Below are 53123 nucleotides of genomic sequence, written 5' to 3' on the forward strand. Positions count from 1 at the left end.
TTCGAACAGCGTGATGTCGGGATCCTGTGCGAGCAGTTCCTCGAAAAAGGCCCGGTGCGGGGCAAGCTTTCCATGCCCTTTGGGACGTCCCTGGGGCAATGGTTCGGCATGCCCCCTGGTCCTGATCGCCCGGCCCCAACGTGCTCCGGTCGCCGGCGAGAGTTTCAGCCGCAGCGCCGCCGCCCGACCGCTTAAACCCTCCTCGATATATCGCTGAAACCGCGTCCGGAGGGCCGACGGCAATGGTGCTGACATGATCTATCCTCCCAGACAGAAGGGAATCACGATCCGCGCTGCGACGGAACCCCAAACGATTCAGGGTTCAGTAGAAATGCTTTAGGTTCCGCAAGTTCATGAACGCACTCGAAAAAGTGGCCGGAAACCGCTATGGTCCGAGTGCGATGTTCTCCGGCATAAGGGGCTTGTTCGCCGCGACGCCGCTGCCCTACCGGATCGAGCTTGTTTCGATCAGTTCAACAGGTGTGGCGTCGATGTCGCTTCAGAATCAAAAGCAACCGTTCATGTATCCCTTCACCGGCGGAGATTTTTCCGATCAGAACGTCCGCACACCGTGGTTCAAGGATGTGGTCCGGCATTTCGTTCGTGCGGAGAATGAGGATTTCACCTGGCCCGAAGAGGGGACGAACACGATGTATTACAGATTCCTGAAGCGGGGGGGTGAAGATCTGGGAAAGGTCTCCACATCCCGGCACCCTCAACTCAGGCCTTTGCTTTATGCCGAAATTCGTGCGGTCGCTGCTGCGGGTCCGCGATGACAGGACGATTACTGCCGGGCGCCCTTGCCTTGCTCTTGATGGCGACCCCGGCCGCAATGGCGCACAGGATGGATATGGTTGACCCGTTCACGCTGGATATCCAGGCAGGCGAGCCGTTGGGGGACGCGATGGCGCGCTCGACGATGACGGTCGACATACCCATAGCGCTCGATATGCAGGGACTGCCGCTGCCGCCAGTCACGGCATGGAGTGGCAAGCAGCACTATCAGTTGGTCCTGCAAACCGGCGGCGAGCAAAGCATTGCCATCCCGTGGACCCCTTCCGGCGGCACGATCTGGATGAATTTTGGCGTCATAGATGAGATTGATCTGGACTTCGCGCATTTCGACGCTTCCCGTGCCGATCGCAGCGCGGCGAGCGATGTCAGCGCAACGGATGCCGACATCGAAGCCATCGTCAATATCTATACCGGTTTGCAGGCGGCCAAACCGCGTGCAGCGGAAATAGCATCCTGTTATTATAACAGAATTCCGCTCGAATTTCTGGAAAAGGATCGGCGCGACAGCGAAAGCGGAAATTGTGACAGGACCGCGCTGCTCGCCAGCCGTCAGGCGCCTGACGCTTTGCGCGCCGCATTGCGACAGCTCTTGAACGATGCGGGGGACGAGATCAGGAATGATCCCGATGCCATGAACAAAATGCCGCGCGCCCTGAATCTGGGCCAATGGTGGCTGCCGAACGGAAACCTCGTCATGTTGACCGTGATACCGTTTTCGGAAACATCGGAGGATGTTTCGCCATCGCGATTGGAACTTTCAATCAATATCCGTGAGTTCTTCCGCGCCGGTCTCAGCCGTCTGGTCCGGACATGTTATGACCAACAAGCCATTTTCCCCGAAAAGGTCACTTACACGAAAGAGCAGGCGGCGCAGATCTTTCATGGTCTTTACGACGATTTTTACCCGCCCGTGATCGATGGTAAGATCGTGACGGATACAGCTTTGCTTGCGCATCTGGACTGGTCCCGGCTGACCGATGCTTATTCGAGCGATCCGGACACCCGACGTGGCTTTTGCGAACTGCTGACAGAGCTGGGGCAAAAGGCAGGTTACAACGGCCCCGCCGCGCCGCTTCGGTGATCCATATGACCCACCGCGAAAGGCGTCAGCGATGCGTTCGCCGCCAGCCAGGATGTTCTGACAAGTTGCACGATTTTCGTCATCCTGATCGGCGGTTTGATGTTCTCGTCCTGTGTTCCAGAAGGTGCCCGACCAGCCGGAGCGCGTCCATTGAGACAGGGGCCCGCCTCAAAGCCGAACCTGATGATCGGCCGATGCGTTTGCAAACAATGCTTTCAGGGCGATCATTGCCTGCGTCCTGGCATTTACCGCACTGTCACACTACCTGGCGATGGCTTTCACGCTGATCACCGCAGCCGTTCTTCGTCGTCTACAAGCGTAATACGGGCAGGCTGCGTGTTGCCCCACATCCAGAGAACGATGTTCAGGTCGGCATCCGTGGCCCCTTTGGCGAAGCTGCGGGCAAGAATACCGGTATACCCATCCCGGATCAGGCGCTCGGCCAATACGCGCCTGCATCCCTGGCCGAAAACAACGCAAGACAACCGTCAAATACGACAAGCGCCGATACAAGCGGCGCAACCGCATCGGGATCATGTTTGGCAGGCTCAAGGACTGGAGGCGCGTGGCGACCCGCTACGACTGCTTTCCCAAGGTCTTCCTCGCAGCCATCGCCCTCGCAGCAACCGTCATCTTCTAGTTATGAATCCTGAGCCTTCTGTATCTCAGGTTTGCTATTCTGTCCCCGTCACCGACCTTGGCCAAGGTCGGTGACGGGGCGGTGTTTGGCGTCTGAGCCTTGTGGCATTGACCACGTTTTCTAGCGAGCCGGCACCGTCTCTCTTCGTCGTCTCGAACAGTTGAATGCGGCCGGTCAGGACCGCGGAGCAGAGTGAGGGCATGACTGCCACTGGTTCGAAGGAATGTCCGAACGAGAGCATGAACAAGGTATCACACGACCAGATCATGGGCATGGATGTCTCGCGCGATTGGCTCGACACGTATTGCTTGCCCGATGGTTTGCAACTTCGACTGCCGAATACGGCTGACGGTCATGTGCCACTGGCAACGGTTGCTCGGAAACGGCACGCTCTGGTCTGTTTTGAAACCACCGGCGGGCAAGAGTGGCGGCTCTGAGCAAGTTTGGACGCGGTCGGGGTGCAGACACGGCAACTGCCGCCGGCACAGATCAAGGCGTTCGCTGCCAGCCGTGGAACACGCGCCAGGACAGATCGGATCGACGCTGAACTGATTGCGCGTTTCATGGCTTTTCGTCCTGAGGTCGGTCGCCAGATTCCTCATGAAAAACTTCGCCTTCTCAGAGCCTTGACGTCTAAGCGTGGTCAACTTGTCGAAACACGGAAACGGCTCCTCGCGCAAATCAAAGCACATGAAAAGCTGGGAACCGATGAATTTCCTGGAGGAATGAATGATGAACTCAAAGACTTGCTGAACCACCAGATCGCCGGGTTGGAAAAGCAGATCGAGCAGACCATCGCGGCCGACGTCTCGCTGACCGAAACCGCAATAATCCTACGCTTCATTCCGGGGATCGGTCCGGTTGCCAGCACAATGCTGATTGCCGAAATGCCCGAACCTGGCCAGATCTCCGGCGAACAGGCCGCTGCGCTCACAGGGCTCGCCCCCATCGCGCATGACAGTGGCACTCTGCGCGGAAAACGCGCCATTGGTGGCGGAAGACGTTTGCTGCGGCACGTGATGTTCCAGGCTGCGCTGGTCAGTTCCGTCGCTGGACCTTGTCGGGGCTGTGGGAGGATATCCTGGACGCTTTGAACCACGCGGGGATCGCGCCCGACAAGCTTCAGTTGGTCGATAGCACAGTCATCCGAGCCCATCACCATGCGGTATACGCAGTTTGAGGCAAAGAAACGTCCAGTGGACGTTTCGACCCGATAACGGGGACTCCGAAAGAGGCTCTTGGCCGTTCGCGAGGGGGGGCACGACCAGGATTCATCTCCGCGTCAAGGGTGCGGGCCTCCCGATGAGGACAGAAGTCACGCCGGGGCAGGTCTCCGACTACACCGGCCATGATCTGGTGATGACCGACAACCTGCCGCAGCCTGCCGTTCTGGTTGCTGACAGGGGCTATGGCTCTGATAAAATTCGGGAAGATATCGAACGTCGCAACGCCCTGTCGTTCGTCGGGGAAACAGTTCCCCGAACTGTTGTCTGACCCGCCTCACTCCCGATGCGCAAGAACCGCAGGGTTCGCAAGGCGGTCGACATGACGATCTACACGCTGCGCAACATGGTCGAACGCTGCGTTCCCCAGGCCATCGAAGGCGACAAGTTTACCGACGGTGTCGCCGCTGACGATGCCAACCAGGGCCGCGCCGCCCTCTCGGGCTACATCACCCGAACTCAACCACGGCTCGATGCAGGTACGACATAGCGCTCGCAGTAGGAAGGCTGAACTGGACAGCGATGTCTGACGGTCCGCATCTGATGTCTCGCCTGGATTTGCGCCGCCTGGATGCTCTGGATGGTGGCTCAGCCTTGCCACAGAACGGCTTCATCGATGCCGGCAAGATCGCGGCACCCGGTCAGCGCCATGGCGACCTCCAGTTCGGCGCGCAAGATGGTCAGCATATGGGCGACGCCCCGCGGGCCGCCGACCGCCAGCGCATGGATCTGGGGACGACCGATCAGCACCGCCGAGGCTCCCAGCGCCAGGGCCTTCAACACATCGGTGCCGCGGCGGACGCCGCCGTCGCAGAGGACCGGAATGCGGCCCGAAACCGCGCCCACGACGACGGGCAGCATTTCGGCCGTCGCCGGCAGTCCGTCCAGCGCGCGACCGCCGTGGTTCGACACGATCAGCGCATCGGCGCCGATATCGACCGCGCCGATCGCATCATTGGCGCCAGAGATGCCCTTCAGGATCACCGGCAGTTCGGTCTGCATTTTCAGCCAGGCGATATCCTCCCATCTCGGGGCGGCGTCCATCAGGCCAAGGAATACCGCGCTGCGGCCCGGCTCGGAGCGGATCTCGGGGGCCGCCATGCCGTCGAGATTGACGGCGCGGATGTCCTCGGGCAGGCGGAACCCGGCGCGTTGCTCCATGTTGCGCAACCCGTTCACTGGTGCATCCACCGTGACCACCAGCGCCCGGTATCCGGCGTCCTCGGCCCGGCGGACAAGGCGCAGCGTATCCTCGCGCCGGGGCTGCATATACAGCTGGAACCACAGCGGGCCATGAGCGGCGGTGGCGATCTGCTCCAACGGCAGGCTGGCCTGGGTCGAGACCACAATCAGGCTGCCGGTCGCACCTGCCGCCAGCACTGTCGCGGTCTCTCCCTCGGGATGGACCAGACGGTGAAAGGCCACTGGCGCAAGGATCAGCGGATGCGGCAGGTCCAGCCCCAGCAGGTGCAGGCCGGTATCGGCGCCCCGCAGATCGGCCAGCACCCGGCCTTGCAGCCGGATCGCCTGCCACGCGGCAAGATTGGCGTCGGCGGTCAGCCCGTCCGCGCCAGCCCCGTCGATATAGGCGCGCAGCGGCGCGGGTATCCGCTCGGCGGCGTGACGTTCGTAATCGCACAGCGCCACGACATCGGCGGGAATCTGGGCCGGGCCGGCCACCCGTCAGATCTCGGCCCAGTGGCGGATCATGTTGTGGTAATGGGCGGTGATGCCCGCCACTGCCGGATCGTCGTCGGGCAGCATCGCGCGGATGCGCATGATCGACATGTCCAGATCATACAGCATATGCCGCTGCCAGTCGTCGCGCAGCATCGACTGCGCCCAGAAAAACGACGCCCAACGCGAGCCCCGCGTCACCGGTGTCACCGAATGCAGCGAGGTCGCAGGATAGACCACCGCATGACCGGCGGGCAGCTTGACCGCATGCTGGCCATAGGTGTCATGCACGACCAGCTCTCCGCCGTCGTATTCCTCGGGCGGGGTCAGGTAGATCGTGGTCGAGACATCGGTGCGGATGCGCTGCGCCGTGCCCGGTATGACCCGGATCGAGCCGTCCACATGGGCACCGAAGGTCATCCCCTCGTCATAGCGGTTGAACATCGGCGGCAGGACATGGGCGGGCAGCGCGGCCGAGGAATAGGTCGGATTGCGCCCAAGCGCCCGCAGCACGATATTGCCCAGTTCTCGCGCCTCGGGGCTGTCCACGGGTATTTGCAGGTTGTTCTTGACCTTGCCCGCCTGATCGCCAGCGGTGTTGCGGCCGTCGATCCACTGCGTCCCGTCCAGCACCTGCCGGATATAGGCGACTTCCTCGGGGGTCAGCAGGTCGGGGATGGTGATCAGCATGTCAGGCCCTTGGCAGATACGGATTTCAAAGGCGACGATAATGGGTGGCGGCGAGAAAGTTAAGTAGTCGGCTCTGAACAACCGTGTCAGGCGGGCAATGCTTGCCTGTGAAGGGGCCTTGCCGGATCACTCCTCGCTGACGCGCATCCGGCAGCGTTGGGGCGCAGATGTTTTCCGCCAGATCTTCATACATGTCGTGCGACAGTGCCAGGCGGCGGGCCTGGTTTCGACTGACACCGTCCACATTGACGCCAGCCTGATCCGGGCGAATGTCAGCATGGACGCACTGGTTTCGCGCCATCTGGATGCGGTCGAGGCCGCCCACGACGACGCCAATGGCGCCGAGCGGGACGCGCGCACGAGCGGCAAGTTCAAGAAGCTCTGCCGCACAGACCCGGACGCGAGTTGCCAGCGGATGCGCCATCGGTTCGAGCACCGCTGGCGACGCGACATCCTCCAGGGCGCCGCTGCGCCCGGCCTACAAGCAGCACACGGCCGTTGACGATTTTGCGGGCGTCGTCGTCGATGTGGAGATTGTGACCGGCGAAGAACATGACACGGGCCGGTTCGACGAGCGCCTGGAAGCGATCGAAGCGACCCCTGGGGTTACCCCGGGCCGGATCACGGCGGACAGGCTCTATGGCATTGGCCGGATTTACGCCGCCCTTGAAGACCGCAGGATAGCAGCCGTCATCCCGCCTCTTCGTGCCCCCCGTCGCAAGGGGGCGCAGGGCTTTCCGACCGAGCGGTTCAAGTTCGATCCCCATCATGATGTGGTCCGCTGTCCGGCGAGGAGGCGGCTGACCCCGAGAAACGTCACAAAATCCGGGCAATGGTATCGCGCCGACCGGCATGACTGCGCGCGCTGTCCTCTCAAGGCGCAATGCCTGCCCCGGGGCGCGCCATCCCGCAGGGTGCATATCGTGACAAACCACGCGGCCATCTTGCGCGCTCGACGCAAACGCCTGGCATGGGGAAAGGACGGCCATGCGATATACACCCGGCATCGCTGGCGCGTCGAAGGCACCCACGGCACCGCCAAGACGCTCCACGAACTTGCCAGAGCCATCCGCAGGGGGCTCGAGAACATGAGGATGCAGGCCCTTCTGACGGCCATCGCCATGAACCTCAAGAAACTGGCAGCCGCAATGATGCTGTTGCTCTGTTCGATCATCGAAATCCGCGCAGTCCGACCAAACCCGGCGGCAGCCTGAAACAACTTCTTCAACAGTCCCCACTGGATCGTTTTCCAATGGACGCTCTCGAACGGCCAAGAGCCTCTTTCGGAGGCCCCGTTATCGGGTCGAAACGTCCACTGGACGTTTCTTTGCCTCAAACTGCGCCCGCCGCATGATGATGCGCCCGGATCACGGTGCTGTCGACCATCTGAAGTTTGTCGGGCGCGATCCCCGCGTGGTTCAAAGCGTCCAGAATGTCCTCCCACAGCCCCGGCAGGGTCCAGCGGCGGAACTGACGATAGCACGACGACCACTTGCCGAACTCTTCTGGAAGATCTCTCCACGGTGCGCCTGTCCGTGCGATCCAGAAAATCCCGCCCAGAACAAGGCGATGATCTGAGGGTTTATGCCCGTTTGGACGCCGGACGGCATAGATGAACCGATCGAAAAAAGGCCCACTCATCGTCAGATATCAGGTTCCGCGCCAAGCTCATCTCCAACGTAGAGATGATCTTGAATCATAGATCGCTGGTAAGTGGAACCCATTTTGTCAATAAGACTAAATATGTTGCTGATTGGAGCGGGTGAAGGGAATCGAACCCTCGTCTGGAGCTTGGGAAGCTCTCGCTCTACCATTGAGCTACACCCGCGTGCGGGTTTGCTATCGCATGGAGCATGGGCGGTCAAGACGGGATGGAGCTCAGCGCAGGCCCATTTCCGCGAGGGCGGCCGCCATGGCCGGGGGCAGGGTCTCGGCGCTGTCTGACTGGCCGGTCAGGTCGGGCGGGGCGTCCTTGCCCGACAGATAGCGCCAGCCCTGAAAGGGGCGGCGTGGGACCGCGGCGACCTGAATCAGCTTTGGGTCGAGGATCAGGGCGCAGCGGCGGATGCCGTCCTCGCCCTCGCGGGGTTCCAGTGCCAGAAGGCGTTGGCGGGCCAGCATCATGCCCTTGAACACCCAGTAGATCGATCCGCCGTCGAGCAGCTCGGCCTCTCGCCGGGGCCACATGCGGGTCACATGCATGGCGGGGTTGTCACCAAAGCGTTGCTGCTGCCATTGGCGCAGGTCCTCGGGGCCTTCGGCGCCGACGCAGAGCTTCATCAGGTTGAGGGATCCGGGCATGGGGGTAATCTAGGGGTGGGCGGCGCGGGCCGCAAGCGGAGAGGGAGGGGCGCTGCCCCTCTTGGCCTGCGGCCAATTCACCCCGAGGTATTTTCAAGGAGTGCGAGGGGCGGGCGGTGGCTTAGCGTTCGGTCAGTTTCAGCTCGATCCGGCGGTTCCGGGCCATCGATTCGGGGCTGTCATTGGGGCCAACCGGGCGGTTGTCGGCAAAGCCGGTGGCGGCGAGGCGGTCGGCGGGAAAGCCCAGATCCTCGGTCATGAAGCGGACCACGGCCAGCGCCCGGGCCTGGCTGAGTTCCCAGTTGTCGCGATAGCGGCCGCTGCCCGAGAGCGGGGTGTTGTCGGTATGGCCGTCCACGCGGATGATCCAGTCGATTTCGCGCGGGATCTCGGCGGAGATGTCCGAGAGCATCCGGGCGACGCCGGCGATCTGGTCGCGTCCGCCGGGCGACAGCGTGGCGGCGCCGGGGGCGAAGAGGACTTCGGACTGGAATACGAAGCGGTCGCCAACCACGCGGACGCCTTCGCGCCCCGAGAGGATCTGCGACAGGCGGCCGAAGAATTCCGAGCGGTAGCGGGCGAGATCGCGGGCCTCTTCCTCGGCGCGCTGACGGGCTTCGGCCTCGAGCGTCAGGCGGCGGTCCTTTTCCTCGGCCGCCAGCAGCAGGGCGGCGTTCAACTGCTGGCCGAGTTCCTCGACGCGCAGTTCCGCGGCCTCCTGCTGGCCGCCAGAGGCCTCGAGCAGCGCCTGAAGCGAGCCGAGCCGGGCGGTCAGCGAGGCCACCTGTTCATTCAGAAGTGCCACCCGGCGCTGGCTGTCCGAGGACAGGCGTTCCTGTTCGGCCAGTTGCGATCGGGCTGTGGCCAGCAGGGCGGCCTGACGCTCGGCCTCGGTGCCAGCCTGTTCGGCATCGGTGGCCAGATCGTCGCGGGTTGCCTCGGCGGCGGCCAGAAGGGTCAGCGTTTCCTCGGCGCGCTTGCGGCTTTCTTCCAGCGCCAGTGTCATGGCGGTCAGTTCGCTGTCGGCGCCTTGCAGCCTTTCGCGCAGGGCGCGCGCGGCTTCGGCTTCGGTCAGGCGGGCGGTTTCGGCCTCGTCAAGGGCGGCCTCCAATGCGGCCGTTTCCGCTTCGCTGCTGCGGCGCAGATCGGCGATCAGGGCTTGCAGCGCCTCGTTCCGGGCGGCGGCGAGGCGGGCCTGTTCGGTCTGCTCGTCGATTTCCGAGCGGGCGGCGGCGATGGCCAGTTCGGCGGCAGAGGCGCGATCCTGCTGGTCCGACAGCTGCGTTTCCAGCGCCAGTTGGCGGCTGCGATCAGCGGATCTTGCGGCCAGAAGGGCGGCCACTTCGGCCTCGAAATCGGTGAGGCGGCTTCGGGCCTGTTGCAGTTGTTCCTGTCCGGCCTGCAACTGGTTGTTCAGGCGGGCGATCCGGGCGGCGCGGTCGCGGGCCTCGGCCTCGGCCTCGCGGGCGCGTTCGGTCTGCGATTCCAGTTCGGCCTGCAAGCCGGCCTCGCGTTCCTCGGATGCGCCAAGCGCCGAGCCGAGCGCCGAGACCTGCTGGCCAAGCGCCTCGAGCCGCTGTTCCTGCCGCGAGATCGTCTGATCCTGATCGGCGATGGTGTGTTCGCGCAGCCCGATGGTTTCGCGCAGCACCGATTGCACCACCAGCGTCACCGTCAGCACGAAGATCAGCACCAGCAGCAGCGTCGCCAGCGCATCGACATAGCCCGGCCAGATCGAGGTCGCGAAACGGTTGGAGGAAGAGCGGTTCAGCGCCATCTCAGCCGCCCCGGCGCGGAGGTTCCGGGATGTCGGGCAGCAGGTCGTCGCGGAACCTGTCGCCGAAATTCGCCGCCCGCACGGCGCGGGTCAGCACCAGCAGATCGGCACGCAATGCGTTCACCATATCGTCGCGCCCATCGTTCAGATCGGCGGCCAGCCGGGTCAGCGCGGCCTCGATCCCCGACAGATCGGCGGCGGGCGAGGGGCGGCGTTGTTGCTGGGCCAGTTCCAGCATCTGATCCTGCCCGTTGGCCAGTCGGTTCAGCACATGCGTCAGATCGGCGCTGCGGGCGATGGCGGCCTGATTTTCGGTCTCGCCGTGCTGGGCCAGCGATTCGATGGCCTGCGCCATCACGATCACCCGCTCGTCCGTCATCAGCGCCTGATCGTCGCGCGCCGCGTCGCGTTCGGCGTAATACAGCTGCAAACGTTCCATCTGATTGGCCATCTGCTCGAAAAAGCCCGAGATGGCGGCCTGATCCAGACCGTCGCCATCCGATCCGGCCAGACTGACGCGGGTAAAGCCGGTCATCCATTCTTCAAGTTCGCGATAAAAGCGGTTCTGGCCGTGGGTGACGAACAGTTCCAGCAGCCCCACCACCAGCGAACCGGCCAGACCCAGCAGCGACGAGGAAAAGGCCGTGGCCATGCCGCCCAGCTGCGATTCCAGCCCGCTCATCAGCTGGTCAAAGACCTCCATTCCGGTCTGGCCTTCCTCGGGTGCCAGAGCGCGGATGGTTTCGACCACCGCCGGAACGGTGATCGCCAAACCATAGAACGTCCCCAGAAGGCCAAGGAAGATCAGCAGGTTGGACAGGTATCTTGTGATGTCGCGCAACTCGTCGATGCGGGTGGCGACGGAATCGAGGATCGAGCGCGCGGCCCCGGTCGAGATGATCCCCGCCGATGGCCCGCCCGCACCCAGAAGCGCGGCCAAAGGCGCCAGCAGCCGGGGGGCGCTGTCACGTTCGGCCTCTCCTTGCGCGGCGACGCCTTTTTCGACGGCATTGCGGCGGCGTTCGGCGAAACGCTCGATCCAGCTGACCGAGCGAATCAGCTGACCGACCTGCCAGAAACAGGTCAGGATGCCGATCGCAAAGACCGTCAGGATCAGCCCGTTCAACCAAAGATTGGCCTGAAAGATCGGCAGGATGCGGCCATAGGTGAACCAGCCGCCGACGCCGACCAGCACCAGCACGGTCAGCATCAGCACGATCTGGCGCACCGGCTGCGAGAAATGCGGATTGGCCGCTGCCCCGCCCACCGGCCCGCCGCGTGTCGCGGTGATGCGCTTGCCGGGCAGGTGCAGGCGGGTCTGTCTGGATGCGGGCTCGCCGGGACGCTGGCCAGAGGTCGGATCGCTCACATGGACGCCTTTCGTTTCACAGATGCGTCATTCGGGCCGAAGCTTACGAGGCCGCAGCGCCGTTGCCAAGCACTGCGAAAGTCCCGCACCTGTTCATTATTCCGCCATCAGGCGGCGGACATCGGCGGACAGGCGGTCCAGTTCGGCATCGGCCAGCCCGATTTCCGCCAGATGGCGGGCGGTGTTGAACAGGTAATCACAGTTCGGCCCGCGCCCGCCGCAGGCCCGCGCGATGATCCGCGCCTGTTCCGACAGTGCCAGCCCGCCCGCATATTGCCAGTGGTCGCGCCGCATCACATAGGCCAGCGCCTCGATCCTGCGCCCGTCATCCAGCCGCAGCGGCAGGATCGCCTCGCGATAGGCATCGGTCGAAAGCTCGCGCGCGCGCAGATAGGCCATCACCTCGGCATGATCCTGCGCGCCGATGCGCATCGCCAGTCCGGCGCAGGTGCCGCCGTCCTGCTCGTCCAGCCCCAGCACCAGCCCGGGCGCCTCTTCAGTGCCGCGATACATCGTCGAACGCAGGCAGAAACTGCGGGCATATCCGCTGACCCGCGCCTTGACCGTCTCGACCGGGTGAAACCCCGGGTCCCACATGAGCGAGCCATAGCCGAACACCCAGGAAACCGTCGTCATCTGTCGCATACCCTTTTACCGGTCTTGAAGTTAGGTCACGATGCGCGCCGGTGAAACCCCGCCATTGCGGCAATGGGGCGCGAAAGGAACGGGACAGCGATGCGCAGGCTTCTCGGATCGGTGCTGCTGATTGCGGCGGCAATCGTCGGATTGTGGATCGTCGCCGAGAACTGGGCGGCGGGCAGGCTGCGCGATCTGATCGCGGACCGGCCCGATATGCAGGCGGCGGCGGTCCAGCCGCTGCGCGCGCCGTCGCGGATCGGCCTGCGGCTGGATCGGCCCGAGATCCGGCAGCCGGGAATGGCACTGTCGGCCGACTGGCTGGAACTGTGGCTGTCGCCCCTGTCCCCGTTGACCGCCGTGGCCGTGCCAGCCGGGGATGGTTGGCTGGACCTGTCGGGCCAGCGGCTTCCCTATACGCTGGCCGATACGCGTGCGCAGGTGGCGCTGTCGCCGCTGAACCGGATGGCGGTGTCGCATCTGGCGCTGAATGGCGGGCCGCTGAACATTGACGGGCAGGTCTTGCTGAACCGGTTGCAGGCGCAGGCCGATCTGGACGGGATCAGCCCCGAGGGCGCCGCCTATGACCTGCGTCTGATGCTGGACGGGCTTCAGGGCTATCGGCTGGCCCTGCTGGGGCTCGCACCGCTGGCCTTGCCCGGCGTGCTGTCGGTCGAAGGGGATGGCCGCCTCTGGCTGGACCGCGCGCTGGGGGGGCAGGAGGGTGACGAGATGCCGCGTGTGCTGGGCTTTGCAACCACAGGGATAGAGATCCGGCTGGGCGATCTGTCGGCGCGGCTGATCGGGCGCGTCCGGCAGGGCGGTGATGGCCGGGCCGAGGGGCGGGTCGCCCTTTATACTCCCGACGCCGAGGGCTTCATTCAGGCGGCGGCGACCTCGGGGCTGATCCCGGAGGATGGGCAGATGCTGGCCCGCGCGATGCTGAAACAGATGAACCGGATGCCGATGCCCGCGGCCCTCACGCCCGACGGGCTGGATTTCCCGGATCCCGCAGCGACAGAAACGCGGATCCCGCTGGTTTTCCGCGATGGCCAGATGTTTCTGGGCGTGATGCCGGTCGGGCCTGCGCCCCGCTTCCCCGGCTGAGAATCACCTGTCCCGGGTCGCTTCGGCCGAGCGTCCGAAATCCGGCGCATTGGTATCCTGCCCGGCCTCGATGATGCCACGGCGGATCGCGCGGGTGCGGGTGAAATAGTCGAACAGCTGCTGCCCGTCGCCCATGCGGATCGCGCGTTGCAACATGAACAGCTCCTCGGTGAAACGGCCAAGGATATCCAGCGTCGCCTCTTTGTTGTGCAGGAACACATCGCGCCACATCGTCGGGTCGCTGGCCGCGATCCGGGTAAAGTCGCGGAAACCGGCGGCGGAATACTGGATGACCTCCTCGTCCGTCACCCGTCGCAGGTGATCGGCGACGCCGACCATCGTATAGGCGATCAGATGCGGCGCATGGCTGGTCACGGCCAGCACCAGATCGTGATGGCTGGCCTCCATGCTGTCGGTCTTGGCACCCATCGCGCGGACCAGATCGGCCAGCCGCGCCACGGCCTGCGGATCGCTGTCGGGCAGGGGGGTCAGCAGCCACCAGCGATTGCGGAACAGCGTCGCAAAGCCCGAACGCGGACCGGAATGTTCGGTGCCCGCCAGCGGGTGGCCGGGAATGAAATGCACGCCATCGGGGATATGCGGGCCGACCGCGTCGATCACCGATTGCTTGACCGAACCGACATCGGTCACCGTCGCGCCGGGCTTCAGATGCGGCGCGATCTCGGCCGCGACATCGCCCATCGCGCCCACCGGCACCGCCAGCACCACCAGATCGGCGCCCTTCACCGCTTCGGCGGCGCTGTCGCAGATCCGGTCGCACAGCCCGATCTCTCGCGCGGTGTCGCGGGTCTCATGGCTGCGGGCAAAGCCCACGATCTCACCCGCCAGCCCGCCCTCGCGCATCGCATGCGCCATCGAGCCCGCAATCAGCCCCAGCCCGATCAGCGCCACCCGGTCATAGATCACGCTCATGCACCCCTCCGGGCGGCCATGAAACGGCCAAGGCAGTCGATCACGCGGGCGGTGCCCTTTTCATCCCCCACGGTGATGCGCAGGGCGGCGGGCAGGCCATAGCCGCCCACGCGGCGCACAAGGATGCCATCCTCGCGCAGCGCGGCATCGGCGGCCTCGGCCTCGGCGGGATCGGTGAACCGGGCCAGCACGAAATTGGCAAAGCTTTCGTCGCAGCCGATACCCATCTGGATCAGCGAATTGCGCAGCCGCTCGCGCATCTGCGCATTCAGTTCGGCGCAATGTGTGGTGAAGCCGGTGTCGCGGATCGCGGCCTCGGCGGCGGCCATCTGCGCGCTGGACAGGTTGAAGGGCTGGCGGATGCGGTTCAGCACGTCGATGATCCGGCGGCTGGCATAACCCCAGCCGATCCGCAGCCCGCCCAGCCCGTGGATTTTGGAAAACGTCCGCGTCATCACCACATTCGGATGGCGATCGACCAGCCCGGCGCCGCCGTCGAAACCGCCCGCGAATTCGGTATAGGCACCGTCATGGACCAGCAACACATGCGCGGGCAGCCCATCGATCAGGCGCTGCAATTCCGCGGCGGTCAGCATGGTGCCGGTCGGGTTCGCCGGGTTGGCGATGAACACGACCCGCGTGCGCCCGGTCACCGCCGCCAGTATCGCATCCACGTCGATGCGGCGCTCGGTCTCGGGCACCGTCACCGGCACGGCGCCGACCATCCGCGCAAGGATCGGATACATGGAAAAGCCATGCTCGGTGGTGATGACCTCATCCCCCGCGCCGGCAAAGGCATGGACCACGAATTGCAGCACCTCGTCCGAGCCCACGCCGCAGATGATCCGGTCGGGATCCAGTCCGTGCACCTCGCCGATGGCGCGGCGAAGGGGGGCGTGATCGGTATTGGGATAGCGGTTCAGATCCCCCGCCGCCGCCGAAAACGCCGCCTGCGCCGCCGGGCTGCATCCCAGCGGGTTCTCGTTCGAGGACAGTTTCAGAACGTCGTCATGCCCGGCCAGCTTGCTTTCGCCGCTGACGTAAAGCGCGATCTCAATGATGCCGGGCTGCGGGATGATCTGGGTCATGGCACCTTCCTTTGTCCGCGCCGGTTTAGTCCCTGGACCTCTCCAAGGAAAGAGACGAATTCCCGCAGCCCCCTATCACTGGTGTTCAAATATCCACAGGACGACCGGCCCGTACCAGGCGCCACCTTGCAGGTAAGGCGGCTATAGCCAGCCTCTGTCGCCCCTCCGACGAAAAAGGCCGCATCCGAAGATGCGGCCTTGAAATCTGCATGAATCGGCGAAGATCAGTTCTTCGCGTAATATTCGACGACCAGGTTCGGCTCCATCATCACCGGATAGGGCACGTCGCCCAAGGCCGGGGTGCGCACGAAGCCGGCGGTCAGCTTGTTGGTGTCCACGTCCAGATAGTCGGGGATGTCACGCTCGGCCGAACCGATGGCTTCCAGCACGATGGCCAGCTGGCGCGAACGCTCGCGCACCGAAACCACGTCGCCTTCGCGGACACGGTACGAGGCGATGTTGACGCGCTTGCCGTTCACTTCGACATGGCCGTGGTTGACGAACTGACGGGCGGCAAAGATGGTCGGCACGAATTTGGCGCGATAGACGACGGCGTCCAGACGGCGCTCCAGCAGACCGATCAGGTTCTCGCCGGTGTCACCCTTCACACGCTCGGCCTCGGAATAGATGCGGCGGAACTGCTTTTCGGTCAGGTCGCCGTAATAGCCCTTCAGCTTCTGCTTGGCGCGCAGCTGGGTGCCGAAATCCGACAGCTTCTGCTTGCGGCGCTGGCCGTGCTGGCCGGGGCCGTATTCGCGGCGGTTCACCGGGGATTTGGCGCGGCCCCAGATGTTTTCGCCCATACGGCGGTCAATCTTATACTTGGCAGCGGTGCGTTTGGTCATCGCTGATCTCCTTTTGTTGTATCAAAAGGGCGTTGTCCTTTCCCTTGGGCTCTTCCCCTCGGGCGACAGGTATTCCCTTGCGGGGGCCACCAACACCAATGAAGTGCGCGCTTATAGACGGATGCCCGGCACTGTCAAGCGATCCGCCGATCTTTCCGGGCTCAATCGTCCAGCTTGCGCATCAGCAGCAGCGCCAGTCCCGAACAGATCAGCGTGGCGCTGACCACCGGCAGCGCGGTTCCGGCATAAAGCAGCCCCACCGGCGCGGCGATCAGCGTGCCCGCCAGCGTCGAGACCGCCGCCACGAACGATGCCGCCATGCCCGCGATATGCCCCATCCGTTGCAGCGCCAGCGCGTTCAGGTTGCCGAAGGTGACCCCGGCCATGAAGAATACGCTGACCGCCCAGATGAAGAAGGCCGGAAACCGCGCCGGTTCCGCCAGCAGATCGCCCAGCAGCAGCACCAGCATCACCGACGAGACGCAGGTCTGCATCACATAGGCCCATTTCGCGATCCGCCGCATCCCGAAGCGCATGACGAAGGTGGCGTTCAGAATGGTGCCCGTCCCTGCCAGCAGCGCCATCATCGCGAACCAGAAGGGAAAGCTGGCGCCCTTGCCATAGGCCTCGCCGAACAGTTGCTGGGCCGATGACAGCAGACCGAACATCTGGCCATAGCCAAGCGTCAGCACCAGCGTGCACAGCATGACCTGACGGTTCGACACGACCTCTTTCATGCCCGAGATCATGCTGCCGACCCGCAGCGGACGGCGGCGTTCGGGGGGCAGGGTCTCGGCCTGACGCAGGTTCAGCCAGCCGGCGCCGATCAACCCGAACAGCACGAAGGCCCCGAAGACGCCATGCCAGCCCGCCAGCCAGATGATGCCCGCCCCCAACAGGGGCGCCATCGCCGGCACGATGATGAAGATCATCATCACGAAGCTGGTGATCCGGGCCATCTCGCGGCCCTCGTAAAGGTCGCGCACCAGCGCCAGCCCGACGATGCGCGGCCCCGCGGCCCCCAGCCCCTGCACGAAACGCGCCACCAGCAGCAGTTCCAGCGATTGCGACAGCATCGCCACCACCGCCGCCACCAGATAGATCGCAAACCCTAGGGTGATCGCCCGCTTGCGCCCGATGGAATCCGAGATCGGCCCGGCAAACAGCGTACCGATGCCCATGCCCGCCATGAAGACCGTCAGGACCAGTTGCGCCCGGTTGACGTTTTCGGGCGTCAGCGCCTGCGCGATATCGGGCAGCGCGGGCAGCATCGCGTCGATCGAGAACGCGATCGTCGCAAAGAGGAATGCAAGCATGCCAATGAATTCTGGCAGGGACAGGCGGCGTCGCATGACGCTGCCATCTTGGCCGGGACCGCTCATCTTGGACCTTTCCGAAAATCGCGTTGGCGCTAGCACGATATTGCACATCATGCAATATTGGCGCGCCGCCGGATCAGAGCTGGCCGGAAAGCTCGTCGATGACCTGCTGCCACAGTGCGGCAGGCTGGGCGCCACTGATGGCATGGGCATCGGCCACGATGAAGCTGGGCACCGAATTGATGCCCTTCTGGCGGGCATGGGCTTCGCGCCGGGCCACCTCGGCCAGATCGGCATCGCCGGCCAGCAACCGCGCGACCACGGCGCCCTCCATGCCTGCGGCCTCGGCAATTGCGGCCAGTTGCGCCGGATCGCCGATATCGCGCGCCTCTTGCCAATGCGCCCGCATCAGCCCCGACATGACCCGGGTCTGCGCCCCTTCCAGCCCGGCCCAATGCATCAGGCGATGGGCGTCGGTCGTGTCCGGTTCCCGCGCCGAGGGGTTCAGGGTCAGCCCCAACGCCGCCGCCCGCCCGGCCACCACCCGCGATGCCTCTTCAGCGCGCGATCCCAGCTTGGCATGCAGATATTCGATCCGGTCCATGCCTTCGCGCGGCATCTGCGGGTTCAGCCGGAACGGATGCCAGGTGATCGCAAAGGGGTGGCCGGGACGGCTTTCCAGCGCCCGGTCCAGCTCGACCTTGCCGATCAGGCACCAGGGGCAGACGGGGTCGGCGAAGATATCAAGCCGGATCAAGTTCGGTCCTTCCGGTGGCTGTCGCGCAGGGCGCGACGGTTGATCTTGCCGGTGGGCGTGCGGGGCAGGGCGCCCAGCCGGATATAGTCTCGCGGCTGCTTATAGCGGGCCAGCCGCGCCTCGGCCATGGCGCGCAGATCATCTGCCCCGGCATCTCCGGTCCAGAAGGCCGCGATGATGCTGCTGCCCGGCCCGACGGCCAGTTCGGTCACCGCGACATCGCCCGCGCCGGGATGAGAGGCCAGAACCTCCTCGATCTCGGGCGGGGCCACGCGATAGCCACCGGCATTCATGATGTCGTCGCCACGCCCCAGCAGGGTGATCGCGCCGTCATCGCCTGCCATCGCCTGATCGCCGGCCAGAAACCACTCACCCAGCATCCGGTCCTGCGTGTCGCCGGGCTGATCCAGATACCCGAGATAGAGCCCCGGATCATCGCGCCGCACGGCCAGAGCGCCGGGCAGACCCGGCCCCAGAACCCGCCCATCCGGGTCCAGAATCGCGACATGCCGCCCGGGCTGCGCATATCCGGCTGTGCCGACAGGCGCAGGCCGGGCCGGACTGCCCGACAGGAAGGTCGAGATCTCGGACGCGCCCATCGCCTCATGCAGATCGGTGCCGGTCCGGTCCTGCCATGCCTGACGCAGGCCGGGGTCCAGCCGCTCTCCGGCGGCCAGACCGTGACGCAGGCTGGCAATGGGCTGCCATTCGGCCCGCAGCAATCTGCGAAAGACACCCGGCGCCCCGGCCAGCAGCGAGGCCCCGTGACGACTGGCCAGCAGCGGGATCTGCTCGATCGCGGTGCCCTCGGCAATGATCAGCGCCGTCGCCCCGATGGTCCAGGGATCCATCAGCCCGGTGCCAAGCGTGAATGTCCAGTTGAAGGCCCCGGCATGCATCATCCGGTCATCGGGCCGCAACCCGTACCAGCCCTGAAACATCATCTGCCGGGCCAGAATCGCGCGATGGGCATGCATCACCGCACGCGGCTGCCCCGAAGACCCGGACGTATAGATGATATAGGCCAGCCGCCCCGCGTCACCCATGGCGAAATCCGCCGGTGGCAGGGCGGCGAACCCCGCCAGATCAGCCTCATCCAATCGCGGAACCGGCTGATCGGGCAGGGCGATCCCCTCACCCGCAACAACCATCGCCGGGCGCAACTCGTCAGCCAGTCGGGTCACTTCAGGCCCGGTCAGCATGGCCGAGGTCGGCACCGGCACGATCCCCGCCGTGATCGCGCCCAGATAGGCGATGGGAAAGGCCGGGCGATTGCCCAGCCGCATCAGCAGCCGGTCGCCCGGCTGCAATCCCGCACGCAGCAACCCGGTTGCCGTCCCCCGCACCGCCGCGATCAGCCGCCCATAGGACCAGCGCTCGGCCCGCGCCGGACCGACGACCGACAGCGCCAGCCTGTCGGGCACCGCCGCCCCGGCCCGCAAGACATGCTCTGCCAGATTCATCATGCCCCCTGTCACTCACAACCCATCTTTGGTGTCAAAATATCCTCTGGGGGTCCGGGGGGCGAAGCGCCCCCGGCCACGGCAAGAGGTATCCGCAACCCGGCCATCCCATATCAGCCCCTGACAGCCAAAGACCAGATCGCCACCACCGCACGGCATCGATCAAACGAAAACGGCCCGCGCTGGCGGGCCGTTACATCCTTGTCTCGATCCCTGCGGGGGCTTGATCGGCGCGGGCCCGTCGCCCCGCCGCGATCAAAGCAGCTTCAGATCACTAGCCGAGGCGCGGCCGTCGCGGCCCGACTGCAGTTCGTATTCGATCTTCTGGTTGTCCTGCAGCCCGGTCAGCCCGGCGCGCTCGACAGCCGAGATGTGGACGAAGACATCCTTGCCGCCCTCATCAGGGGCGATGAAGCCAAAGCCTTTGGTGGCGTTGAACCACTTTACCGTTCCGGTCGCCATAACCGTTCTCTCCTTCAAGTCATCCCGGGCAGGATTGCCAGGGCCGTGCAGCTGCTTTCGGTATTCCGGCTGCCCGTGACACAGGAAGGCGGTAGAAAGTGTTCGCTCACGCAAGTGAGAGGATGAACGAGAATCGGAAAAAAACGCAAGCATAAACGCGCGCAGCAGTGGCGCGCGTTCTCAGTGAATGCACGATTGGGCGCTTTTCAGCGCAGATCAGGCGGCGTGGCCTCGGCTTTCAGCAGTTCGACGACTTCGTTCAGCGCCATGGTCCGGCTGCCCTGACTGTCCAGCCGACGCATGGATACAGTCCGATCATCTACCTCTTTCATGCCGATGGCAAGGATTGCGGGAACCTTTGCGACAGAATGCTCGCGGACCTTATAGTTGATCTTTTCGTTGCGGATGTCGGATTCGGCCCGGATTCCCGCCGCGCGCAGCGCCTCGACCACCTCGGCGACATAGTCATCCGCATCCGACACGATCGACGCCACCACCACCTGACGCGGTGCCAGCCAGAAGGGCAGCTTGCCGGCGCTGTTCTCGATCAGGATGCCGATGAACCGCTCGAAACTGCCCAGCACGGCGCGGTGCAGCATGATCGGGCGATGTTTCGCGCCGTCCGCGCCGACATATTCGGCATCCAGCCGCTCGGGCAGGTTGGGGTCCACTTGCAGCGTGCCGCATTGCCAGTCGCGGCCGATGGCGTCGGTCAGCACGAATTCCAGTTTCGGCCCATAGAACGCACCTTCACCCGGAAACAGTTCATAATCATGGCCCGCCGCCCGGCAGGCATTGCCAAGCGCGGCCTCCGCCCGGTCCCAGCTTTCATCCGAACCGATGCGCTTTTCCGGGCGGGTGGACAGTTTGATCTTCCAGTCGTCAAAGCCCAGATCGGCATAGATCGCGGCCAGAAACTCGATGAATTTCTTCGTTTCCGCCTCGATCTGATCCTCGGTGCAGAAGATATGCGCGTCGTCCTGCGTAAACCCGCGCACCCGCATGATGCCATGCAGCGCGCCCGAGGGCTCATAGCGGTTGCAGGATCCGAATTCGGCCATGCGCAGCGGCAGATCGCGATAGGATTTCAGCCCGTGATTGAAGATCTGCACATGGCAGGGGCAGTTCATTGGCTTCAGCGCGTTGATCGTCTTGGTCTTGGCATGTTCCTCATCCACCTCGACGATGAACATGTTTTCCTGATAGTTCTCCCAATGACCTGATTCTTCCCACAATTTCCGGCTGACGACCTGCGGGGTATTGACCTCGACATAGCCATCGGCGCGCTGGCGGCGGCGCATGTAATCCTGCAACGTGGTATAGATGTTCCAGCCGTTCGGATGCCAGAAGATCTGCCCCGGCGCCTCTTCCTGCATGTGGAACAGGTCCATCTCGCGGCCCAGCTTGCGGTGGTCGCGTTTGGCGGCCTCCTCCAGCATGGTCATATGGGCCTTCAACTCGTCGCGGTTGCGGAAGGCCACGCCATAGATGCGTTGCAGCATCGGCCGCGTATTGTCGCCCAGCCAATAAGCCCCGGCGATATGGGTCAGCTTGAAGGCATCGGCGGGCAGCTGGCCGGTCGATTGCAGATGCGGGCCACGGCACAGATCCTGCCAGTCGCCATGCCAGTACATCCGCAGATCCTCACCTTCGGGGATACGGTCGATCAGCTCGATCTTGAAGGGCTCGCCGCGCTGTTCGTAATAGGCCAGCGCCCGGTCACGGTCCCAGACCTCGGTGCGGACGGGATCGCGGGCGGCGATGATCTCTTTCATCTTCGCCTCGATCCGGCCCAGATCCTCGGGTGTGAAGGGGTCGATGCGGTCGAAATCATAGAACCAGCCGAAATCGCGCACCGGGCCGATGGTGACCTTCACATCCGGCCAGATCTCTTGCACCGCGCGGGCCATCACATGGGCAAAATCATGGCGGATCAGTTCCAGCGCCTGCGCCTGATCCTTCATCGTGTGGATGCTGATCGCGCCCGACGTCGCGATCGGCCATGCCAGATCGATGTGGCGCCCGTCCAGACTGGCCGAGATCGCGCGTTTCGCAAGGCTGGGGGCGATGCTTTCGGCCACCTGCGCGGCGGTGATTCCCGCCGGATAGTCGCGCGAATTGCCATCAGGAAAGGTCAGGGAGATCTGGGACATCACGTCCTCCTCGTCGGTCTGGCGCCCACGGAACGCCCGGTTGCGGGTTATGATGCGGATCGTTTGAACCCGGCGCGCGGGACTGTCAAGCCGAAGGGATCAGTCCTCGCTGGCCAGCCGCTCTTCCAGAATCTCGAAGGGGACGGCGGGTTCATCCTTGGCGCCACGGATCACCAGACTGGTCTTGACGCTGGCGACATTGGGCGCGGCGGTCAGCCGGTCGGTCAGGAAACGCTGAAAGCTGGACAGGTCCGGCGCCACGCATTTCAGGATGAAGTCGATCTCGCCGTTCAGCATGTGGCATTCGCGCACCAGAGGCCAGCCGCGCACCAGATCCTCGAAGGCGGACAGGTCGCGCTCGGACTGGCTGGCAAGGCGCACCATCGCAAAGACGCGCACCTCGAAGCCCAGCTCGCGCGCGTTGATATCGGCATGATAGCCGCGGATATAGCCCAGTTCCTCAAGCGTGCGGACCCGGCGGAGGCAGGGCGGAGCCGAGATCCCGACGCGCCGCGCCAGCTCGACATTCGTCATCCGCCCGTCCGCCTGAAGCTCGGCCAGAATCCTGCGGTCGATCTCGTCAAGTTTTGCGCCGGCCATTCTGCCCTGTGACCTCATGGTTTTTCGTTGCCGGAAACTACAATGGGGGGGCGACATGCGCAACATTGTTTCTTGAACCCGGTCCCGATTGCAGAATGGGGCCGGGGCCATTACCTAGTCCCGGAATGACAGGATCGAGGCGCAGGATGACCGACAAAACCCATGTGAAACTGCTGATCATCGGCTCGGGGCCCGCAGGCTATACCGCCGCCGTCTATGGCGCGCGCGCGATGCTGAACCCGATGCTGATCCAGGGCCTGCAACCGGGCGGGCAGCTGACCATCACCACCGAAGTCGAGAACTGGCCGGGCGAGACCGAGATCCAGGGCCCCGATCTGATGGTGAAGATGGAGGAACATGCCCGCGCGATGGGGGCCGATGTGGTCGTCGATTACGTCACCCGGCTGGATTTGCAGTCCCGCCCCTTCGTTGCCGAATGTGACAGCGGACGCGTGGTCACGGCGGATGCGGTGATTCTGGCGACGGGCGCGCAGGCGCGCTGGCTGGGGCTGGACAGTGAAGAGAAGTTCAAGGGCTTCGGCGTCAGCGCCTGCGCCACATGCGACGGTTTCTTTTATCGCGGTCGCGACGTGGTGGTGGTTGGCGGCGGCAATACCGCCGTTGAAGAGGCGCTGTTCCTGACCAAATTCGCCAGCAAGGTGACGCTGGTCCATCGCCGCGACAGCCTGCGGGCGGAAAAGATCCTGCAACAGCGGTTGTTGGGCAATCCCAAGGTGGAAATCATCTGGGATCACGAACTGGCCGAGGTGAAGGGAACGGACAGCCCGCTTGGCGTGACCGGCGTCGTGCTGCGCGATGTGAAGGCGGGGGGCTTGCGCGAGGTTGCCGCCGACGGGGTGTTCATCGCCATCGGCCACGCGCCCTCGAACGATCTGGTGCAGGGCCAGCTGGAGCTGCACAATGGCGGCTATGTCAAGGTCGAGCCGGGCAGCACCCGCACCTCGGTCCCCGGCGTTTTCGCGGCGGGCGATCTGACCGATCATGTCTATCGTCAGGCGGTGACCAGCGCCGGGATGGGCTGCATGGCCGCGCTGGACGCCGAGCACTGGCTGGCCACGCAAGAGGTCGCGCTGCCCGAAACCGTGGGGGCCTAGGCCTTTGGGGGTTTCCGGCATCCCGGTGACCGGGATGCCGGACGAGGACACGTTCCGTGAGTGCGGTGCGTCGCTCGGCATGTAAACGTGGCAGGGCAACAACGGTTCCCGGTCACGGACTTTTGTCAGGCCCGGAGCCGCAGATAATGGAGAGATGATGACCCGTCCCGATCCGGCCCCGATCCGCGAATTGTTCGTCACCCCCGAGATGGCCGACGCCCTGCGCCTCGATGCGCAGCGGATGCCACAATGGCAGGTTTCCGGCGCGCAGGCGGTGGATCTGGATCTGCTGATGACGGGGGCGCTGTTTCCGCTGAAGGGCTTTCAGTCTCAGGCCGATAGCGATGCGATCACCCAGTGGCGACAACTGGCATCGGGCCCGTTCTGGCCCGCGCCGGTCGCGCTGGCGGTCAGCGAGGCCTTTGCCGAGGACATAGAGCCGGGCCGCGACATCGCCCTGACCGATGATGAGGGATTGCTGGCCCTGATGTCGGTAACCGATCGCTGGACCGGGGATGCGGGCTTTCTGCTGGGCGGGCCGGTCAAGGGTATCCGCCCCTCGCGCGCGCAGCAGCCCGAGGCGCGACCGAACGCCCTGCGTCGCCGCTTTGCGAGCAGGGATCAGGTGATCGCCCTCTGGGGGCCTGATGACTGGATTGCCGGACAACGCGACCGGCTGGGTGACCTGCCACATTTCACCCTGCGCCAACGCGCCGCCCCTTCGCCACAAGAGGCGCTGTTGCAGGCCATCGTGGCGCGCAATTGCGGGGCGACGGATCTGTTGATCCCGGCGGCGCTGGCGAATGATCCGTTGCTGGCGGCACATCGCGCGGATATCGGGATCGCGATCCAGGCCGCGCCCTGACGTGGCGGTCGCGGCCCGGATGGGATGTTGCGATCATCCGGGGCGCGGAATGCCTTAATGGACGCTGACGGGCGCCAGATCGTTCTGCCGCGCCAGCATGAAGGCCAGGCTGCGTTCGCGCACCAGCGCCAGCCGTTCGCCATCCACGCCATGTACGGCATAGAGACTGGAAATGCCCGGCACCTGTTCCTGAATCTCGGCGGGCAGGCTGTCGGTCTCGACGCGGCGGATATAGACGGTGTTGCCGTTCTCGATATCGCCGATCTCATGTTTCGTATTCATGCTGATCCCCTTCATTTGCGGCTGATCGGTATGGTCTGGACGACTTGCTGCGGCTGAACCCGCGTCAGGTCGATATGAAGCAGCCCGTTTTCCATCTGCGCGGCGGTCACCTGTACCCCGTCGGCCAGCACGAAACTGCGCTGGAAGGCGCGGGCGGCGATGCCCCGGTGCAGAAAGACGCGGTCGCGATCCTCTTCGCAATTGCGTCCACGGATCACCAGCTGGCGATCCTCGGTCGTGACCGACAGATCCTCTTCCGAGAACCCGGCGACGGCCAGAGTGATGCGAAAACCGTCCGGGGCAACATGTTCGATATTATAGGGCGGATAGCCCTCGGCCCCCTTGGCCGCGCGTTCCGCCAGCCGTTCCAGCTGATCGAAACCCAGCAGATAGGGATGCGCCCCCAGTGAAATCTTCGACATTCCCAGCCCTTTCCGCGTAAAGCGACTGCCTTTGCCGGGCCCCGTGACGGCGACCCGTGCAGATACAATATGTGGTCGGGTAACCATAATCGCAAGATCCCGAGGATTCTGTTAACAGCGGGGACGCAACAGGCTATAAGCAAAGAAAACAACGCAAAATGCCAAGCACGGTCAGCCAGATGAATATGCATCACGAAATGTCGCATGACGAAATTATCCGCGCCAGACTGGCGGTGCTGCGCTGCGAACATCGCGATCTGGACGAGGCCATCACCGCGCTGACCCGCCAGCAGCTGACCTCTTCGCTGACCCTGCAACGGCTGAAAAAGCAGAAGCTGGCGCTGAAGGACCAGATCGCCCGGCTGGAAGACGAACTGACCCCCGATATCATCGCCTGAACCGCTCGCGATTGCGGCCAGCCGCCTTGCGCGTTATTGCCTGCGCCAGATGAACGCGGCCATTCAAGGGGAGCCATAGATGGACAAGCCGGTGGGAATCATCATGGGCAGCCAGTCCGACTGGCCGACCATGCGAGAGGCAGCCGCCATTCTGGATGAACTGGCCATCGGCTATGAGGCCCGGATCGTCAGCGCCCATCGCACCCCCGACCGGTTGTGGGATTACGGCAGAACCGCTGTCGGACGCGGGCTGAAGGTGATTATCGCCGGGGCAGGGGGCGCGGCGCATCTGCCGGGCATGATGGCCTCCAAGACCCGCCTGCCGGTGATCGGCGTGCCGGTGCAGACCCGGGCGCTGTCAGGGGTCGATTCGCTCTATTCCATCCTGCAGATGCCAAAGGGCTATCCGGTGGCGACCATGGCGATCGGCGCGGCCGGGGCGGCCAATGCCGGGCTGATGGCCGCAGGTATCCTTGCCCTTGGCGATCCCGCGCTGGCCGAACGGCTGGAGCAATGGCGTCAGGCCCTGTCGGCATCCATCCCCGAGGAGCCGCGCGATGAGTGACACCCGGACCATCGGCATCCTCGGCGGCGGCCAGTTGGGCCGGATGCTGTCGGTCGCGGCCAGCCGCCTTGGCCTGCGCTGCCATATCTATGAGCCGGGCGCGGCCCCGGCGGGCGACGTGGCCCATGCCCTGACCAGTGCCCCCTATGAGGACGAATCCGCCCTGCGCGCCTTCGCCCAATCGGTCGATGTCATCACCTATGAATTCGAGAACGTGCCGACCTCCGCCCTGGACCTGCTGGAATCGATCCGCCCGATCCGGCCGAACCGCCGCGCGCTGGCGGTGTCGCAGGACCGGCTGACCGAAAAGACCTTCCTCAACGGCATCGGCCTTGCCACCGCGCCCTTCGCCGATGTGCAGTCGCAGACCGACCTGCCCGCAGCCATCGCCCGTATCGGCGCGCCTTCGATCCTCAAGACCCGGCGCATGGGCTATGACGGTAAGGGCCAGATCCGCATCACCGATGCCGGTTCCGCGGAATGGACCGGTGCGCCTTCGGTGCTGGAAGGCTTCGTCGATTTCAGCGCGGAAATCAGCGTCATCATCGCCCGCGGTGCCGATGGGCAGGTCGCGGCCTTCGATCCGGGGCTGAACCACCACGAAGGCGGCATCCTGCGGACGACGACCGTTCCCTGCGGCCTGCCCGGCAAGGTGACGACGGATGCGGTGCTGATCGCCGCCCGGATCGCCAATGCGCTGGAATATGTGGGCGTGATGGGGGTCGAGCTGTTCGTGACGCCACAGGGCCTGATCGTGAACGAGATCGCGCCTCGCGTGCATAATTCCGGCCACTGGACCCAGGCCGGTTGCGTGGTCGATCAGTTCGAACAGCATATCCGCGCCGTGGCGGGCCTGCCGCTTGGCGACGGCCGCCGCCATGCCGATGTGGTGATGGAGAACCTGATCGGCGACGACATGGCCCGCGTTCCCGAACTGCTGACGACAGCCGGGGCGCAGATCCATCTCTATGGCAAGGGCGAGGCACGGCCGGGCCGCAAGATGGGGCATGTCAACCGGATCGCGGGATGAATCCCGCACGCCCCCGGCTGGCTGTCCGCGCTGCGATCCTGCATGACGACCGGCTGCTGATGGTCAACGCATGGCCGGGCCGGACATCCGACCTGTGGTGCCTGCCCGGCGGCGGGGTCGAGCCGGGCCAGTCGCTGCCCGAAAACCTGATTCGCGAGCTGTATGAGGAAACCGGCCTCGCCATCCGGGTCGGCGCCATCATCCTGATCAACGAATTCCATGACCCGGCCGGCGGCTTTCATCAGGTCGAGATCATCTTCCGCGCCACCTTGCCGACCGGTGCCGCCATCACACTCAACGACCCCGAATGCGTGGTCGATCGCTTCTGCTGGGTCATCCGACAGGAACTGGCCCGCCTGCGCCACAAACCGGCACTTCTGGCCCGCGCCGTCTGGGGACAGCACGCCGCCTGGTACGATCAGCTCGAACCGATCACGACCTGACGATAACGCGCCACACGCATCTTTGGTGTCGAAATATCCTCGGGGGGTCCGGGGGGCGAAGCGCCCCCGGCGCTGGCGGGATGCAGCCTATTCGGCGGCCTGTTTCATCGCCGTTTCCGATCCCGGCTTCATCTGGAACCCACGCTCCAGCTGATCGAAGGGCGCGACCGGATAATCACCCGAGAAACAGGCATCGCAATAGCGCGGACATTTCGCATCGCGCCCTTTTGCCTCACCCACCGCGCGATACAGCCCGTCCAGTGACACGAAGGCCAGCGAATCGACGCCGATCCAGTCGCGCATCTGCTCTTCGGACATCTGCGCGGCCAGCAGCTTGTCGCGGTCCGGCGTGTCGACGCCATAGAAACACGGCCATGCGGTGGGGGGGCTGGCAATGCGGAAATGCACCTCGGCGGCGCCCGCATCAAGAATCATGTCCTTGATCTTGCGGCTGGTTGTGCCGCGCACCACGGAATCATCCACCAGCACGACCCGCTTGCCCGCGACCAGCGCCCGGTTCACGTTCAGCTTCAGCCGCACGCCCATATTGCGGATCTGCTCGGTCGGCTCGATGAAGGTGCGGCCCATATACTGGTTGCGGATGATGCCCATGCCATAGGGAATGCCGCTTTCATGCGCATAGCCGATGGCCGCCGGGGTGCCGCTGTCGGGCACCGGGCAGACCAGATCGGCCTCGACCGGGGCTTCGCGGGCCAGTTCCACGCCGATCTGGCGGCGGGTTTCATAGACCGAGCGCCCGCCGATGATCGAATCGGGGCGCGAGAAATAGACATGTTCGAAGATGCAGAACCGCCCCGTCGAAGGCCCGAACGGGCGCGAGCTTTCGATATGCCCCTTCGAGATCACCACCATCTCGCCCGGCTCGATCTCACGCACGAAGCGGGCGCCGATGATGTCCAGCGCGCAGGTTTCCGAGGACAGCACAAAGCCCTCTTCGCCCAGACTGCCCAGCACCAGCGGGCGCACGCCAAGCGGGTCGCGCACGCCGATCAGCTTGGTGCGGGTCATGGCGATGACGGAAAACGCCCCCTCGACCCGGCGCAGCGCGTCCTTCATCCGCTCGGGGATGTTGCGCTGGATCGAGCGCGCCATCAGGTGGATTATGCATTCGCTGTCCGACGAGGACTGGAAGATCGAGCCGCGCTCGATCAGTTCGCGCCGCAGGGCAGCCGCGTTGGTGATATTGCCGTTATGGGCGATGGCGCAGCCACCCATGGCGAATTCGCCGAAAAAGGGCTGCACGTCGCGGATGGCGGTATTGGCCTTGGTGCCCGCCGTCGAATAGCGCACATGCCCGATGGCCAGCGACCCCGGCAGCGTCGCCATCACATCGGCCTTGGTGAAATTGTCGCGCACATAGCCGAAACGGTGGGCGCTGTTGAATCCCTGTTCGGGATGATGGGTGACGATACCGCCAGCCTCTTGCCCGCGATGTTGCAATGCGTGCAGGCCAAGGGCGACGAAACTTGAAGCATCGGCGACTCCGATCGCTCCGAAAACTCCGCATTCTTCATGCAGACGATCCGAATCGAACGGATGGGCCAGGAAGGGTTGCATCTCAGCATCCTGAATGGCGTTAAGCTGTCGCCCGCTATGTAGTGGCTTGCGGCAGCAAAGTCACGCCCCGGCGGACCTGCCGGAGCGCTTTTTCGTCACGAAAGCGACATGAACCCCGCATCAGGGCAGGATCTGCCGGTTCCGGCCTCAGTTCGCGGCGGGTGCCGGGGCCGGATTCGCAGGCGCCTGACCCGCATCGACGGGGGTTCCGGCTTCGGTGCAGCTGCGCACCATCTGCTCGTAGCGGCTGACGATCCAGCCCGGCGCGTCGTCCGGGATCTGTTCGTCCATCTGGCCGCGCATCCGTTCGAAGATCTGGGCCGAGCGCGAATTTTCCACCATCGCCACCTGCTGGCTGGTCATCACCCGGTCATAGACGATGAAGGCGATGGCCACCAGCAGGATGCCGCGCGCCACGCCGAACAGGAAACCGATGCCCTGATCGATCCCGCCAAGCGCCGAACGCTGCACGACCGAGGAAAACAGCGGCGTGATGATCGAGAACACCACCAGCGCCAGCGCAAAGACCACTGCAAAGCCCGCGATCATGGCCAATTCGCAACTGTCGCCCAGAAAACGGTCCAGCACCGGGATCTGCGCAATCAGCGGCCGCATGGCGCCTGCGAAGATGAAGGCCAGGATGGCGGCCCCGATCCAGCCCAGAATCGCCAGCGATTCGCGGACAAAGCCCCGCGACCAGGCCAGAATCGCCGATAGGATGATGACCCCCGCCACCACCGCGTCGATAACCGTGAATCCGTCCATAATGCCCGTGCCCCTGCGCCGGTTAATGTTTCGTTTCAGGCGCTTCAGCCGGCGCCGAAGATATCGCCCACAAATGCCGTCAGGTCCGCGATGCGCGTTGGCATCATGCCGTCCAGCCCCTCGGCCTTCTGGGCCTCGGGTAAAATCGCCTGTGAAAAACCAAGTTTTCGGGCTTCTTTCAACCTGTTTTCCGCCTGAGCGACCGGACGCAGCGCGCCCGACAGGCTGATTTCGCCAAAGAGAACCGCCTCGGCGGGCAGCGCCGCGTCCTCTCGTGCCGACAAAAGCGCGCCCGCGATGGCCAGATCGGCGGCGGGTTCGCTGACCTTCATGCCGCCCGCCACGTTCAGGAACACGTCCAGCCCGGCGAACGGGATGCCGCAACGGGCCTCCAGCACTGCAAGGATGGTCGAGACGCGGCCCGAATCCAGCCCGACCACGGTGCGGCGCGGGCTGGCCAGCGTCGAGGGCGCGACCAGCGCCTGTACCTCGGTCAGCACCGGCCTTGTGCCTTCTATGCCTGCGAAAACCGCGCTGCCGGGGCTGGGCTGGCCGCGTTCGGACAGAAACAGCGCCGATGGGTTGGCGACTTCGGCCAGACCCGCGCCTGTCATCTCGAACACGCCGATTTCATCCGCGGGGCCAAAGCGGTTCTTGACGCTGCGCAGGATGCGGAACTGATGACCGCGTTCGCCTTCGAAATACAGAACCGTATCGACCATGTGTTCCACCACGCGCGGCCCGGCGATCTGGCCGTCCTTGGTGACATGGCCGACCAGGATGACGGCAACGCCGCGTCTTTTGGCGAAAGTCACAAGTTCGTGGGCCGAGGCCCGGACCTGCCCGACCGATCCCGGCGCGGCCTCGACCTGATCGGACCACAGCGTCTGCACGGAATCGATGATCGCCAGATCGGGTCGTTCGTTGTCCAGCGTGGTCAGGATGTCGCGCAGGTTGGTTTCCGACCCCAGCCGCACCGGCGCGTCGGTCAGATCCAGCCGCCCCGCACGCATGCGGACCTGCGCGCTGGCCTCTTCGCCGCTGATATAGATGGCGTTCAGCCCGGCCCGCGCGAAGGCTGCCGCCGCCTGCAACAGCAGCGTCGATTTGCCGATACCGGGATCGCCGCCGACCAGCACCGCGGAACCCGGCACCAGCCCGCCGCCCAGCACCCGGTCCAGTTCCGCCATGCCTGATTGCTGGCGGGGCGGGGGCGGCTCGTGGCTGGAAAGGCCCGACAGCGGCACCGCGCGACCCTTGGCGGCGCCAAGGCCGCGTCCCGGCCCCTGCGACAGCGGCGCCTCTTCGGCGATGGTGTTCCATTCGCCACAGGAATCGCAGCGCCCGGCCCATTTCTTGTGGGCGGCGCCGCAGGCGGTGCAGGTGAAGGCGGTGACGGATTTTGCCATGCCGCCCTTCTGGCAGAGCGCGGCGCCTATCGCAATCATGCGATTGCCGATACGACATCGCGACGCAGCGGCCGATCACACCACCGATCACACCATTGTCGTCTTGATCTTTCCGCGTCCCGCCGTCACTTTCTGCCCGTTTTTGTTCAGGGAATTTGAATGGCCAGCCCCAGACCGTTTTCGCGATACGAATTCATGATCGCATGGCGCTATCTGCGCGCCCGCCGCAGCGAGGGCGGGGTCAGCGTGATGACTTGGATCAGCCTGATCGGCATCGCCCTGGGCGTGATGGCGCTGATCGCGACGCTGGCGGTCAGGTCCGGCTTCCGGGCCGAGTTCATCGACACTATCCTTGGCGCGAATGCCCACAGCACCGTCTATATGGCGCCGCAGCGGATCGAGAACGAGCTGACCGGCGATGTCTATGTCGTGCCGGGCAAGATCCAGGATTACGACGCGATGGCCACGGTGCTGGCGCAGATCCCGGGCGTCACCCGCACCGCGCCGCTGGTCAAGGGGCAGGTGATGGCCACCGCCAACGACCGCTCGATCGGGGCCGAGGTCTTTGGCGTCACGCTGGATTCGCTGAAAGCCATGCCGCGCATCGTGGATCCCGAAACCTCGGCCGGCGACCTTGGCGAGTTCGACCGGGGCGTGGCCATCGGATCGGGGATCGCGCGGGAACTGAACCTTGGCCTTGGCGACATGGTGCGGCTGGTATCGCCCGACGGGCCGAATACGCCGGTGGGCAAGTCGCTGCGGATGAAGGCCTATGAGGTGACCTATATCTTCAGCGCCGGGCGTTACGAGGTCGATCGTTCCCGCATCTATATGCCGATGGCCGAGGCGCAAAGCTATTTCAACCGCGAAGGCGTCGCCGACGAGATCGAAGTGTTCGTGGACGACCCCGAGCGGGTCCATGACTGGACCGGGCCGCTGCTGTCAGCGGCGGGGCAGGGGGCGCAGGTCTGGAACTGGCGCGATGCCTCGGGCTCTTATCTGGCGGCGCTGGACATGGAGGATGACGTGATGTTCGTCATCCTGTCGGTGCTGGTGCTGATTGCATCGATGAACATCACCTCGGGGCTGATCATGCTGGTCAAGAACAAGGGCCGCGATATCGGCATCCTGCGCACGATGGGCCTGACCGAGGGCGCGATCCTGCGCGTCTTCTTTCTGTGCGGCGCATTCACCGGCGTCATCGGCACCATCGCCGGGGTGATCCTTGGCGTGGCACTGGCGCTGAACGTGGACAATATCATGGCGGGGCTGAATGCGCTGACCAATGGCGGGGCGTGGCAGCCCGAGGTGCGCGGCATCTATCGCCTGCCTGCCGATCTGCGGGCATGGGACATCTTCCGCGCGGTGGCGCTGTCGCTGTCGTTGTCCTTCATCGTGACCATTTTCCCCGCGCGCCGCGCCGCGCGCATGAACCCGGTGGAGGCGCTGCGCTATGAGTGAGGTTCTGCGGTTGGATGGCGTCGCCAAGACCTATGGTCTGGGCGGTCCCGCCCCGGTCGAGGTGCTGCGCGGTCTGGACCTGAGCGTCGCGCGCGGCGAAGTCGTGGCGCTGGTCGCGCCGTCGGGGGCGGGCAAATCGACGCTGCTGCATATCGCGGGGCTGCTGGATCAGCCGACCTCGGGCAGGGTGATCCTTGGCGGGCGCGACATGACCGGCCTGTCGGATCAGGCACGGACCGAGGCGCGGCGCTCGGATCTGGGCTTCGTCTATCAGTTCCACCATCTGCTGCCGGAGTTTTCGGCGCATGAGAATATCGTGCTGCCGCAACTGGCCAACGGGGTTCCGGCGCAGGCGGCGGCGGCGCGGGCCAGCGATCTGCTGGATCGCGTGGGCCTTGGCCATCGCGCGGCGCACCGGCCGGCCGAGCTGTCGGGCGGCGAACAGCAGCGGGTGGCCTTCTGCCGGGCGCTGGCCAATGAACCGGCGTTGCTGCTGGCGGACGAGCCGACCGGCAATCTGGACCCCGAGACCGCCGAGCGGGTGTTCGATCTGCTGATGTCATTGGTCCGGGAAACCGGGCTGGCCGCCCTGCTGGCGACCCATAACCACGATCTGGCCGCCCGCATGGACCGGGTGGTTCACCTGACGCAGATCGGCTGAGGGCTGTCGCGCAGCATCCAGAAATGGTCGGTCGGACCGTGGCCCTTGCCCGCATCCAGCGCGTCCCCGGCCTTCAGCGCCTGCAACACATAATGTTTGGCGGCCTTGCAGGCGCGCAGCGGATCATGCCCCAGCGCCAGTTGCGTGGCCAGCGCCGAGGACAGGCTGCATCCGGTCCCGTGGCTGTTCACGGTGGCATGACGCGGGGCGTCCAGCCAATGGCTGCCGCCTTGCCAGACCAGCAGATCAGGGCATTGATCGCCCGGCAGATGCCCGCCTTTCAGCAGTACCGCGCGCGGCCCCAGCGCCAGCAGATCATGGCCCTGCGCCTCCATCCGGTCGCGGTCGGTGGCCTCGTCGCAGCCCAGCAGATCGGCGGCTTCGGGCAGGTTCGGGGTGATGATCCGCGCCATCGGCAACAACTCGTCGCGCAGCGCATCGACGGCCTGCGCGCTCAGCAGCCGGTCGCCGCCCTTGGCGACCATCACCGGGTCAAGAACGATGGGGCAGTCCAGACCCGCCAGCGCCCCGGCCACGGCGGCGGTCACGGCGGCATCGCCCAGCATCCCGATCTTGACCGCATCGATGCGGATATCGTCGCGGATCGCGGCAATCTGGGCGGCGATGAAATCCGGCGCGACGATCTGCACCCCGCGGACACCTTGCGTATTCTGCACCGTCAGCGCCGTGATCGCCGCCATCGCATAACCGCCATTGGCTGAAATCGCCTTGATATCCGCTTGAATTCCGGCCCCGCCCGAGGGGTCAGACCCCGCGATGGACAGGATATTCGGCACGGTCTGCCGGGGCATGGTCTCTCCTTCCCGCAGGCGTGGGGAAGGGCGGACGACCCGTTGACGGGCTGAACGCGACTCCCTCCGCCAGCATGATCTGGTTCAGGTTCGAAGGGTGCTTCTCAGCCCGGTCGAACCCGGACGCCCCTGTCACGATCCGCAGGGAAGCCGATTGCGCGCGGTTATGCAAGCCTTCGTTCAGCCGACCGAGATCAGCCGGATCGATTCGTCCTGACTCATCAGCCACATCAGCAGCCGGATCGCGCGGCCGCGCGGCGATTCCAGCGCCGGGTCGCGATCCAGCAGGTTGCGCGCGTCCTGCCGGGCGACGGCCATCAGCCCGGGCTGATGTTCCAGATCGCCGATGCGGAAACGCGGCAGACCGGATTGCGCGGTGCCGATCACGTCACCCGCGCCGCGCATCTCCAGATCGACCTCGGCAATGCGGAAGCCGTCCTCGGTATCGCGCAGCGTGGTCAGCCGACGTGCCCCGGTTTCACCCAGCGGCGGGTGATAAAGCAGCAGGCAGGTCGAGGCGCCCTTGCCCCGTCCGACCCGGCCCCGCAGCTGATGCAGCTGCGCCAGCCCGAAGCTTTCGGCGCGCTCGATCACCATGATCGTGGCCTCGGGCACGTCCACGCCGACCTCGATCACCGTCGTCGCGACCAGCAACTGCGCCCGACCGCTGGCGAAATCGGCCATCGCCGCGTCGCGCTGATCGGCGGGCATCTGACCGTGGATCAGTCGCACGCCCTCGCCAAACTCGGCGCGCAGGGCCTGAAACCGCGCCTCGGCGGCGGTCAGGTCGGTGACTTCGCTCTCTTCGACCAGCGGGCAGACCCAATAGGCCCGCGCACCCTGATCCAGCACCCGGTGCAGCCGCGCCGTCACCTCGGCCAGTCGCTGATCGCTGATCATCACGGTGGTGATCGGCTGGCGTCCGGGCGGCTTTTCATCCAGCACCGACAGATCCAGATCGCCATATTGCGTCAGCGCCAGCGAGCGCGGAATCGGCGTCGCGGTCATGATCAGCATGTCGGGGGGCACATGGCCCTTGCCCGACAGTTCCAACCGCTGTGCCACGCCGAAACGATGCTGTTCGTCGATGATGGCAAGGCGAAGGTCATGGAAATGCACGTCTTTCTGGAAAACTGCATGTGTGCCGACCAGGATGTCGATGCGCCCTTCCGCCAGATCCTGCAACAGCTGCGCGCGCAGTTCGCCCTTGTCGCGCCCGGTCAGCGCGGCCAGCCGGATGCCCGCCGCCCGCGCCATCGCCTCCAGCCCGCGGGCATGCTGGCGGGCAAGGATCTCGGTCGGGGCCATCAGCACCGCCTGACCGCCGGATTCGACCGCAACCAGCGCCGCCAGCATCGCAACCAGCGTCTTGCCCGAGCCGACATCGCCCTGCAACAGCCGGTTCATGCGCCGGTCGCTGCCCATATCCGCGGCGATTTCCTGAACCGCGCGGGTCTGGGCAGCGGTCGGCGGCCAGGGCAGGGCATCCAGCACCGCCTGCCGCAGCCTGCCATCGCCCGTGCTGGGTCGCCCGCGCAGGTGACGTTTCTGGCGCCGGACCAGCGCCAATGTCATCTGATGGGCCAGAAACTCGTCATAGGCCAGCCGCTGCCGCGCCGGATCGTCGGGCGACAATTCGCCCGGCCCGGCAGGCGCATGCGCCGCCGTCAGCGCCGCCTGCCAGCCCGGCCAGCCGCGATCACTCAGCAGTTGCGGGTCGATCCATTCCCCGGCATCGGGCAGCCGGGTCATCGCCGCCGCCACCGCGCGGGCCATCGTCTTTTGCGTCAGCCCGGCGCTGAGCGGATAGACCGGCTCGAAATCCACCGGCAGGGGGTCGGTTTCGGTCAGGATATGATCGGGATGGACCATCTGCGCCATGCCATCGAACAGTTCGACCTTGCCCGAGACGATGCGCCGCGCGCCTTCGGGAAGCTGTTTCTCGATCCAGTCGCGCCGCGGGTGGAAAAACACCAGCGTCAGGTCCGAGGTGCCGTCGCTGCAATGAACCCGCCACGGCCTGCCGCGCGTGGTGGGCGGGTGATGGCGGATGACCTCGACGCCGATGGTGATGATTTCGGGCGGGCGGGCATCAGTAATTCGCGCGATCCGGCGGCGGGTGACGCCGCTGGAAGGCAGGGTCAGGATCAGGTCTCGGGGGCGCTCGATTCCCATCTGGGCCAGCGCGGCCACGCCCTTGGGGCCGATCCCCGGCAGGCTGTCGATCGCAGCGAACAGCGGGAACAGTTCTGGTGGCCGGCCCTTCGTCACACTCATCTGCCCGCGATCCGCATCCATTCGTCTTCGTCGATCACCCTGACGCCCAGATCGGCGGCCTTTTTCGCCTTCGATCCCGCGCCCGGCCCGGCAATGACCAGATCGGTTTTCGCACTGACCGAGCCCGCGACCTTCGCCCCCATCGATTCGGCCCGCGCCTTGGCCTCGGCCCGGGTCATCCGCTCCAACGTGCCGGTAAAGACCAGCGTCTGGCCGCTGATTTCGCTGTCGGCATGGGTCGGGGCCTTGGCGGGCAGGATCTCAAGCTGCCGGGTCAGGCGGTCGATGCCCGCGCGTTCCGAAGGCTGGCTGAAACTGGTGATCAACGATTGCACCAGCACCGCGCCGATACCGTCGATCCCGGCCAGTTCCGACCAATGCGGACTGTCGGCCAGCAGCGGACGGCGCGACTTGTCATCGGTGGCGGCAAAGGCCGGTTCCTGCGCGGCCCCGTCGATGGCGGCGATCAGCGCGTCCCATGTGCCGAAATGGCGCGCCAGTGTGGCCGCCGCGACCTCGCCCACATGGCGGATGCCGAGGGCAAAGATCAGGCGGCGCAACTCGATCCGGCGGCGATCCTCGATGGCGGCGAACAGCTTGGCGGCCGAGCGGTCGCCGAAACCCTCGCGATTCTTCAACTTGGGGAGGTTGGCGGTGTCACGGGTGGCCAGCGTGAAGATATCCGCCGGTTCGCGGATCGGCAGGTGATCGTCGGTGAAGAACATCTCGATCTGCTTTGCCCCGAGACCCTCGATGTCGAAGGCGGCGCGGCTGACGAAATGTTTCAACTTCTCAATGGCCTGCGCCGGGCATATCAGGCCGCCCGTGCAGCGGCGCACGGAATCGCCCACCTCGCGCACCGCGTCCGAGCCGCATTCGGGACAGGTTTCGGGAAAGCGATATGCATCGCTGTCCGCCGGGCGGCGCGACAGGTCCACATCGGCAATCTTGGGAATCACATCGCCCGCGCGATAGACCTTGACCCAGTCGCCTTCGCGAATGTCGCGCCCCTCACGGATCGGCGCGCCGGAATTGTCGCGGCCGGCGATGTAATCCTCGTTATGCAGGGTCGCGTTCGAGACGACGACGCCGCCGACCGTCACCGGCTCCAACCGCGCGACGGGGGACAGCGCGCCGGTGCGACCGACCTGGATCTCGATCCGCTGCAACCGGGTCCAGGCGGTCTCGGCCGGGAACTTGTGCGCCAGCGCCCAACGCGGCGTGGTCGAGCGGAAACCCAGCCGCGCCTGAAAGGACAGGTCGTCCACCTTGTACACCACGCCATCGATGTCATAGCCAAGCGTGGCGCGCTGCTGCTCGATCGCGGCCCATGTCTCGATCATCGCTGCGGCGCCGTCGCAAAGCCGGGTCAGCGGGTTGATGGCAAAGCCCAGATCCGCCAGCCGCTGCACCGCCTGCATCTGCGTATCGGCCAGCGGCGCGGACAGTTGCCCCCAGCCATAGGCGAAAAAGCGCAGCGGCCTGCTGGCGGTGACCGTCGGGTCAAGCTGGCGCAGCGATCCGGCGGCGGCATTGCGGGGATTGGCAAAGACGCGACCGCTGCCGGTCTGGTTCAGACGGGCGAAATCGTCGTGGCTCATATAGACCTCGCCGCGCACCTCGATTATGCCCTTCGGCGCGTCGCGCAGCAGTTGCGGAATGTCGGCCACGGTGCGGGCATTGGCGGTGACGTTTTCGCCCACGCTGCCATCGCCGCGCGTCGCCGCCTGCACCAGAACGCCGTCCTCATAGCGCAGCGACAGCGACAATCCGTCGATCTTGGGTTCCGCCGTGAACATCAGTGGCGCGTCTTCGGCAAGGTTCAGAAAGCTGCGGATACGGGTGACGAAATCCTGCACGTCCTCGGGCGTGAAGGCGTTGGACAGCGACATCATCCGCTGCGCATGGGTGACCTTGCCGAACCCTTCCGCCGGGGTGGCGCCGACATGGCCGGTCGGACTGTCGGGCATGACCAGATCGGGGAATGCCTGTTCCAGTTCTTCCAGACGGCGCTTCATCGCGTCGTAATCCGCATCTGACAGGGTAGGGGCGTCGTGGGTGTGGTAATCCTCGTTCGCCTGCCGGATCCGGTCGGCCAGCGAGGCGATTTCGTCGCTGGCCTGCTGCGTATTCAGCTGATCGACGCCGCTGCGGTCCTGCACCGCAACCCCCGATTCTGGCGTGATGTCATCGCCGGTTTCGCCTGTCTGTCGCGCCATTCCCTGCCGTCCCGCTCTGGCCTGCTGTCCGGCTCAGCTTATACGCTGCATCAGCCGCCGCGCCCAGATGGGTTGGCATGCGGATGACGGAAGGGGCGGCGGCGGCGATCAGGCGCCGACCGCCAGCCGTTCGTGATTGCCGGATTCGGGGTCGCGCAGCACATAGCCGCGTCCCCAGACGGTCTCGATATGGTTTTCGCCGTCCAGCGCCGTTGACAGCTTCTTGCGCAATTTACAGATGAAGACGTCGATGATTTTCAGTTCCGGTTCATCCATCCCGCCATAGAGGTGGTTGAGGAACATTCTTTTTTTAACGTAACCGATTGAAATTTAACGGCCCATAGGGGCGGTTTCAATTCTGATTTCCGGTTTCCTGTTTCGTTCGCCTTGCGTTCTGCGCCTCTCGCGCCTTCGCGCGCATGTCGGCTTTTCGGCTGTAATGGCGGGCCATCTGCTCCGATGTATGCCCTGTGATAGCCATGACATGCTCAATACTCATTCCCGGCAGACTGGCGATCTCGGCGGCCGCAGAGTGACGCAGGCAATGGATATCCCATGGCATCGCGTCGATTTTCTTCCTGACATCGGTGATCAGCTTGTGCGCCAAGGAATAGCTGACTGATCTGCCATTTTGCTGCGCGATCAGCGTCTCGCCGATTCTCGGCGCAGCGTCCAAGGCGTCGGCCAGCGCGTCGGTGAACGGGACAAAGATGCCGGCGCCGGTCTTCTGCTGCTGGACCCAAATCCCGCCGTCCTCGATGTCGGCCCATTTCATCGCCAGCACGTCGCCGATTCTCTGGCCGGTGCCAAGGAGAACCTCGAAGATCAACAAGGGTAGGGGGTCGGCCACAGCGCGATATGCGGCGATCTTATCTTCGGGCCAAGGTTCCCGGGCGGGTCGAACCCCTTTCAGCTGCTCGACCCCTTCCGCCACATTCCGATCCAGCCATCCGATCCGAACGCCGAACGCCAACAGCGTTGAGAGCACCCCGATCTTCCGGTTGGCATCTGTCGGCTTATCCTTCAGGGCGTCCCGCATCTCATAGATTTGCGAGGTGCGAAGGGTGACGGGGTCAATGTGACCTGCGGCCTCCTCCAGATAGGCAAAGTGTCGCGAGTATGACTTTCGGGTGTTTACCGCGAGCGCGGGCCAGCGGTCCGATATCATATACCGATGGATCAGCCCCTTGACGGTGCGCTTCGGGGCAGGGGGATTGCCCCGCATCATCAGGGCATACTCCGCGGCGAACTCGGCAGTGCCGGGGGTGGCATACATGCGTTGGGTCTTCCCCCACCGGCAGAAGTAGATGAGCCGGTTCTTTCCCTTGCGATAGACGTAAGATGGCAGATCGCGTTTCATTTCTTGCGGCGCCAGTCTATGAAATCAGCGGGCATGGTGTCTTTCGGTGTTTCAAATATCAGGTTGATCTTTTCGCCCTCGATCTCCGCGCCGATCACGACACGGCCAACTTCCTGGCTGGCAACAATGAGACGCTTGAGCTTTGTCTCGATCCTAACCGCCATCAGAACATCACCTCCTGTCGTGCATCCTCATAATCCTCGGCCCGCTCCAGCCGCTTCCTACACGGCGAGATCCATCCAAATCTGGTGCCGAAGCGGTCTGACGGGCAGTACTGCATCCAGATCAACCAGCAATAAGCCGTCGCGGTGCTTCCCGTGGCGCTCAGCTTGCCTTTGTGCATGACGACGCGTTCAGAGAATTGCAGGATCACCGTGGGCGGGCTGGCATTATACAGTCGTTCAAATCGCCCGACCCCTTCGAGGAATGCGCTGCGAACGATCACCGCGACGCCTTGGCGCGAAGTCCGCAGCGCTCGCTCGATGAACTGTTCGGCCAGGCGAAACGGCGGATTGGTAATCGTCCAATCGACCGGCTCTGGATCGGGACCAAACAGATAATCCTCGACGCGGAATCCCGCGCCGTAATCGTGCACATCCGCCGCATCGACCGCCGGGAAATATTCCAGCAGCGGCCGGACCATATGGCCGCGATTGGCGGCGGGTTCTCGGCAGCTGTCCATGATGGCGTGGGTTTTCAGCCACTCGCACAACGCCCGCGTGGCCCATGGCGGCGTTGGGAAATCGTCCAGGCTGTCGTGGGGCTCGGCGCGCTGCTGCATGACGGCGCTGCTGCGGTTCTGGGTCATGCCCGCGCCTCCTTCCGCCCCTCGGCGGCCCGGCTATCGTCGCGGATCCGCTTGAGGACGCCGCAGGCCGACCCCTTCGAATAGCCGAGCCTCTGCGCGATCTGATCGACCGGCAGACCCTCGTCGCGCATGCGCAGGGCGTCCAGCATGTGTTCATCGGTCCATGGCCGGCGCTTGGTCATGCGGCATCCCTCATCGCTTCACTCCCCCACTGATCGGCACATGCCTCTGCCACGCCTTCGAATGTCCGGCTGCGGAAACGCCACCGATCCGGCCCCGGCGAGGCGCGATGAACCGCACTCCAGCGTTTGTGTTCATCGGTCCCGGGCTTCGGCGGCGTCAGTCTATGGGTTGCGGTCAGGTGCGGCAGCCCACGCAGGTAAAAACCCGTCGCCTTGAAGAACGGCTCGCCGAACCACCACGGCTGCACGATCTGCGGCTTCGGTAGATCCGCGGGCAAGCGCTCGCGGGCGTGCTTGTGCATCACCGGGTTCTCGACCGCGACACGATCGACCGGGGCGTTCCAGCAGGCGGCGAACAGCGCGGCGCCCTCATCCAGCTCAAGCCACATATCCGACCTTGTGCGGCCGGGCGGCGGCGTATGCAGCCAGCGCACCCCGCTGTTGCACAGGCGCGTGCAGGGTGGATGGGCGACCACAAGCAAATCCCAGCCCTCGGCCAGATGATCGAGAATGTCGCCCTGGATATGACGATTGCTGCCATCCTCGGCAGGCAGCAGATCGCAGGACCAGACATCATGCCCACGGGCGGCGAAGGCCCGGCGCATCACGCCCGAGGTCTCGCAGCCGATCAGGATACGCATGGTGGTCATCACGCACCGCCTTTCGCGAGCCCATCCCGCTCGCCAGCCTCATATCCCGCGCTGAAAGCAACACATTCGGCCATCTCGACTGTGCTGTTGCACAGTTGACCCGCATCCGGCAGCTGTGTCCTCTTGTTCCACTCACGGAACTCGCGCGCAGCAATTGTGCGTCCGGACAGGATGCACCCCGCAACAGGATGCTGCGCGCGATCCATGCCGAGGATCATCGGCTGTGAGCCGCAGAACGGGCATGACAACAGGTCCGGCTGGATGCTCATGCCTCATCCTCCAGCCAGCACATCACGGTCAGCAGCGTGAAAACCATCGCCACCATGCCGACCCACCCTCCGACCTCGACCGGCAGTCCCAGATCGTGCGCCAAATAGCGGCCGCATATGGAAGCCAATGCGGTCAACCCGGCGCCGACGGCGAGGCACAGGGTCATAACGGTGGCCAGCGCCATGGATCTGATCAGTCTCATTTCTCGCCCTCCGGCAATTCGTCCAAATACGGATCGTCGTCATAGGCCGGGTCGATCCACCCATTCCCGCGGCATTCTTCGCAATCCTCATCACCCCATCCGCAGATGCAGTCTCCCGGCCAGCAATCGCAGTGGTGGTATCCGCGCCCGCTGCATGCCGGGCATTTTTCCAGCTGACCTGCGGTCATAAATCTTCCTCCTGAAAGCAGTATTCGCAGGGGCTGATCGCCATGCGGCACCAATCCTCGTAGCCGGTGCCGCCGCATTCCGGGCAACCCTCAGAGCCGCCCTGCGGGCCGAGGTGACGGCCGATCTGGCGCTTGGCTTCGTCCAGCGTCGGGGCCTCGCCATGCGCGTCACCTTCGTCATGCACCCAGACGAACGGGGTGCATGGAATGTCGAAGGTGCGGATGGCGATGCCGCGATATGTCACCTCGGCGGTCATCAGGCGCCGCTGGTCTCGGGCACGCCCATCAGGAACGGCACGCCGGTGGCCTCCTGTGCCTGCGTCATCGCCTCGCGGGCGGCATCGCGCAGCGCGACATCGGGGTTGTAGAGCTGAACGATGAACTTCACGTCTGAGCCCGCCTTGCGATAGCGGAAACGCACGGCCAGACGATACAGCGCGCCTTCCTCGAAGACCGGGATCGCGATCATGAACAGGTTGGGCAACGTCAGCGGCTGGCCGTCGGGATCGCGATGCTCGGTCAGGAACTGGACCTTTGCCTCGCCGGTGTCGCGGTTGGTGGTGACGTTTAGGTGACCCTGCTCATGCACCTTGAACTCGCGCGACAGCAGGTTCAGCGCCGTATACTGCCCGAACCGTCCCTGCACCTTGGCAGCCACCTCGATCATCCGGGCTTCCCATGCCTCCGGATCGGACTTGCCTTGCCCCAGCAGCGCGGGCGTCGGATCAAGGAAATCCTTGGCGTTCTCTTCGATGAACTCGCCGAATACATCCTTGTCCAGCGCCTTGCCGCTGATCTCGTTCCAGCGCTTCCACTCTTCCGAGACAGGAAAGCTGTAGGTGCCGGTATGACGGCCATAGCGCGCCGCCGGATCGCCATTCGTGTGATCGATGACCGGCGCGCCTTCGCCGTGATAGTCGATCACCGAAACCAGCTTCGGCACCGGGTGGATCTGGCCGAACAGCACCGTGTCCGCGCCCTTGAAACGATTGGTCCAGACAATCATGCTGTCCAGATCGGCGAGAACAGCCCTGCCGGTGCGCTGAAACGGTTTGAGGGCCTGAATGGCCTCGCGATTCTTCGCGGTCAGATCATGCAGGACCATGTCCTTCGGCGCACTGATGATCATCGGCGCAAGCGGCGCTTCTTCCGACGGACAGATGACAATTTCGTACTCGCCGACGCGGCGCATCTCTTCGATGATCGTCTCGGCGATGTTCTTCGGGGTTTCGGTGGTCATGGTAGGGTTTTCCTTACTCGGCTGCGCGCAGCTCGCGGCGGCCATCGACGTCGCGGATTTCCATGCGGGATTGGGCGGGGTTGTGGGTGGTCAGGGCGCCATCGCCGGTCAGCCAGCCGACGGCCTTGTGCTTGGGCGGCTTCGGTCCCTCGACCTTATCGGTGATCGCCATCTCCAACTGGCCGAAACGATCGCACTTCATTTCGATGGTGATGACGATCTTGCCCTTCGCTCCGGTGGCGAAGTCCTGAGCAAACTGGCGCATCTCGACATTGTTGGCCTCGATCCGCTCCAGCAGATCGGGCAGGTAATCACCGTTATCGGCGAGCGACAGCATCTGATCGAGGCTGCGCAGTTCGGGTGGGTTTGCCATCTGGCATCCTTTCGGTTGCGAAACAAAGGAGCCGGGAAGGTGAAGGGAAGAGAAAACACCTTCCCGGCAAGTGCCCGCGACAGGACAGTGACATGCGTCGCGGGGTTCGAATTCAGACCGGGATGCCCTTATTTTCCGAACAAGAGGACAGGCCTTTCATGGCTTGTCGGCATCCCGGCACCGGCCCCACCACGGGGCCGGATCTCGGTCAGAGGCTCACAGCCCCTCGACGATGTTCACCCAGCCCAGATCGCGGGCCTGCGCGGCAGTGGGCGCAACGAAATCCAGCAGCCACTGCCAGTCCACGCGGGTCAGCAGCCATGCGACCAACAGCAGCAGGATCAGAAGCGCCCCGCCCAGAAATCCGACAAAGCCAACGGGCCGACGGTCATCATCGACGGGATCGGGGAAGCGGGCGGTCATGCCAACAGCGCCCCTGCGTCAGTGGGTTCGTCCGCGAAAAGGGCGAACTCGACGCTGCGCACCTGCGACAGATCGACGGCATAGCTGTCTTCGGGCCTGCGGATCGCGGCAAAGCGCGGCGCCGGCACGTCATCAACCATCATCTTGCCAAGGTGATCGAGAAGGGTTCCGGCCTCTTTCGCGCTGACGTTGGAAACGGTCTGGATCCCACCGTCCCGGAACATGACCTTCAGCAGGCCAAGGCGCTCAGGCTGTTCGCTGATGCTCAATGTCGATCTCCCGTCCGGCGGCGTGCCGGTTGGGATGAACGTAATAGGGAAGTATCCCCATTGTAAAGCATTAAATGGGGATACTTCCCCTTTTTAATCTTGCCGCCCCGATTCGCGCCCGCTATCCTGCGAATAGGGAGGGCGACGGATCGCCACCCGCCAGCGCCGGGCTGCGGCGCATGAAAAAGCCCGCCGTGGGGCGGGCGGAGATGGCGGTGCGCTGTGCCTACCTTATGCCACGCCAGGAGGCTCTACCTCGACCGGGCTGAATGGCATTTTCAGGGGATCTGGCCTCGGGGTATCGTGTATTCTGGATTGCCTGTAATCGGTGGCATAGTCGGCAAGGCGTTCCGCTCGGGCGGCTGTTTTTGTGGCCCACATCTGGGCCTTCTTGTCAAACATCGTCTGGTAGGAGATTTCGCACTCCAAGACGACGCTGGAGCCATCGACCGCGTCATCTATCGCTTGAGAGATGACATTGAAATAATCCATTCCGTCGAGCATGAAGCTGACGTCTTCGTCGGCTGCCATGCCGACCCAAGCCTTTGTTTCCTCTTCGTGGGTAGCAACAACTTGGGGCGAATTCATGTTGACGTCGTATTTCACGAAGGAAAGTCTGCATTTGGCCTTGAACCACTTCGCCGGGGTTCTGCCGGAATTTCGGACCCAAACTCGTATCACATAGGCATCTCGCCCACCGTTCGGGAGCGCCCTGGAGGTTCTCCCTGCGTAGATTATCTCCGTGAATTTGACGGTCAGATAAGCCCTGTTCTGACTGGCGTTAGTGTTCCTGGCCTCTTTCACGGCCGCTCCTGCGAACAAGGCCGCCAGTGATGCGGACACTACCCCAAGCGCCGCCGCCAAGGCTGTGACGGCTGCTGAATTTTCTGTAAGGAAACGCCAAATGAACATCGCAATCTTGGTTATTTCTCTGGGGGCCTTTTTTTCTTGGACAGTCGCCTGTGTGGCTGTGTGGCTGCTGATTGATGGCCTGCTTGATCGCAGCTTAGAAGTATCAGCCTCCGCATTGCGTCACGCGCTTCTGGCTGGCGTGAGGGCTGCCAGTTTCATCACAACTATCTTCGTGTGGCTGGTAGGGACACTTGCAGTTGCCGCATTCTCGTTAGTCTGACCTCACTCATCCGCCAACATCGCCGCCCTGATCGCATCCGCCACGGCCTGCGCCATCTCGGCAATTGCCGGGTCCGGATCGCTGGCCGCCTCGGCAAACCCTGCCGCCAGTTCCTCGCGCCCCTCAGGCGTTGACGCAATGCCCATGGCCATGCCGACCATCATATGCGTGGCGGCGCGCTTGGTGGCCGCGAGCTCGGCTTCAAGTTGGGCTATGCGCTCTTTGTCGCTCATATCCTCTCCACCATATCTTCCGGCAGCGCGAAGATGACGCGCGACGCCCATTTGATCCGCTGGTTGTGCATGGTATCGGCATTGGGGTTCAGTGAAATGAGGTGGAACAGGCCCGGCTCATCGCCAGTCCGCACTTGCTTCAGCCATGCCATCCCCGTTGCATCCTCGACCACGCAGGGCCGCCCGATGTCCTCATCCGGGATGCCCTCATGCGTGGCGCGGCTGTAGAACAGGATATCGCCCGGCTGATACATTGGCATCATCGAGTCGCCCGAGACGATCACTGCGGCGAAGGTGCTGGCGGGTGCGCGGCGCAGCAGCTGCGATGGCGCCGCGACCGAGAACATTCCGCCATTGTTTTCGTGCACGTCGGTCAGCGGCACGCGAGCGCCCGCGCCGACTTCGCCGATGACAGGGATGAAGTTCCCGATGAGGCTAGGTGCCCCTTCGCCGAGGCGGATTATCTCATCCACCGTCATCCCTATTGTGCTGGCTAGCGCAAACGCCGTTGAGACCTTGGGAGACGACTTCTTTCGAAAAAGGTCTCTTACCGCCGTCGTTCCCATCCCCGACGCCTCGGACAGCGGTGCGGCCTTCCAGCCTGTCCGCTTCATCGCAACTTCCAGGCCGCGAACAAAGGCATCCAGATCGGTGTTTTCCATATGGGGAAACTGCCCCATTCGTAGCAATTCAGCCACGGGGAAGTTTCCGCTTTACAAAATGGGGATGCTTCCCCATTTTAGGGGCATGGAACAGTTTCTTGCCGATATTGAAGAGTATTGCACCGCCACCGCGACCACGCCCCAGCGCTTGTTGCGGGCATCGATCGGCGCCGGGTGGGGACAATGGCAAAAATGGAAGGACGGCGACAGCAGTCCGACGATGATCGTTGCCGACCGGGTGCGCGCCTATATGGCGAAGCACTCCCCTGCTAACGCCGAGGGCGCAGCATGATCCGCCATGCCGCGCCCTCTCGCCCTTCTTCTGTTGCTCCGTCTTCACGCGGACATAACAGCACGGGATTGCCGGAAATGAATTTCAGAAAATCGTCGTCGGCACATTCCGCCGAGGATGCCGAGCGCGAGTGGTTCGCCAGCCTGCTGTGGCGGGCTTTCCCCGAGGCGCGGTCGGAAAACGATCTGGCGGAACTGGCCGCCGAGGTGCTGACCTCGGACAAGCGTCCGGTGACACCGCGCACGGTGCGCAACTGGCTGCGCTGCGAGAATTCGCCCCATTTCCGTTATGTGCTTCGCGTCATCGCGCTGGTCGGCGCCGAGGCGGTGTTTCAGGTGATCGACCCCGAGGTGCGCTCATGAAGGTCTGGTGGCGGATGTGCCAGCGATACAACGAGGCGCGCTATCGGCGCGCCGTGAAGCTGGGCGACATGGCGGCGGCGGTTCGCTTCCAGTCACGCTCGGAAAAGTTTTACCAGCGCGTCAAGCGGGGGCGGAAATGACTCCGACTGAACGCTCTTTGCTTCTGATCTGGGAATCGGCGCTTGAGCTTGAGACTCGCCCCGAAGATGCCATTGCCCTGCTTGTCGACGCTGCGGCGTTCGGCCTGAATGAAGGCGATTTCGACCCTACGTCGATCATTCGGCGCCTGCGCGATACGTTCGATCTGTTGCACATCACAAAGCACATTGGGGCCAAGCAATGAAGCGCGTCTCAATGGCCCGTATCCGCGCGGCGTGGCTGGATGACACGCTGACCACGGCGCAGGCTGCCGAGCAGGTCGGACTGACCCGGGCGAATTTCTGGCGCAGGGCGAAGGCGCTCGGACTTCCTTCCCGCAAGCGCGGCAAGCCGTGGCGGATCGCCTCGGACCGCGAAGCGGAATTTACGGACATGTGGCGGCGCGGGGTCCCGGTCGCGGAAATGGCGCGTCATTTTGGTATTGCGTCGTCCGGGATCATCTATCGCCGCAAGGCGCTTGGCTTGCCGGGTCGTTCACACGACCTGCGCCATTTTGCCGTTGGGCGCGAGGAAGAATTCGCCGCCATGTGGCTTGCCGGGATCGATTCGGCAGCTATCGGCAAGCTGTTCGGCCAAAGTGCCCGCACTGTCGTTGAGCGTGCCCATCTGATGGGCCTGCCGCGCCGCCCCCGTGGCAGGCCGGGCCTGCCGATCGAGGCATGGCAAGAGATTCGCCTGGCCGCATTGCTTGCCGACGCTGCGAAACGTGAACAGCAGGCCGCGCGAGAGCGTGCTGCATGCGAAAAGGTGGCGGCATGAGCAATCTGCAACTGGCATCCGTCGATGACCTCGACGAATATCCGCTGTCGCCGGAAGACCGGCTGGACAGTCATTACTTCATGGCATGGGAGCGGCGGCGCTGGTTGAACTGCGACATGCGCCTGAAGGGCACGGCGGAATGCCGGGCTTTGTTCTTCGATCTGATCAATATCAGCTATGACCAGTCTCCGGTCGGCACCTTGCCAACGGATTATGGTGTTTTGGCCAAGATGCTGTTTGTTGACCGCGACCATTTCACCCAGTTGTGTCGGCTGGAGTTCGGACCGCTGCACAAATGGCGCCGCGTGAAATGCGGCGAGGAAATCCGCCTGATGCATCCGATGGTGCTGCGGTCGCTGACCGAGGCCATCTCGCGCAAGGAAGATCACCGGGCCCGCAGCGAAGCCGCCAGCGTGTCCAAGCGACTGCTGAGGTTGCGTGGATCTCTGGCAGGATATCAAGCCGAATTGGCGCAGAACGACGCGGCCGTCCGCTGGATCGATGAATGGCTGGTCAAGGAAGGCTGCGAATACCGGTCCTCCAGCTGGATCGAGCGCGGCATCGCGCGGTGGTCGGATCACATGCTGGATCTGACGATGGCGCGCGGGCGAACGCGGGCCTGAGACTTTCCGAACTGTCCTGAAATTGTCCGAAAGACAGTCTGAGACAGTCCGCAGACACTTCAAGACTGTCTCGTTCGATAGAGACAGGGACAAAGACAAGGAAAGAGACAGGGGCAATCCCGCGACAGTCGAGCGGTTGCGCCTGTGGATAAGTCGGCAGGGCTGAGAAAGGGGAAGGTGGTGATGACTGGAGTAAGTGCAGAAGCGAAGGCGCGGGTTGAGGCGTTGCTGCTGGAGCCTTTGGCGGGGCTGAAGCGCAAGCGCGGACGCAGCGCCGAGGATCACGACAAGGCCATGGAGCGGTTGCGCACCGATCTGGCCTATCTGACCGATGACGAATTGCGGGCCATGGTCGAGCTGATCACGGCGCATGCAGTTTCGACCAAGGGTGTCTGGCCGGATGAGGGGTTCATCCGCGTCTGGGCTTTCGATCTGCGCAAGCCGCCGGCGCGCGAAGCCACCTATCCGCCCAGCCTGATGCGCTCGGAGATGGGCGACCGGGCGGTGGCCGAGGGTTGGGCGGTCGAGCTTTACGCCGTGGCCAAGAAGTTCGGCCCGCCCCCGCCGCCGCGCTACATGCAGGGCAAGCTGAAGGAAGAGGCGGCGAACAACGCCCATCGGGCGCGGGTGATCATCCAGAACAGGGATGCTGGCCGGGCAACCGAGGGCGAGCTGGCATGGCTGGCGTGGCGCGCTGCCGAGTTGAAAGAGATCCACGAAATCCGGGCTGAGAAAAAAGGGGCGGCAGCATGACTATGGTATTCGACAGGGCGGGAAGTGCCGAGGCTGTGGCGCGGGCCGCGGCTGTGCGGCAGTCGCGTATCGATGCCGAAGCGGCGAGGATGGCAGCGGTGCTGGCGCGGGCGGCGGCGCCGGAGGAATGCGGACCCGCTATCATCCCCGCCCCTGCTCGGGGCGTTTGCTATGCTGAGCATCAGGTGACGATGGTTCCGAACGGGGTGGATGCGCGGGGCATGGAGAAGTGGGCAGCCGCCGCAACGGGCTATGGTCATCGCGCTGCGGTTCGCAAGGGAGATGTGTTCGATCGCATCAGGGCGCGGTCGCGCAAGGGGTCGCGCGGCGACCTGCTGACGCCGGGACAGATCGCGCAGGCGCGTCGTTACCGCGACTTGGTCGAACATCTGGCGGCGGGCAGCTACAAGCTGTCGCAGTTGGATCGGGCCAGCGGCTCATCCGAGAGAGATTTCATGGACGCCCGGCTGGCCGTGTCGCGCGAGGTCGATGAGATGCGCCGCAGGGTCGGGTCGGATGCGATGCTGTCTGTTCGTCGCATGCGCCCGGATGCGAGGGGCAGCAGGGTGACGATCATGGATATCAGGATCGTGGATTTGATCTGCCTCGGCGATGCCGATCCGTCCGAGGTGCTGCGCAAGCACGGCTGGCAACCCGATGGACACCGCAGAAAGGCCGTCATGGTGGCGCTGGGAAGGGCGCTGAACCGCATGATCGGGTATCGGGACTAAAAAACGTGTTGACGGCTTATACCCGTCTGTGGCACGTATACCAATATTATCAGGAAGTGCGCCCGCAGGGATCATCCCCTCGCGGGCGCTTCCATTTGCGCCATACGAGGGGAAGCTGCCGCGCCCCGATCATACGCAGGTCCGCCCGATGTGGGCCCCGGCAGCCAAGCGGGTGGGATGCCCGCGCCAATCGAGGATCAGCACATGAGCAGACTTGGGCGGATGCCCTCGCGCTTCGATGGCGCTGAGCAAGCTGGCCAGCGTCTCAGCAAGACGTTCAGAGATCGGTTCCAGCATCGAGAGGTGATCGAGCCGTGGCGGCGCTGGTATAAGACGGCACGTTGGCAACGGCTGCGCGAAGGCGTCCTGATCCGTGATCTGTTCACCTGCAAGAAATGCGGGAAGATCGAGTCCGATACCTCGCAGTTGGTCGGCGACCACATCGTTGCCCATCGTGGCAATGCCGATCTGTTCTGGCTGCCGTCCAACATCCAGTGCCTGTGCAAGCCCTGCCATGACCGCATCAAGCAGGCTGAGGAAAGGTCAGGTCATCATGCATCGTGATCAGGTTGAGCAACTGCTGAACCGCTACACGCCCGAGCAGTTGGCTCGCGCCTACCTCAAAGCAAGCCGCGAGCTCAATGAGGCGTTGAGATCGGCAGAGAAACTTCGGGCTGAGAAGTTGTTTCGCGACAAGTTGCGCAGCTTCAAAGAAGGGTTCGGGATCTGATGCCGATGCCGCTTTTGGTTCCAGTTGATGTCCCCTGCCAATGCGGGGATGGGATGCACTGGCACAAGTCATGGCGGCGCGGTTGGCGTCTCGAATGCATCTGCGGTCGCTGTGGGCCGTGGAGGTCGCAACCCGAACGCCGTCAGGCTGGATCGCCACCGATGGTTCAAACTTCGGCGCCGCCGCCATCGGCGAAATAGCCCGGCCCGGCTCATCAGGGGGGGGGTGGGTCAAAAGTCAGAGCATGGTTCGGCCCCAGACCCGCGCCCCCCTCATTCGGAGATTTTTTTTCGCATGCCCCATGAAAATCCGGACGAAATCATTGGCCGGACCCTCTGGGGCGATCCGGTCTATCGGGTCTCGCGGGTACGGGGCCGTCCGCCTTTCGAGTGGACGCAAGAAAATTCGTTCAAAGTCAGCATGTTGCTGGCGGCAGGTTGGAGCAACACCCGGATCGCAGGCACGGTGCTTGATCCGCGCACCGGCAAATCGATCAGCGTGCCGACGCTGAAACGGTATTTTAGAGCCGAGCTGTCCCAGCGCGATCATGCCCGCGACCAGCTGGTTGCCAAGCAACTGATGGTCGCGGCCGATCAAGCCTTCGGTGGAAACGTCGGCGCGATGCGCCTGCTGGACCAGCTGATCGCCAAGAACGACCAGAAGCTGGCCGCGTCGAAGATGACGCAGCCCGCCGAGGGCGAGGATGACCGCGAGGATGAAAAGCCCAGCTCACGCTATGTCGGCAAGGGCGAGATGTCGCGCCGGAAGGCAAATGCGCTGGCGACGGGCGAGGAACAATCCGAATGGGGCAGCCTGTTGAGGCCGGGCAGTTATGAGAACTGACGATCTGCCGGCGCCGGAAAGCTGGGATACGTCCCTGCCGGACTGGAAGGCTCGGATCGTCAATCGCAAGCCGCTGATCCCGGACCTGCCGCTGTTCGACGCCGTCGCCGACAAGGCACTGGCAATCTTCAAGCGGCTGAAGATTCCTGATGATTTCGGTACTCCGCGCACATTCGAAGAGGCTGGCGACGACTGGATATTTGATTTTGTCCGCGCGGTCTTCGGCAGTTATGACCCGGAACGCAAGGTGCGGATGATCCGGGAATTCCTGCTGCTGGTCCCGAAGGGAAATGCCAAGACAACCTATGCGGCGGCGATCATCCTTGTCGCCGCGATCATGAATGAACGGCCCCATGCCGAGCTGATGCTGATCGCGCCCAGCCAGAAGATCGCCAAGCGCGCGTTCAGTCAGGCGGCGGGGATGATCCGCCTCGACCAAGATCTGACGGCGATGTTCGACCCGAAGGCTTACAGCAACGAAATCGTCAAACTGGATGACGTGGTGCCATCGCGAATCCAGATCGTCTCGGCCGATCCGTCGGTTGTCACCGGCGCCATGGCGACGTTCACGTTGATCGACGAGACGCATGAGTTCGCGAAGATGTCGAAGGCCGCCGATGTCTTTGCCGAGATCAAGGGATCGCTCGGCAAGAGACCGGAC

General features: G+C 64.3%; 68 protein-coding genes, 1 tRNA gene, 4 pseudogenes and 1 riboswitch (2 of these 74 only partly in view). Of the genes and pseudogenes, 29 read left to right on the top strand and 44 right to left on the bottom strand.

Features of this window, described 5'->3' with window-relative positions; all coding sequences use genetic code 11:
- Positions 1-255, bottom strand: a protein-coding gene (locus JHW40_RS11550) for an IS630 family transposase (protein ID WP_272848972.1) (it extends 704 nt beyond the left edge of the window). Within the gene, positions 1-255 belong to an annotated coding region that runs on past the window's edge; the region does not span the whole gene.
- Positions 256-353: 98 nt separating this feature from the next.
- On the opposite strand from JHW40_RS11550, the gene JHW40_RS11555 reads away from it, so the two are divergent.
- Both JHW40_RS11555 and JHW40_RS11560 read left to right on the top strand, forming a co-directional pair.
- A complete protein-coding gene (locus JHW40_RS11555) occupies positions 354-776 on the top strand; it encodes a hypothetical protein (RefSeq protein WP_090618058.1) in 423 nt (140 codons plus the stop codon).
- Between the two features lie 68 nt (positions 777-844).
- The gene (locus tag JHW40_RS11560; protein WP_139208318.1) at positions 845-1876 is read left to right on the top strand and encodes a hypothetical protein; all 1032 of its coding nucleotides are present in this window, start codon (positions 845-847) and stop codon (positions 1874-1876) included.
- Between the two features lie 287 nt (positions 1877-2163).
- Here the strand turns inward: JHW40_RS11560 and JHW40_RS11565 are convergent, their stop codons facing one another.
- Positions 2164-2322 (bottom strand): hypothetical protein, encoded by a 159-nt coding sequence (locus JHW40_RS11565; RefSeq protein WP_211657466.1) that lies wholly within the window; start codon positions 2320-2322, stop codon positions 2164-2166.
- Between JHW40_RS11565 and JHW40_RS11570 the strand changes: the two are divergent.
- From JHW40_RS11570 to JHW40_RS11585, 4 genes and pseudogenes are all read left to right on the top strand, one after another.
- Positions 2322-2516 (top strand): annotated as a pseudogene (locus tag JHW40_RS11570) (transposase); the annotation flags it as partial. The gene JHW40_RS11565 and the pseudogene JHW40_RS11570 overlap by 1 nt on opposite strands.
- Positions 2517-2716: 200 nt before the next feature.
- Positions 2717-2953, top strand: a complete 237-nt coding sequence (locus JHW40_RS11575; protein WP_211657465.1) for a hypothetical protein — start codon at positions 2717-2719, stop codon at positions 2951-2953.
- A 21-nt stretch (positions 2954-2974) separates the two neighbouring features.
- Complete coding sequence (locus JHW40_RS11580) at positions 2975-3610, top strand: transposase (RefSeq protein WP_244519413.1); 636 nt, start codon at positions 2975-2977, stop codon at positions 3608-3610.
- Positions 3505-4100: pseudogene (locus tag JHW40_RS11585) on the top strand (transposase); the annotation flags it as partial. The gene JHW40_RS11580 and the pseudogene JHW40_RS11585, both read left to right, overlap by 106 nt.
- A 227-nt stretch (positions 4101-4327) precedes the next feature.
- On the opposite strand, the gene JHW40_RS11590 reads toward JHW40_RS11585, so the two are convergent.
- From JHW40_RS11590 to JHW40_RS11600, 3 genes are read right to left on the bottom strand one after another with little or no spacing between them, the layout of a single operon-like run.
- The gene (locus tag JHW40_RS11590) at positions 4328-5419 is read right to left on the bottom strand and encodes an alpha-hydroxy acid oxidase (RefSeq protein WP_090618051.1); all 1092 of its coding nucleotides are present in this window, start codon (positions 5417-5419) and stop codon (positions 4328-4330) included.
- A gap of 3 nt (positions 5420-5422) precedes the next feature.
- Positions 5423-6106 carry a Fe2+-dependent dioxygenase gene (locus JHW40_RS11595; RefSeq protein ID WP_272848973.1) on the bottom strand — a complete coding sequence of 228 codons (684 nt, stop codon included), beginning with the start codon at positions 6104-6106 and terminating at the stop codon, positions 5423-5425.
- Between the two features lie 25 nt (positions 6107-6131).
- On the bottom strand, positions 6132-6530 hold the full coding sequence (locus JHW40_RS11600; RefSeq protein WP_272849111.1) for a hypothetical protein: 399 nt from the start codon (positions 6528-6530) through the stop codon (positions 6132-6134).
- Here JHW40_RS11600 and JHW40_RS11605 point away from each other — a divergent pair.
- Entirely contained in the window at positions 6442-7320 is an 879-nt protein-coding gene (locus JHW40_RS11605; RefSeq protein WP_272848974.1) for a transposase, read from the top strand. The two genes, JHW40_RS11600 and JHW40_RS11605, sit on opposite strands and share 89 nt — an antisense overlap.
- A 28-nt stretch (positions 7321-7348) precedes the next feature.
- Here the strand turns inward: JHW40_RS11605 and JHW40_RS11610 are convergent.
- The 6 genes and pseudogenes from JHW40_RS11610 to JHW40_RS11635 all read right to left on the bottom strand — a co-directional run.
- Positions 7349-7778, bottom strand: a pseudogene (locus tag JHW40_RS11610) (IS5 family transposase); the annotation flags it as partial.
- An 82-nt stretch (positions 7779-7860) separates the two neighbouring features.
- Positions 7861-7934, bottom strand: a tRNA-Gly gene (locus tag JHW40_RS11615).
- Between the two features lie 50 nt (positions 7935-7984).
- Complete coding sequence (locus JHW40_RS11620; RefSeq protein ID WP_090613580.1) at positions 7985-8407, bottom strand: DUF1489 family protein; 423 nt, start codon at positions 8405-8407, stop codon at positions 7985-7987.
- A 121-nt stretch (positions 8408-8528) separates the two neighbouring features.
- Positions 8529-10184: a peptidoglycan -binding protein gene (locus tag JHW40_RS11625; protein ID WP_090613583.1), complete on the bottom strand. Its 1656-nt coding sequence runs from the start codon at positions 10182-10184 to the stop codon at positions 8529-8531.
- Between the two features lies 1 nt (position 10185).
- Entirely contained in the window at positions 10186-11475 is a 1290-nt protein-coding gene (locus JHW40_RS11630; protein WP_420848473.1) for a biopolymer transporter ExbB, read from the bottom strand.
- A 174-nt stretch (positions 11476-11649) separates the two neighbouring features.
- Complete coding sequence (locus JHW40_RS11635) at positions 11650-12189, bottom strand: gamma-glutamylcyclotransferase (RefSeq protein ID WP_090613585.1); 540 nt, start codon at positions 12187-12189, stop codon at positions 11650-11652.
- A 99-nt stretch (positions 12190-12288) separates the two neighbouring features.
- Between JHW40_RS11635 and JHW40_RS11640 the strand changes: the two genes are divergently transcribed.
- Positions 12289-13296, top strand: a complete 1008-nt coding sequence (locus JHW40_RS11640; protein ID WP_170851854.1) for a DUF2125 domain-containing protein — start codon at positions 12289-12291, stop codon at positions 13294-13296.
- A 3-nt stretch (positions 13297-13299) separates the two neighbouring features.
- Here the strand turns inward: JHW40_RS11640 and JHW40_RS11645 are convergent, their stop codons facing one another.
- From JHW40_RS11645 to JHW40_RS11685, 9 genes are all read right to left on the bottom strand, one after another.
- The gene (locus JHW40_RS11645; RefSeq protein ID WP_090613591.1) at positions 13300-14229 is read right to left on the bottom strand and encodes a prephenate/arogenate dehydrogenase family protein; all 930 of its coding nucleotides are present in this window, start codon (positions 14227-14229) and stop codon (positions 13300-13302) included.
- A complete protein-coding gene (gene hisC / locus JHW40_RS11650) occupies positions 14226-15317 on the bottom strand; it encodes a histidinol-phosphate transaminase (RefSeq protein ID WP_090613593.1) in 1092 nt (363 codons plus the stop codon). Before hisC ends, JHW40_RS11645 begins: the two co-directional genes overlap by 4 nt.
- Positions 15318-15541: 224 nt before the next feature.
- Positions 15542-16162, bottom strand: coding sequence for a 30S ribosomal protein S4 (rpsD, locus tag JHW40_RS11655; protein ID WP_090613595.1), 621 nt, complete (start codon positions 16160-16162; stop codon positions 15542-15544).
- Between the two features lie 161 nt (positions 16163-16323).
- The gene (locus JHW40_RS11660) at positions 16324-17478 is read right to left on the bottom strand and encodes a multidrug effflux MFS transporter (protein WP_090613804.1); all 1155 of its coding nucleotides are present in this window, start codon (positions 17476-17478) and stop codon (positions 16324-16326) included.
- Between the two features lie 139 nt (positions 17479-17617).
- Complete coding sequence (locus tag JHW40_RS11665) at positions 17618-18238, bottom strand: DsbA family oxidoreductase (protein ID WP_090613598.1); 621 nt, start codon at positions 18236-18238, stop codon at positions 17618-17620.
- Positions 18235-19701 (bottom strand): class I adenylate-forming enzyme family protein, encoded by a 1467-nt coding sequence (locus JHW40_RS11670; RefSeq protein ID WP_090613805.1) that lies wholly within the window; start codon positions 19699-19701, stop codon positions 18235-18237. Before JHW40_RS11670 ends, JHW40_RS11665 begins: the two co-directional genes overlap by 4 nt.
- Before the next feature lie 255 nt (positions 19702-19956).
- Positions 19957-20163: a cold-shock protein gene (locus JHW40_RS11675; protein WP_090613601.1), complete on the bottom strand. Its 207-nt coding sequence runs from the start codon at positions 20161-20163 to the stop codon at positions 19957-19959.
- Between the two features lie 206 nt (positions 20164-20369).
- On the bottom strand, positions 20370-22316 hold the full coding sequence (gene thrS / locus JHW40_RS11680; RefSeq protein WP_090613604.1) for a threonine--tRNA ligase: 1947 nt from the start codon (positions 22314-22316) through the stop codon (positions 20370-20372).
- Positions 22317-22415: 99 nt separating this feature from the next.
- A complete protein-coding gene (locus tag JHW40_RS11685; protein WP_090613607.1) occupies positions 22416-22916 on the bottom strand; it encodes an Lrp/AsnC family transcriptional regulator in 501 nt (166 codons plus the stop codon).
- A gap of 146 nt (positions 22917-23062) precedes the next feature.
- Between JHW40_RS11685 and trxB the strand changes: the two genes are divergently transcribed.
- Complete coding sequence (gene trxB / locus JHW40_RS11690; RefSeq protein ID WP_090613610.1) at positions 23063-24031, top strand: thioredoxin-disulfide reductase; 969 nt, start codon at positions 23063-23065, stop codon at positions 24029-24031.
- Positions 24032-24188: 157 nt separating this feature from the next.
- Positions 24189-24896 (top strand): bifunctional sulfate adenylyltransferase/adenylylsulfate kinase, encoded by a 708-nt coding sequence (locus JHW40_RS11695; RefSeq protein ID WP_170851855.1) that lies wholly within the window; start codon positions 24189-24191, stop codon positions 24894-24896.
- Between the two features lie 54 nt (positions 24897-24950).
- Here JHW40_RS11695 and JHW40_RS11700 read toward each other — a convergent pair whose 3' ends face one another.
- Both JHW40_RS11700 and JHW40_RS11705 read right to left on the bottom strand, forming a co-directional pair.
- On the bottom strand, positions 24951-25178 hold the full coding sequence (locus tag JHW40_RS11700; RefSeq protein WP_090613615.1) for a DUF1150 family protein: 228 nt from the start codon (positions 25176-25178) through the stop codon (positions 24951-24953).
- A gap of 11 nt (positions 25179-25189) precedes the next feature.
- The gene (locus JHW40_RS11705; RefSeq protein ID WP_090613616.1) at positions 25190-25600 is read right to left on the bottom strand and encodes an Hsp20 family protein; all 411 of its coding nucleotides are present in this window, start codon (positions 25598-25600) and stop codon (positions 25190-25192) included.
- 179 nt (positions 25601-25779) lie between these two features.
- On the opposite strand from JHW40_RS11705, the gene JHW40_RS11710 reads away from it, so the two are divergent.
- The 4 genes from JHW40_RS11710 (at position 25780) to JHW40_RS11725 (ending at position 28036) form a co-directional block, all read left to right on the top strand.
- The gene (locus tag JHW40_RS11710) at positions 25780-25998 is read left to right on the top strand and encodes a YdcH family protein (protein ID WP_090613806.1); all 219 of its coding nucleotides are present in this window, start codon (positions 25780-25782) and stop codon (positions 25996-25998) included.
- A gap of 79 nt (positions 25999-26077) precedes the next feature.
- Positions 26078-26563: a 5-(carboxyamino)imidazole ribonucleotide mutase gene (gene purE / locus JHW40_RS11715; protein ID WP_090613619.1), complete on the top strand. Its 486-nt coding sequence runs from the start codon at positions 26078-26080 to the stop codon at positions 26561-26563.
- On the top strand, positions 26556-27593 hold the full coding sequence (locus JHW40_RS11720) for a 5-(carboxyamino)imidazole ribonucleotide synthase (RefSeq protein WP_090613621.1): 1038 nt from the start codon (positions 26556-26558) through the stop codon (positions 27591-27593). Before purE ends, JHW40_RS11720 begins: the two co-directional genes overlap by 8 nt.
- Complete coding sequence (locus tag JHW40_RS11725; RefSeq protein WP_090613623.1) at positions 27590-28036, top strand: NUDIX domain-containing protein; 447 nt, start codon at positions 27590-27592, stop codon at positions 28034-28036. The genes JHW40_RS11720 and JHW40_RS11725 overlap by 4 nt, the downstream gene beginning before the upstream one ends.
- A gap of 87 nt (positions 28037-28123) precedes the next feature.
- On the opposite strand, the gene purF is transcribed toward JHW40_RS11725, so the two are convergent.
- The 3 genes from purF to radA form a co-directional block, all read right to left on the bottom strand.
- Entirely contained in the window at positions 28124-29614 is a 1491-nt protein-coding gene (purF, locus tag JHW40_RS11730) for an amidophosphoribosyltransferase (RefSeq protein ID WP_090613626.1), read from the bottom strand.
- A gap of 147 nt (positions 29615-29761) precedes the next feature.
- The gene (locus JHW40_RS11735) at positions 29762-30379 is read right to left on the bottom strand and encodes a CvpA family protein (protein WP_090613628.1); all 618 of its coding nucleotides are present in this window, start codon (positions 30377-30379) and stop codon (positions 29762-29764) included.
- A gap of 44 nt (positions 30380-30423) precedes the next feature.
- A complete protein-coding gene (gene radA, locus JHW40_RS11740; RefSeq protein ID WP_090613631.1) occupies positions 30424-31788 on the bottom strand; it encodes a DNA repair protein RadA in 1365 nt (454 codons plus the stop codon).
- A gap of 159 nt (positions 31789-31947) precedes the next feature.
- Here radA and JHW40_RS11745 point away from each other — a divergent pair, with 159 nt between their 5' ends.
- Positions 31948-33249: a lipoprotein-releasing ABC transporter permease subunit gene (locus tag JHW40_RS11745; RefSeq protein ID WP_090613635.1), complete on the top strand. Its 1302-nt coding sequence runs from the start codon at positions 31948-31950 to the stop codon at positions 33247-33249.
- Positions 33242-33910: an ABC transporter ATP-binding protein gene (locus JHW40_RS11750; protein WP_090613637.1), complete on the top strand. Its 669-nt coding sequence runs from the start codon at positions 33242-33244 to the stop codon at positions 33908-33910. The genes JHW40_RS11745 and JHW40_RS11750 overlap by 8 nt, the downstream gene beginning before the upstream one ends.
- Here JHW40_RS11750 and thiD read toward each other — a convergent pair.
- The 17 genes and pseudogenes from thiD to JHW40_RS11835 all read right to left on the bottom strand — a co-directional run bounded on the left by thiD (position 33889) and on the right by JHW40_RS11835 (position 46095).
- Entirely contained in the window at positions 33889-34722 is an 834-nt protein-coding gene (gene thiD / locus JHW40_RS11755; RefSeq protein WP_090613640.1) for a bifunctional hydroxymethylpyrimidine kinase/phosphomethylpyrimidine kinase, read from the bottom strand. The two genes, JHW40_RS11750 and thiD, sit on opposite strands and share 22 nt — an antisense overlap.
- A 44-nt stretch (positions 34723-34766) precedes the next feature.
- Positions 34767-34863, bottom strand: a riboswitch (TPP riboswitch).
- A gap of 39 nt (positions 34864-34902) precedes the next feature.
- Positions 34903-36999 (bottom strand): ATP-dependent DNA helicase RecG, encoded by a 2097-nt coding sequence (recG, locus tag JHW40_RS11760; protein ID WP_244519242.1) that lies wholly within the window; start codon positions 36997-36999, stop codon positions 34903-34905.
- The gene (gene ligA, locus JHW40_RS11765) at positions 36996-39218 is read right to left on the bottom strand and encodes an NAD-dependent DNA ligase LigA (protein WP_170851856.1); all 2223 of its coding nucleotides are present in this window, start codon (positions 39216-39218) and stop codon (positions 36996-36998) included. The genes recG and ligA overlap by 4 nt, the downstream gene beginning before the upstream one ends.
- A 108-nt stretch (positions 39219-39326) precedes the next feature.
- Positions 39327-39527, bottom strand: a pseudogene (locus tag JHW40_RS11770) (winged helix-turn-helix domain-containing protein); the annotation flags it as partial.
- Between the two features lie 43 nt (positions 39528-39570).
- A complete protein-coding gene (locus JHW40_RS11775) occupies positions 39571-40578 on the bottom strand; it encodes a tyrosine-type recombinase/integrase (RefSeq protein ID WP_090613645.1) in 1008 nt (335 codons plus the stop codon).
- Entirely contained in the window at positions 40575-40742 is a 168-nt protein-coding gene (locus JHW40_RS11780; protein WP_170851857.1) for a hypothetical protein, read from the bottom strand. Before JHW40_RS11780 ends, JHW40_RS11775 begins: the two co-directional genes overlap by 4 nt.
- Positions 40742-41386 (bottom strand): class I SAM-dependent methyltransferase, encoded by a 645-nt coding sequence (locus JHW40_RS11785; RefSeq protein ID WP_090613647.1) that lies wholly within the window; start codon positions 41384-41386, stop codon positions 40742-40744. The genes JHW40_RS11780 and JHW40_RS11785 overlap by 1 nt, the downstream gene beginning before the upstream one ends.
- On the bottom strand, positions 41383-41568 hold the full coding sequence (locus JHW40_RS11790) for a helix-turn-helix domain-containing protein (protein WP_090613650.1): 186 nt from the start codon (positions 41566-41568) through the stop codon (positions 41383-41385). Before JHW40_RS11790 ends, JHW40_RS11785 begins: the two co-directional genes overlap by 4 nt.
- Complete coding sequence (locus tag JHW40_RS11795) at positions 41565-42221, bottom strand: hypothetical protein (RefSeq protein ID WP_090613653.1); 657 nt, start codon at positions 42219-42221, stop codon at positions 41565-41567. The genes JHW40_RS11790 and JHW40_RS11795 overlap by 4 nt, the downstream gene beginning before the upstream one ends.
- Positions 42218-42487 (bottom strand): hypothetical protein, encoded by a 270-nt coding sequence (locus JHW40_RS11800; protein ID WP_090613656.1) that lies wholly within the window; start codon positions 42485-42487, stop codon positions 42218-42220. Before JHW40_RS11800 ends, JHW40_RS11795 begins: the two co-directional genes overlap by 4 nt.
- The gene (locus tag JHW40_RS11805; protein ID WP_139208186.1) at positions 42484-42690 is read right to left on the bottom strand and encodes a hypothetical protein; all 207 of its coding nucleotides are present in this window, start codon (positions 42688-42690) and stop codon (positions 42484-42486) included. The genes JHW40_RS11800 and JHW40_RS11805 overlap by 4 nt, the downstream gene beginning before the upstream one ends.
- A gap of 184 nt (positions 42691-42874) precedes the next feature.
- Positions 42875-43135: a hypothetical protein gene (locus tag JHW40_RS11810; protein WP_090613661.1), complete on the bottom strand. Its 261-nt coding sequence runs from the start codon at positions 43133-43135 to the stop codon at positions 42875-42877.
- Entirely contained in the window at positions 43135-44118 is a 984-nt protein-coding gene (locus tag JHW40_RS11815; RefSeq protein WP_090613664.1) for a DUF2303 family protein, read from the bottom strand. The genes JHW40_RS11810 and JHW40_RS11815 overlap by 1 nt, the downstream gene beginning before the upstream one ends.
- A gap of 13 nt (positions 44119-44131) precedes the next feature.
- Positions 44132-44491, bottom strand: coding sequence for a hypothetical protein (locus JHW40_RS11820; RefSeq protein WP_090613666.1), 360 nt, complete (start codon positions 44489-44491; stop codon positions 44132-44134).
- A gap of 216 nt (positions 44492-44707) precedes the next feature.
- Positions 44708-44914 (bottom strand): hypothetical protein, encoded by a 207-nt coding sequence (locus tag JHW40_RS11825; protein ID WP_090613669.1) that lies wholly within the window; start codon positions 44912-44914, stop codon positions 44708-44710.
- On the bottom strand, positions 44911-45183 hold the full coding sequence (locus JHW40_RS11830) for a hypothetical protein (RefSeq protein WP_090613672.1): 273 nt from the start codon (positions 45181-45183) through the stop codon (positions 44911-44913). The genes JHW40_RS11825 and JHW40_RS11830 overlap by 4 nt, the downstream gene beginning before the upstream one ends.
- A 231-nt stretch (positions 45184-45414) precedes the next feature.
- On the bottom strand, positions 45415-46095 hold the full coding sequence (locus JHW40_RS11835; RefSeq protein ID WP_090613674.1) for a hypothetical protein: 681 nt from the start codon (positions 46093-46095) through the stop codon (positions 45415-45417).
- Here JHW40_RS11835 and JHW40_RS11840 point away from each other — a divergent pair.
- On the top strand, positions 46088-46315 hold the full coding sequence (locus tag JHW40_RS11840) for a hypothetical protein (RefSeq protein WP_090613677.1): 228 nt from the start codon (positions 46088-46090) through the stop codon (positions 46313-46315). The genes JHW40_RS11835 and JHW40_RS11840 overlap by 8 nt on opposite strands.
- Before the next feature lie 2 nt (positions 46316-46317).
- Here JHW40_RS11840 and JHW40_RS11845 read toward each other — a convergent pair whose 3' ends face one another.
- Together JHW40_RS11845 and JHW40_RS11850 are read right to left on the bottom strand one after the other, a co-directional pair.
- Positions 46318-46548: a hypothetical protein gene (locus tag JHW40_RS11845; protein WP_090613680.1), complete on the bottom strand. Its 231-nt coding sequence runs from the start codon at positions 46546-46548 to the stop codon at positions 46318-46320.
- Positions 46545-47210, bottom strand: a complete 666-nt coding sequence (locus JHW40_RS11850) for a LexA family transcriptional regulator (RefSeq protein ID WP_272848975.1) — start codon at positions 47208-47210, stop codon at positions 46545-46547. The genes JHW40_RS11845 and JHW40_RS11850 overlap by 4 nt, the downstream gene beginning before the upstream one ends.
- Positions 47211-47295: 85 nt before the next feature.
- Here JHW40_RS11850 and JHW40_RS11855 point away from each other — a divergent pair, with 85 nt between their 5' ends.
- From JHW40_RS11855 to JHW40_RS11910, 12 genes are all read left to right on the top strand, one after another.
- Positions 47296-47502, top strand: a complete 207-nt coding sequence (locus JHW40_RS11855; protein ID WP_090613814.1) for a hypothetical protein — start codon at positions 47296-47298, stop codon at positions 47500-47502.
- Between the two features lie 77 nt (positions 47503-47579).
- A complete protein-coding gene (locus tag JHW40_RS11860; protein WP_090613685.1) occupies positions 47580-47864 on the top strand; it encodes a hypothetical protein in 285 nt (94 codons plus the stop codon).
- Complete coding sequence (locus JHW40_RS11865) at positions 47861-48004, top strand: hypothetical protein (protein WP_170851858.1); 144 nt, start codon at positions 47861-47863, stop codon at positions 48002-48004. Before JHW40_RS11860 ends, JHW40_RS11865 begins: the two co-directional genes overlap by 4 nt.
- Entirely contained in the window at positions 48001-48207 is a 207-nt protein-coding gene (locus JHW40_RS11870) for a hypothetical protein (protein ID WP_139208187.1), read from the top strand. Before JHW40_RS11865 ends, JHW40_RS11870 begins: the two co-directional genes overlap by 4 nt.
- A gap of 11 nt (positions 48208-48218) precedes the next feature.
- Positions 48219-48782: a hypothetical protein gene (locus JHW40_RS11875; RefSeq protein ID WP_090613691.1), complete on the top strand. Its 564-nt coding sequence runs from the start codon at positions 48219-48221 to the stop codon at positions 48780-48782.
- The gene (locus JHW40_RS11880; protein WP_090613694.1) at positions 48779-49405 is read left to right on the top strand and encodes a hypothetical protein; all 627 of its coding nucleotides are present in this window, start codon (positions 48779-48781) and stop codon (positions 49403-49405) included. Before JHW40_RS11875 ends, JHW40_RS11880 begins: the two co-directional genes overlap by 4 nt.
- A gap of 183 nt (positions 49406-49588) precedes the next feature.
- Entirely contained in the window at positions 49589-50158 is a 570-nt protein-coding gene (locus JHW40_RS11885; protein WP_139208189.1) for a hypothetical protein, read from the top strand.
- Positions 50155-50889 (top strand): hypothetical protein, encoded by a 735-nt coding sequence (locus JHW40_RS11890; RefSeq protein WP_090613699.1) that lies wholly within the window; start codon positions 50155-50157, stop codon positions 50887-50889. The genes JHW40_RS11885 and JHW40_RS11890 overlap by 4 nt, the downstream gene beginning before the upstream one ends.
- A 204-nt stretch (positions 50890-51093) precedes the next feature.
- Positions 51094-51453 carry an HNH endonuclease gene (locus tag JHW40_RS11895; protein ID WP_090613701.1) on the top strand — a complete coding sequence of 120 codons (360 nt, stop codon included), beginning with the start codon at positions 51094-51096 and terminating at the stop codon, positions 51451-51453.
- Positions 51443-51619, top strand: coding sequence for a hypothetical protein (locus JHW40_RS11900; protein ID WP_170851859.1), 177 nt, complete (start codon positions 51443-51445; stop codon positions 51617-51619). The genes JHW40_RS11895 and JHW40_RS11900 overlap by 11 nt, the downstream gene beginning before the upstream one ends.
- A gap of 294 nt (positions 51620-51913) precedes the next feature.
- Entirely contained in the window at positions 51914-52462 is a 549-nt protein-coding gene (locus JHW40_RS11905) for a resolvase (RefSeq protein WP_090613705.1), read from the top strand.
- On the top strand, positions 52452-53123 hold the 5' portion of the coding sequence (locus tag JHW40_RS11910) for a terminase large subunit (protein ID WP_090613708.1). 1050 nt of this gene lie beyond the right edge of the window; the window shows 672 of its 1722 coding nt (coding positions 1-672); it begins with the start codon at positions 52452-52454; its stop codon lies off the right edge, out of view. Before JHW40_RS11905 ends, JHW40_RS11910 begins: the two co-directional genes overlap by 11 nt.

It is taken from the genome of Paracoccus alcaliphilus (assembly GCF_028553725.1).
GTDB classification, from domain to species: domain Bacteria; phylum Pseudomonadota; class Alphaproteobacteria; order Rhodobacterales; family Rhodobacteraceae; genus Paracoccus; species Paracoccus alcaliphilus.

Coding starts and splice junctions, on each gene's coding strand:
- JHW40_RS11555 (WP_090618058.1), top strand. CDS start 354: ATGAACGCACTCGAAAAAGTGGCCGGAAACCGCTATGGTCCGAGTGCG.
- JHW40_RS11560 (WP_139208318.1), top strand. CDS start 845: ATGGATATGGTTGACCCGTTCACGCTGGATATCCAGGCAGGCGAGCCG.
- JHW40_RS11575 (WP_211657465.1), top strand. CDS start 2,717: ATGACTGCCACTGGTTCGAAGGAATGTCCGAACGAGAGCATGAACAAG.
- JHW40_RS11595 (WP_272848973.1), bottom strand. CDS start 6,106: ATGCTGATCACCATCCCCGACCTGCTGACCCCCGAGGAAGTCGCCTAT.
- JHW40_RS11605 (WP_272848974.1), top strand. CDS start 6,442: ATGGCGCCGAGCGGGACGCGCGCACGAGCGGCAAGTTCAAGAAGCTCT.
- JHW40_RS11600 (WP_272849111.1), bottom strand. CDS start 6,530: ATGGCGCATCCGCTGGCAACTCGCGTCCGGGTCTGTGCGGCAGAGCTT.
- JHW40_RS11620 (WP_090613580.1), bottom strand. CDS start 8,407: ATGCCCGGATCCCTCAACCTGATGAAGCTCTGCGTCGGCGCCGAAGGC.
- JHW40_RS11625 (WP_090613583.1), bottom strand. CDS start 10,184: ATGGCGCTGAACCGCTCTTCCTCCAACCGTTTCGCGACCTCGATCTGG.
- JHW40_RS11635 (WP_090613585.1), bottom strand. CDS start 12,189: ATGACGACGGTTTCCTGGGTGTTCGGCTATGGCTCGCTCATGTGGGAC.
- JHW40_RS11640 (WP_170851854.1), top strand. CDS start 12,289: ATGCGCAGGCTTCTCGGATCGGTGCTGCTGATTGCGGCGGCAATCGTC.
- JHW40_RS11645 (WP_090613591.1), bottom strand. CDS start 14,229: ATGAGCGTGATCTATGACCGGGTGGCGCTGATCGGGCTGGGGCTGATT.
- hisC (WP_090613593.1), bottom strand. CDS start 15,317: ATGACCCAGATCATCCCGCAGCCCGGCATCATTGAGATCGCGCTTTAC.
- rpsD (WP_090613595.1), bottom strand. CDS start 16,162: ATGACCAAACGCACCGCTGCCAAGTATAAGATTGACCGCCGTATGGGC.
- JHW40_RS11660 (WP_090613804.1), bottom strand. CDS start 17,478: ATGCTTGCATTCCTCTTTGCGACGATCGCGTTCTCGATCGACGCGATG.
- JHW40_RS11670 (WP_090613805.1), bottom strand. CDS start 19,701: ATGAATCTGGCAGAGCATGTCTTGCGGGCCGGGGCGGCGGTGCCCGAC.
- JHW40_RS11675 (WP_090613601.1), bottom strand. CDS start 20,163: ATGGCGACCGGAACGGTAAAGTGGTTCAACGCCACCAAAGGCTTTGGC.
- thrS (WP_090613604.1), bottom strand. CDS start 22,316: ATGTCCCAGATCTCCCTGACCTTTCCTGATGGCAATTCGCGCGACTAT.
- JHW40_RS11685 (WP_090613607.1), bottom strand. CDS start 22,916: ATGGCCGGCGCAAAACTTGACGAGATCGACCGCAGGATTCTGGCCGAG.
- trxB (WP_090613610.1), top strand. CDS start 23,063: ATGACCGACAAAACCCATGTGAAACTGCTGATCATCGGCTCGGGGCCC.
- JHW40_RS11695 (WP_170851855.1), top strand. CDS start 24,189: ATGACCCGTCCCGATCCGGCCCCGATCCGCGAATTGTTCGTCACCCCC.
- JHW40_RS11700 (WP_090613615.1), bottom strand. CDS start 25,178: ATGAATACGAAACATGAGATCGGCGATATCGAGAACGGCAACACCGTC.
- JHW40_RS11705 (WP_090613616.1), bottom strand. CDS start 25,600: ATGTCGAAGATTTCACTGGGGGCGCATCCCTATCTGCTGGGTTTCGAT.
- JHW40_RS11710 (WP_090613806.1), top strand. CDS start 25,780: ATGAATATGCATCACGAAATGTCGCATGACGAAATTATCCGCGCCAGA.
- purE (WP_090613619.1), top strand. CDS start 26,078: ATGGACAAGCCGGTGGGAATCATCATGGGCAGCCAGTCCGACTGGCCG.
- JHW40_RS11720 (WP_090613621.1), top strand. CDS start 26,556: ATGAGTGACACCCGGACCATCGGCATCCTCGGCGGCGGCCAGTTGGGC.
- JHW40_RS11725 (WP_090613623.1), top strand. CDS start 27,590: ATGAATCCCGCACGCCCCCGGCTGGCTGTCCGCGCTGCGATCCTGCAT.
- purF (WP_090613626.1), bottom strand. CDS start 29,614: ATGCAACCCTTCCTGGCCCATCCGTTCGATTCGGATCGTCTGCATGAA.
- JHW40_RS11735 (WP_090613628.1), bottom strand. CDS start 30,379: ATGGACGGATTCACGGTTATCGACGCGGTGGTGGCGGGGGTCATCATC.
- radA (WP_090613631.1), bottom strand. CDS start 31,788: ATGGCAAAATCCGTCACCGCCTTCACCTGCACCGCCTGCGGCGCCGCC.
- JHW40_RS11745 (WP_090613635.1), top strand. CDS start 31,948: ATGGCCAGCCCCAGACCGTTTTCGCGATACGAATTCATGATCGCATGG.
- JHW40_RS11750 (WP_090613637.1), top strand. CDS start 33,242: ATGAGTGAGGTTCTGCGGTTGGATGGCGTCGCCAAGACCTATGGTCTG.
- thiD (WP_090613640.1), bottom strand. CDS start 34,722: ATGCCCCGGCAGACCGTGCCGAATATCCTGTCCATCGCGGGGTCTGAC.
- recG (WP_244519242.1), bottom strand. CDS start 36,999: ATGAGTGTGACGAAGGGCCGGCCACCAGAACTGTTCCCGCTGTTCGCT.
- ligA (WP_170851856.1), bottom strand. CDS start 39,218: ATGGCGCGACAGACAGGCGAAACCGGCGATGACATCACGCCAGAATCG.
- JHW40_RS11775 (WP_090613645.1), bottom strand. CDS start 40,578: ATGAAACGCGATCTGCCATCTTACGTCTATCGCAAGGGAAAGAACCGG.
- JHW40_RS11780 (WP_170851857.1), bottom strand. CDS start 40,742: ATGGCGGTTAGGATCGAGACAAAGCTCAAGCGTCTCATTGTTGCCAGC.
- JHW40_RS11785 (WP_090613647.1), bottom strand. CDS start 41,386: ATGACCCAGAACCGCAGCAGCGCCGTCATGCAGCAGCGCGCCGAGCCC.
- JHW40_RS11790 (WP_090613650.1), bottom strand. CDS start 41,568: ATGACCAAGCGCCGGCCATGGACCGATGAACACATGCTGGACGCCCTG.
- JHW40_RS11800 (WP_090613656.1), bottom strand. CDS start 42,487: ATGAGCATCCAGCCGGACCTGTTGTCATGCCCGTTCTGCGGCTCACAG.
- JHW40_RS11805 (WP_139208186.1), bottom strand. CDS start 42,690: ATGAGACTGATCAGATCCATGGCGCTGGCCACCGTTATGACCCTGTGC.
- JHW40_RS11810 (WP_090613661.1), bottom strand. CDS start 43,135: ATGACCGCCGAGGTGACATATCGCGGCATCGCCATCCGCACCTTCGAC.
- JHW40_RS11815 (WP_090613664.1), bottom strand. CDS start 44,118: ATGACCACCGAAACCCCGAAGAACATCGCCGAGACGATCATCGAAGAG.
- JHW40_RS11820 (WP_090613666.1), bottom strand. CDS start 44,491: ATGGCAAACCCACCCGAACTGCGCAGCCTCGATCAGATGCTGTCGCTC.
- JHW40_RS11825 (WP_090613669.1), bottom strand. CDS start 44,914: ATGACCGCCCGCTTCCCCGATCCCGTCGATGATGACCGTCGGCCCGTT.
- JHW40_RS11840 (WP_090613677.1), top strand. CDS start 46,088: ATGAACATCGCAATCTTGGTTATTTCTCTGGGGGCCTTTTTTTCTTGG.
- JHW40_RS11835 (WP_090613674.1), bottom strand. CDS start 46,095: ATGTTCATTTGGCGTTTCCTTACAGAAAATTCAGCAGCCGTCACAGCC.
- JHW40_RS11845 (WP_090613680.1), bottom strand. CDS start 46,548: ATGAGCGACAAAGAGCGCATAGCCCAACTTGAAGCCGAGCTCGCGGCC.
- JHW40_RS11850 (WP_272848975.1), bottom strand. CDS start 47,210: ATGGAAAACACCGATCTGGATGCCTTTGTTCGCGGCCTGGAAGTTGCG.
- JHW40_RS11855 (WP_090613814.1), top strand. CDS start 47,296: ATGGAACAGTTTCTTGCCGATATTGAAGAGTATTGCACCGCCACCGCG.
- JHW40_RS11860 (WP_090613685.1), top strand. CDS start 47,580: ATGAATTTCAGAAAATCGTCGTCGGCACATTCCGCCGAGGATGCCGAG.
- JHW40_RS11865 (WP_170851858.1), top strand. CDS start 47,861: ATGAAGGTCTGGTGGCGGATGTGCCAGCGATACAACGAGGCGCGCTAT.
- JHW40_RS11870 (WP_139208187.1), top strand. CDS start 48,001: ATGACTCCGACTGAACGCTCTTTGCTTCTGATCTGGGAATCGGCGCTT.
- JHW40_RS11875 (WP_090613691.1), top strand. CDS start 48,219: ATGGCCCGTATCCGCGCGGCGTGGCTGGATGACACGCTGACCACGGCG.
- JHW40_RS11880 (WP_090613694.1), top strand. CDS start 48,779: ATGAGCAATCTGCAACTGGCATCCGTCGATGACCTCGACGAATATCCG.
- JHW40_RS11885 (WP_139208189.1), top strand. CDS start 49,589: ATGACTGGAGTAAGTGCAGAAGCGAAGGCGCGGGTTGAGGCGTTGCTG.
- JHW40_RS11890 (WP_090613699.1), top strand. CDS start 50,155: ATGACTATGGTATTCGACAGGGCGGGAAGTGCCGAGGCTGTGGCGCGG.
- JHW40_RS11895 (WP_090613701.1), top strand. CDS start 51,094: ATGAGCAGACTTGGGCGGATGCCCTCGCGCTTCGATGGCGCTGAGCAA.
- JHW40_RS11900 (WP_170851859.1), top strand. CDS start 51,443: ATGCATCGTGATCAGGTTGAGCAACTGCTGAACCGCTACACGCCCGAG.
- JHW40_RS11905 (WP_090613705.1), top strand. CDS start 51,914: ATGCCCCATGAAAATCCGGACGAAATCATTGGCCGGACCCTCTGGGGC.